The following is a 57,671-nucleotide window of genomic DNA, read 5'->3' as shown; positions in this document are numbered from 1 at the left end:
CCAGGGTGCCTGCGCATGGCTGGAAAGGATGCCGCCTGCGGCATAATCCAGCGTGCCGGCAAGATGCCAGATGATCAGCATCGCCGGGAGCAGAAGCGCGAGCGACGCACCGAGCAGCGTGAAGAGATAACGTCTGCCGCTCTGGCGCGATTCCTCATCGCCCGCATGGGTCACCAGCGGATAGGTGCAGAGCGTCATCATTTCATAAAACAAAAAGGTGGTGAGCAGGTTGGCCGAAAACGCCATGCCCACCGCGCAGCCGATGCTGGCGGCCATGCAGGCATAGAAACGCGGCTGGTTGGCCTCGTTGTTTTTACGCATGTAGCCGATGGCATAGAGATGGGTGACGGGCCAGAGGCGCGTGGCAACCAGGGCGAAGAGCAGACCGATGGGCTCCACGGAAAAGCGAAGCGCGATGCCGGGCAGCCAAGGAAGCAAGGTGAGAGAGAGGGATTCGCCCGACTGGTTGATGCGATACAGCATGAACACCGCCATGGCGGTGAGGATGCCGAGCAGAAGCAGGGACGCATCGCGCCCGTTGGCAGGGCGGATGCAGACGGCGAGCGGCACCCCCAGCCAGGGCAAGGCGAGCGATGCCAGTAACCAGAGTTGCGCCGTGCTCATGCGCCCGCTCCTTCCGGCCAGAAGACACGCGCGGCGGCCTGCGCCCATTGCAGGTAACGCGCATCAAGGCCGAGATAGATGATCACCGCCAGCAGCATGCCCAGCGGCACCAGCATGGTGCGGGGGATATCCCGCCCGGGTTTGGCGTCATCCGTTTTGGCATAGAGCGCCTCGGCCACGTTCCATAGATAGGAAAAGGCCAAAAGCGTGCTGACAACGACCGCCAGAACAAGTGGCACCGCCAGCCAGAGCGGCTGGTTCATGAGGGCTGTAATAAGCTGCCATTTGCCGACAAAACCGACGGTGAAAGGCAGGCCAAGCATGGCGAATGAGGCAAGCAGAAAGGCCATGGAATTATACGGCATGGTGGCCGCCATGCCGCGGATATTGCCAAGCGTGGCGGGGCGCGCAAGCTTCCATGTCATGTTGCCTACGGCCATGAAAAGGGTGGACTTGGTGAGGCCGTGCGCCAGCATGATGGTAAGCGCGGCTACAAGGGCTTCAGGCGTGTTAAGGCCAATGGCCAGGGCGATATAGCCCATATGCGCGATGCTGGAGAAGGCGAGCATGCGCTTCAACTGATCCTGCCGCCGGGCGGCGATGGAACCGGCCAGCATGGCCACCCCGCCACAGGTCATCAACAACATGCCCAACTGTGCGTGCCCATGCAGCGTGAGCAGCAGACGAAGCAACGCATAAGCGGAAAGCTTGGTGGTGATGCCCGCCATGATGGGCATGATGGAAGAGGGCGCGTGGCTGTAAGCATTTGGCAGCCAGAAATGGAGCGGGAAAAGCCCCATTTTCAGCATCAGGCCAGCGGCAATGAAGGCATAGGCCGCGAGCACCGGCATGGCGGACTGCCCCTCCCCTTTAACTATTCCCGCAAGCGCATCGGCCATCAGGCTCATGTTGAGGGTGCCGGTCATGATGTAGATCAGCCCGATGCCGATCAGCATGAAGGTGGCGCCGATGGTGCCGAGCAGAAGGTATTGAAAGGCAGCGGAAACCGCCCTTCGTTCCCGGCCCAGAGAAATGAGGGCGTACGTGGCCAGCGAGGAGATTTCGAGAAAGACATAGAGATTGAAGGCATCATGCGTGACCGCCATGCCGGAAAGCCCCATGATGCAGAGAAGCAGGCAGGCATAGGCGAGCGGCTGGCGCGCCTGCTCCAGTTCGGCTTCCAGCGCGTGGCGCATGTAAAGCACGCCCGGCAGGCCGACGAGCACAATGATCCAGAGTAAAAATATGTTCAGGCTGTCGACCTGAAGCTGAATGCCGACCAGGCTTTTCAGGCCGCCGAGGAGGTAGAACATGTTGGTATCGGCATCCAGCACATAGGCGGTGCGGCACATGCAAAGAAACATGAGCGCCAGCACTGTTTGCGCCACCGCCCATGCCGCGCGCGGCGTGCGGCAGAGGGAGGCCGCCAGCGCGCCGAAAAGCGGCAGCAGCACCATGAGGATGGGAATGTGCGCGGTGAGGATATTCACGCATTATCCTCCCGGTCGGCATCGGCTATTTCCAGCTCATTCAGCGAGCCATAGGCGCCATGCAGACGGATGACCAACGCCAGACCGACGGCAAGCGTAGCCACGCCCACCACGATGGCGGTGAGCATCAGCACCTGCGGAAGCGGGCTGGCATAGACGGCGCCGGCCTCATCGCGCAGGATGGGCGGCACGGATTTTTTGACCCAGCCGGCGGCGATGTAGAGCAGCAGCACGGATGTTTGAAACAGGCCAAGGCCCATCAGTTTTTTCACCAGGTTGCTGCTGGCAATGGCGATGTAAAGCCCGGTCATCATCAATATCACGGCGACGTCGTAATGAAGGTGCTCAACCATGATGGCCCTTCCCTGCCCCCAGCTTTTCACCCCGGTAGCCGCTGAAGGCGTAAAAGATGGCGAGCATTACCGCACCCACCGTCAGACAGATGCCGATTTCCACCAGCATGATGCCCCAGAGCTGGCCTTTGACGGCGTCATCGGCCAGGGCGCCGTAGGTGAGAAACGCGCGCTCGCGCAGCATGGAACCGACGCCGGTAAAGAGATAGACGGCCAGACCGATGGCCGCCATGCGGCAGAGCGTGAGCATGCTCAAAAAACGCTGCGTATCCCGCGTGCCGAATACCAGCCCGTGAAGGATGAAGGCGGCAGCCCATATCACCCCGGCCTGAAAGCCGCCACCCGCGCTCAACTCCCCATGCAGCAACACATAAAGGGCATAGAGCAGGATGAAGGGCATCAGGGATTTGACGATGATGCGCAGCACGACCTGATCACGCATGGCCGTCTCCCTTAGGTGTGCCGCCGAACAGGTGACGGATGCCCGGCCAGAGAATGAGCAGCACGGCGATCAGCGCGGTGAAGACCACGGCGGTTTCGCCCATCGTATCGTAACCACGGTAGCTGGCGAGTACGGCGGTAACCATGTTGGGCACGCCGATATCGCGTTGGGTGCTGGCCTGGTAATGGCCGTTGGCCGTGAGATCGCCATTGGCATCCGTCAGGCGGTTGACGGGGGTATCGGCCTCCCCGATGGGGGGGAGCTGGTGCATGACCAGCATCAGCGCCAGGCCGAGGCAGGCGACCATGCCAAGCACCAGGAAATGTCCCTTGTGCGGGCGGTCGTCATGCTTGCCGGTATGCAGTAAGGTGGCGATGATGACGAGCGTGCTGATGCCCGCGCCGACGGCGGCCTCGGTGATGGCGACGTCGGGGGCTTCCAGCAGCAGGTACATGGTGGCCACGAGCAGGCTGAAAATGCCGAACAGGATGGCCACCATCATGGTTTTGCGCAGGCGAGCCGCGGCAAAGGCCGTGGCGACCAGCAGCAGCAGGATGCCGACATGCTCAAGCATCATGGCCGGTGCCTTTCATGCTGGCTTTCTTCTCGCGGATGACGAGGGCGGCGCGTGCCAGCGCATGCGTGGCCACCGGGCTGGTAAGCAGCACGAAAACCAGCAGCAAAAGAAGCTTGGCGCATTCCAGTGTGAAGCCGAGCTGCAGCATCAGCCCGATCATCACCAACGGCATGCCGAGGCTGTCCTTGATGCCTGCCGGGTGCATGCGCGTGAAGAAATCCGGCATGCGCACCAGGCCGATGGCGGCAATCAACATGCAAAGCGCACCAAGCAGGGTGAGGAACTGGCCGAGCACCACCATCATGCCGTGTCCCGGTTGGTGGGGTGGTAAAGCTCGTTGCCTTCCACATCGAGCCGTTCGTACTCAAAGCCTTTAAGCAGCGCCACGGAAAGGATCATGTTGATGAGCGCATAAACGAGGGCGATGTCGATGAAGGAGACGCGGTCCCACCCGATGGCAAGGATGGCGATGAAGGCGACAATGTTGCTGCCGAAACCGTTGGCGGAGAGAATCCTGTCCGGCAGGGAGGGCCCTTTGATGGCGCGCAGCAGCACCAGCGCCATGGACAGCAACAGCAAGATAAGGGCTGCCTGCATCATGGGGTTTTCCCTCCCATGCCGGGAAGCGGCAGGCCGCGGGTGAGGCCGAGCAGGCGGGCTTCCATGCCGCCCTGGCGGAGCTCCTCCAGCGATGAGGACTCAAGCGCATGCACATAAATACCCGCGCTGCCGCTCGGCTTTTTATTGACATCCACCGAGACGGTGCCGGGTGTAAGCGTGATGGAATTGGCATAGGTGGCCAACAGCAGATCGTCCTTCAGGCCGGTGATGACCCAGCCGAATTTGGGCTGAAGGCTGATGCCGGGCGAGATGGAAAGCCGCATCACCCGCAGGCTGCAACGCGCCATTTCCACCAGCAGCCAAAGCCAGTAACGCGGGGTGTGCACCAGCACGCGCAGCCTGCGCGTTTCGCGGTCGGAAATGGCCAGCCGGTGAGCCACCCAGCAGGTGAGCAGGACGGAACAAAGGCCCGCGCCGATGAAAAAGGGCGACCCCTGCCCGGACCATACTCCCCAGCACAGTGCCAGCAGCAGGCTCAATGTAAGGTAGCGCATCGGCACCCACGGCATTGGTTTATACCAGATGCTGTTATAACGGTCCGGGCCGGGGGCGCAACCCTCCTCGCCGCGCAGGGGGCATGCTAGTGTTTGCAGCAAGTGGGAAAATGCGTTAAACAGCCAGCTTCAGCGTTATTGATGCGGTTATGGAACCAGTGAACCACAGCACAGCCCTGCTTGATACGATTTGCCTTCCGGCGGACCTGCGGAAGCTGGAGGAAAGCCAACTGCGCCAGGTGGCGGACGAACTGCGCCAGGAGACGGTGAATGCGGTGGCAACCACGGGCGGGCATCTTGGCGCGGGGCTCGGTGTGGTGGAACTGACGGTGGCGCTGCATTACCTGTTCGATACACCGAAGGACAAAATCATCTGGGATGTGGGGCATCAGGCCTATCCGCACAAGATTTTGACGGGGCGGCGCGACCGCATCCGCACCATCCGCAAAACAGGCGGGCTCTCGGGCTTCACCAAGCGGAGCGAGAGCGAGTATGACCCGTTCGGCGCGGGGCATAGCTCCACCTCCATTTCCGCAGGTCTCGGCATGGCCGTGGCGCGGGATTTGAAGGGCGAGGATTTCGAGGTGATCGCCGTGATCGGCGATGGGGCGATGAGCGCGGGCATGGCGTTTGAGGCGCTGAACAATGCCGGGGCGCTGGGCAGCCGGCTGATCGTGATTTTGAACGACAATGACATGTCGATCGCCCCGCCTACTGGAGCAATGAGCGCCTATCTGGCGCGGCTGGTCTCTTCCAAGCCGTATCTGCATCTGCGCGACATTGGAAAACATCTGGTGAGCAAGATGCCGCAGCCGCTGGCCCGCCTGGCCCGAAAGGCCGAGCATTATGCGCGCGGCATGGCCATGGGCGGCACGATGTTTGAGGAGATGGGCTTTTATTACGTGGGGCCGGTGGACGGGCATAACCTGGACCATCTGCTGCCGGTGCTGAAGAATATCCGCGACCAGAAGGAGAGCGGGCCGGTGCTGGTGCATGTGGTAACGCGGAAAGGCCATGGCTATGCGCCGGCGGAAGATGCGGCCGATAAATACCACGGGGTGGCGAGTTTCGACATCCGCACGGGGCAGCAGAGCAAAACGGCCTCCAAGGCGCCGAGCTACACGAATGTGTTCGCCAACAGTCTGATACAGCTGGCGGAGAAGGACAAAAGCATCGTCGGCATCACGGCGGCCATGCCGAGCGGCACGGGGCTGGACAAGTTTGCAGAGAAATTTCCCGAACGCTGCTTTGATGTGGGCATCGCCGAGCAACATGCGGTGACCTTTGCCGCGGGCATGGCGTGCGAAGGATATAAGCCGTTCGCGGCGCTTTATTCCACCTTTCTTCAGCGCGCGTATGACCAGGTGGTGCATGATGTGGCGATTCAGAAACTGCCGGTGCGCTTTGCCATTGACCGTGCGGGGCTGGTGGGTGCGGACGGGGCGACCCATGCGGGCGCATTCGATACCGCCTACCTCACCTGCCTGCCCAACATGGTGGTGATGGCCGCGGGCGATGAGGCCGAGCTGGTGCGCATGGTGGCCACGGCGCATGCGATTGACGACCGGCCTTCCGCATTCCGTTATCCGCGCGGCGAAGGCATGGGCGTGGCCCTGCCCACTTTCCCCGAGCCGCTGGAAGTGGGCAAAGGGCGTATTCTGCGCGAGGGCACGGATGTGGCGATGGTGAATTTCGGCGCGCGGCTGGTGGATTGTCTGGCAGCGGCCGAACAGCTCGCCCAGCAGGGTATCTCCGTTACGGTTGCGGATGCACGTTTCGCCAAGCCGCTGGATACGACGCTGATCGACCAGCTGGTGCGTCATCATGGCGCATTGGTGACGGTGGAAGAGGGTTCGGTCGGTGGGTTCGGCGCGCATCTGGCGAATTATCTGGCTTTTTCCGGCGCACTGGATAAGGGCCTGAAACTCAGGCATCTCAACCTTCCGGACCGTTTTCAGGACCATGCGAGCATGGATGTGATGTGGGCGGAAGCCGGGCTGGATGCGGCATCCATTGCCAGCACCGTGACGACGCTTGCCAAACAGGCCGGAAAAAAGGCCGCATAAACCGCCCAACCTGCGGTAAGACATTAACCTTTCGTCAACTTCTCGGCCCTAAAGCATTCATAGGACTGTCAGAAAACTGTCATGCATGGGTGATAGCCTGAAACAAAGGGATGTCGCTACAGGATATGACCTATGGATGACTTCAGTTTACTGGTTCTGGACCTTTCCTTCTGCATGGCGGTGTTATCGGCTTGCATATATCTGTGCCAACCGATGCCAAAGCCTGTTAGGGTGAAAAACAGAATCCGTAATCGCCACCATTGATTTTTGAGTTCCAGCCACGAAAGGTACCGTCATGAAAGAAGTAATCCTCCACACCGCTGAATATGCCAAAGCGCGCCTGTTCAGCAGCGAAAAAGCCTACACCGCCGCAACGTTTGCCGTTGCCGCCCTGTTTGCCACCTTCGCCCCGGATATCGCCGCCCATGCCCAGACGACGGCATTCGGCACCGGCATCTGCGCTGCCGTAAAAATCGTGACCAGCGACGCTGGTAAAGCCGTGGCGACCGCCGCCATCATCACCATCGCCATCGGCGCGCTGCTCGGCCGCGTGTCCTGGGGTATGGCCGTGATGATCGCCGCCGGTATCGCCGGTACGTTTGCTGCTCCCCAGATTGCCGAGTGGGTTGCTTCCCAGAGCGGTGGCACGGGTGGCGGCGGGTTCTGCGAATAAGCAGCGCCTTAGGCACACCCTTATGCGGTATGTGGCAAAAGCCAGTCAATTGATTGTCGTGCTTGCGCTTGCGCTGCTGGTTTTTCCCAGCAGCGCATTTGCGCAATCAGGTGCTGCGCTGATGGAGGTGATCTGTAAGATCGTTTCCCTGACGCAGAATGACATCGGCAAGCCACTGGCAACCGCGGCCATTATCTTCCTTTGCTTCATGGGTATGTTCGGCCGCATCTCCTGGGGGCTTATCCTGGTGACGGTGTGTGGCATCGTGATTGTGTTTCAGGCATCCAACATCGTGACCGCCGTGACCGGCCTCACCCCGAGCTGCGGCACCACCGCAGGCGGCGGCGGTGGAGGTGGTGGTGGCGCCACTGGCGGCAGCACTGGTTAGGACGTTTGAATTATTAGCCGCCGCACTGGTTTTTTAAAGTTTTTGCTGCATAATCGTCGCATCTATCAAGCAGACCAGGCACCATGGCAAGCGCAAAGAAAAAACCCGCCAGTACTCAGAAGAAACGCACCGGTACGCAGGCGCGTTCCAAATCCCGCCAGCAGCAGGCGCAAACCAAGCCGGACCCGCGCAGCAACGACAAGCGCCAGGATGTGCCGGTCTCTGATTTTATTCCCTATGCCTGCCATTTCAACCCGCACACGCTGCTGACCAAAAACGGCGAGCTGCTGCAGATCATCAAAATTGTTGGATTCACGACCGAGACGGTGGGTAAGAAAAAGATCAAGCTGCGCGATGCCGTGCGCGAGGCGGTGTTCGACAGCATCCCCGACGACAGTTACGCGCTGTGGTTTCACACCATCCGCCGCCGCAAGAGCCTGGACCCGGGCGGCAATTTTCCCGCCGGGCTGCCGAGCTACGTGAACCGCCGCTGGTGCGAGCAGCATGACTGGGAAAACAAGTTCATCAACGAGCTTTACATCACCATCGTGCGCGAGGGGCAGGAGGTCGGCATCAGCCACCCGCTGAAATTCGCGCGGGCGCTGTGGCCGTCCAACCACCGTCGCTACCGCGAGGATTTCCTGTTCGAGGCCTATGCCGAGCTGGAACAGACGGTGCAGGGCATGCTCTATACGCTGGAGCAGTTCGGCGCACGCCGCCTGAGCCTGGAAGAACGCGACGACGCCTATTGTTCCGAGCCGATGGAATTTTTCAGCAAAATCATCCATCTGGAAAATAACGACCTGGCCGTGCCGGAGCAGGATATCTCCTCCTGCCTCGGGGATTCGGTGGTGGGTTTCGGCTATAACCTGTTTGAGGTGCGTAGCCAGCAGGGGCGGCATTTCGGCGCGATGCTCACCATCAAGGAATATCGCGAGCTTAACACCAATGTGCTGGATGAGTTCCTTCAACTGCCGCAGGAAATGGTGATCACGCAGTGCGTGGATTTCGTGAACCCGGATGCGGTGAAGCGCATTTATGATTACCAGCAGTCGATCAACAAGATTTCCGGTGACGATGAATTCGCCGAGATATCCGGCCTGAAGGACGTGATCGAAAGCGACCGCGGCCGCATCATCGATTATGGCGAGCAGCAGCTTTGCATCATGCTTTCGGGTGAGAGCATCGGCGAAGTGGAGCAATCGGTGGCGCGCACGGTGAACGGGCTGCACCGGCTCGGCATCGTGGTGATGCGTGAGGATGTGCGGCTGGAGGAGACCTACTGGTCGCAGCTGCCGGGGAATTTCGAGTTCATCACGCGTCTCAGACCTATCAATATTGCCCGCATCGGGGGGTTTGCCTCGCTGCATAACTTCCCTGCGGGCCAGGCTGTGCGCAACCATTGGGGCGCGGCGGTCAGCGTGTTTTACACGGCGTTCGGCACGCCATATTTCTTCAATTTCCACACGGGTGATAACGGGCACACGCTCATCATCGGGCCTTATGGCGCGGGCAAGACGGTGCTGCTCAATTTCCTTTGCTGCGAGGCGCAGAAATTCTCGCCGCGCATGTTGATTTTCGACCATTCGCGTGCGTCGGAAATTTTCATTCATGCGCTGGGCGGGCATTATTTCCACCCGATTCAGGATACCAAATCCGGCCGGTTGAAGCTGAACCCGCTGCTGCTGAACGACACGCCGGAGACGCGGAACTTCTGGGCGGAATGGCTCTGGTCGCTCATGACCTACCGCAACGACGAGCTGAACGAGGCGGAGGTGGCGGCGCTGATGGATGTGGCCGGGCGTATCGGCGGCATGCCCAAGCCGCAGCGGCGCTTGTATAACATCGCCCTCGCTCTGCATGAGACGGGCCACACCCGGCTCGGCCAGCTGCTGATGCCCTGGTGCCAGAACGGCCCGCTGGCGCATGTGTTTGACCATGAGACGGACAATTTGCCGATGGATGAGCGCACGCTCGGGTTCGACATGGCCGAGGTGCTGAAGGAAAGCGAAGCGGCCAAGCCGATGCTGCTTTACATGCTCTTCCGTCTGCATATCAGCCTGACGGGCAAGCCGACGATTGTGGTGTTCGACGAAGCATGGCAGCTGCTGGACAATAACATATTCACCAGCAAAATCGGCCCGTGGCTGGAAAAGTTCCGCGCGCGCAACACGATGGTGATTTTCGCCACCGAAATGCCGGAGGTGGCGGGCGCCAGCCGCATCAGCCCCGATATCATGCGCCACATCGCCACCGAGATCTATCTGCCCAATTCCGACCCCGGGGCGAGTTATACGCAGGTGTTTGGCCTGAATGACCGCGAGATTGCGCTGCTCAAGAAAATGAAACGGGAGTTCCGCCACTTCCTGCTCCGCCATAATGGCGAGGCCGTGGTGGGCGAGCTGAACCTGACCGATATGGAAGATGTGCTGTGCGTGCTTTCCGGCACGCCGGACAACCTGGCGCTTTATCACCGCGCCGTGGCGGAGGCGGGCGACAACCCGGCGGAGTGGCTGCCGGTGCTGCAGCATTATGCCATGGAGCGTGCCGATTCGGGGGCGAAGGAAGCCGCATGAAAATGAAGTTTCTCATGATCGCTGTGATGATGGGATTGTGCTTAATGGCACCAGCCATGCCTGCCTATGCCGTCAATGATGCCGGCGGCGGCGGCGGCAGTGCACCCACGACCAACAGCGTGGCAGGCGGCATTCGTAACGATTCACAGCAATGCAATTCCGCGGGCAGCATCAGCTATGACGGCTGTACCGTCCATCTTACCGCCTGCTGCGACCCCTCCCCTTACATGGTGGGCGGCATTCGCGGCGTGGGCACCACGGCGGAGGCCAACACACCCGTGGGCGCGGCGGATTTTGAGCGTACCATCCAGGTGGTGCCGCGCATCTTCTCCTCCGTCACCTGTCAGGTGGAATCCCTCATGGGGCAGGTGTTCGGCACGCTCTGGTGCAGCATTCGCGACAGTATCAAGGCGCCGCTGGCCGCAGCGTTGATGCTTTATGTGGTGATCACGGGCATGGTGTTCACGCTTGGGCTCAGGCCCATGAAAGTATCCGACCTGGCGATTGCCGTGTTCAAGATGTGCATGGTCTGGTTTTTTGCCACCGAGGCGGATTTCGCCATCGGTATTCTCTACCGGTTTTACATGTATATGCTGAAAGACGGCATCGCGCTGGTGCTCTCGGCGGGGTTTGGCGATTCGGCCCATGGTTCGGGCTATATCATGCATAACCTGGATTCACTGTTCTCGCAGGTGTTTCAGACCAACCCGCAGGCGAACGAGACACGCGCGGGCGGCGCGGTGATGGCCATGCTGGCGATGGTGAGCGTGCCGGTGGTGGGCCCTATCCTCGGCCCGGCCATCGTGGGGGTTTCCATCATGACCTTCATGGTGTTCATCCGCACCATTCTTTCCTACCTTATTTCCATTACCGGGCTGGCGTTCTTCCTTTCGCTCGGGCCTATTTTCCTCGGGTTTGCGTTGTTCCGCCAAACACAGAGCGTATTTCAGAACTGGCTGACGCAGATCATCTCCTTCTCGCTGCAGCCGGTGATCATCTTTGCCTATCTGATGATGATTGAGGCCTATATGCCCAACTTCATCGGCGACATGGTGGTGGTGGACAAGGTGGTCGGCGTGTCGGACGTTCAGCCGGACGCCAATAACGCCAACCCCGGCGGCACCAACATGACGGCCAATCTGCCGCAATTCGTCATCCGCCGTTCGGGTACGGATGTAGGCAATACGGAATCGGATTATTTCGACCCGCAGATGGTGATGTCGGGCGATCTGGGCGCATTGATCAGTCTGCTGGGCTCTGTCGGCGGGATGGCGCTGCTGAATTTTGCCACGGTGAAGTTTCTGGAAATGGTGCCCAACCTCGCCCGTCAGCTCACCTCGATGGGCGGACGCGCGCTGAAAGTGGGCGGCGGGGCGGATGACCGGAGCTTTGGGCGAGGTATTCGCGCGCCGGGGGAAAATGCACTGCAAAACACCATGGCGCGTATCCAGAGCCTTTCCAACCAGGGGGCGGACCAGAATACCATCACACGGGAGGCGGTGCGAAGTTTCGTGGGCGATTTCGCCAGCCGCTTCACGCCTTCTGGCTCCAGCTGGCAAAGCCAGTGGTGGGGCGGCAGCACCTACAATCCCGACCGGGGCTTTGGCGGCAGCATGGGGCGTGTGGTAGAGAACTCCGAGCGCACGGCGCGTGCCAAGGATCTTGGCATTGGCCTGCCCGGCGTGGGGCTGACCAATGAACAGGCGACCGTGATGCGCACCAACAATATCGGCGGCAGCCTGGTGACGGCTCAGGATGCGAACACCGGTGTTTTAACGCTGCGTGACGGGCGACGAATCGACTCATCGGGCAGCATCATTCCCGCACAAAGGCAGGGCGGCAATCAACCGCTTGCCTAACCTCATTGAAAAACCTGGCCGCTTACCCCATATGGGTAAGGTATTTTCATGAGGTATGACCATGAACACGCTGAAAACATTCATGCTTATGGCGGGGCTTACGGCCCTTTTCGCCTGGCTTGGCTCGCTGCTCGGCGGGCAGCAGGGCATGCTGATGGCGCTGGCGTTTGCCGCCGTCAGTAACGGGATTGCCTGGTGGGGCTCGGATAAGCTGGTGCTTTCCATGTACCGTGCGCAGCCGCTGAATGAGGGGCGGCTTTATGCGCTGACCTCCCAACTGGCGGCCAATGCGGGGATTCCCATTCCCAAACTTTACCTGATCCCCGGCGCGCAGCCCAATGCTTTTGCCACCGGCCGCAGCCCGGAGCACGGCGCCGTGGCGCTGACCGAAGGGCTGGTGGAAATGCTGAACGAGCGCGAGCTTTCCGGCGTCATCGCCCATGAATTGTCGCACATCAAACACCGCGACAGCCTGACCATGACGCTGACGGCCACACTGGCCGGGGCGCTGGGGTATCTGGCGAATTTCTTTTTCTTCTTCGGCGGCAACCGCAACCGGGAGGGGGCCAACCCGCTGGTGGCGCTGGCGGTGATGATCCTCGCCCCCATTGCGGCCATGCTGGTGCAGATGGCGATTTCCCGCACGCGGGAATATGAAGCCGACCGCGCGGGAGCGGAAATCAGCGGGGACCCGCTGGCGCTGGCCAGCGCGCTGGAAAAGATCGACGCCTATGCGCGCGGCACGCTCAACCCGATTGCCGAGGCCAACCCCGCCACGGCGCACATGTTCATCATCAGCCCATTGAGCGGGCGCGGCGCGGATAATCTGTTCGCTACCCATCCTTCCACCGCCAATCGCATCCGCGCGTTGCAGGAAATGGCGCAGAACACGCCGGTGGAGCCAAGGCGCTATGCCTTTGACCTGAGCGAGGAGGAAGTGCGCGACGCATGGAAAGGCACCGGTACCGAAGGCCGCAAGCGCGGGCCCTGGGGTTAAGCGCCGGACATGAAACGCCCCGTTGCGCAGCCGCACTGGCAGAGGCTTGCCAGACGGCTGTCCAGCTGGGAAATATCCTGCGGCGGCTGACTGATCCATGATTGCCGGTGGCTGTAGGCATTCATGATTTTCTGATAGATGCCGTGGTTCAGGTCATCGGCCAGTGCATCTCTGTAGATAAGCGCTTCGAACATACCGGCGGCATCGCCGCTTCCGGCCCAGGCTGCCAATTCCCGATCCTGCGCCATTTTCTCGAGCGCTGCGCAATGGCCGACAAAAAGGCAGGGCGCATCGCACGGGCCATTGAAGATCTCCTCCCCCTGCTCCGTCAGATGGCACATATAGCCCGGCCGGGTAAGATACAGATCGATAAAGCTTTTCAACATGCCGGGCTGGTAACGCTCGCCCCACAGGGCTTGCAGGTCGGATTCTATTTCCGGCAGGGTGAGAAGGCCCATGGGTTTATGCGGGCCGACATTGAGAAGATGGTAGATGCGCATGCCCTGTAACTGGCAGCATGCGGCGATTCACGCCATATGGCAAAATGCCGCACTTATTCGATGGCGGCGGCGGGCTTCTTCGGAGCCGGGGGGGTGGCAGGCGGCGCGGCATGGGCGGCGACGGGCGCTGCCGGAGATGCGACGGCAGGCTGTTCATCCGGCACAGGGTTTTCTTCCGGCTCGGCAATGGCGGGCTGCTGCACCACGCTGACGTAATTGAGGGTGTTGAGCGGCGCCAGTGGCTGCACGCGCACCACGCCTTCGGGGCGAATCTCCTTCACCACGCCCACCGGCAGGCCACGCGGGAACATGCCGCCCGCGCCGCTGGTGACGAGTTTCTCGCCCACTTCCAGGCCTTTCATGGAGGAGACGAAGCGAAGGGTCGGCATGTCGTTGTTGTTACCGGCGACAATGGCGTGCTGGCTGGAATGTTCGGTGATGACGGGGATTTTGGAGTAGTTGTCGGTCAGGAAAAGCACGCGGCTGCTGGTTTGCCCGACCTGAAGAATGCGGCCCACCACGCCATCGGCCGAAACGACCGCCTGCCCCTTTTGCACGCCCTGAAGCGCACCGGCATTGATGATGGCGGAATGGTGGAAGCTGCCGCGAAAATCGGTCAGCAAACGGGCGGTAAGGTAATGAGACGCCAGATGCGGCATGGAATTGAGCTGGCGGCGCAGCTCGGCATTGTCGTTGCGCAGTTCGGCCACCTCAATCTTCATGGCGCGGAGCTCTTCCACTTCCTGACGAAGTACCAGGTTTTCCTTATTGGCGGCCATGAACTGATGGAAGGAGGCAATGGCCTCTCGCACGGCCTGCATGGGGTTGCCCACGGCGGTGACCACCGGTGATGCGCCGTCGGCCAGGCTGTTTTCCAGCACACGGGCCTTGCCTTCCGGTTCACGCGCATCCAGCAGCAGAACGAAGCTGGCCAGCAGCAATACGCCCAAAAGCAGGCGATGCACGATCGTCCGCGTGGAGAGGGCCTCTGCCCGAACGGAGGCACGGTAATTGCGTTTCACTGGTGATCCAGTCACTGTCAAGGTGCATTCACCTTATCATCAATAGGTTAACAGACTTCTTCATTATCCTACCGGCAGTGAAGCAGTTTAGTCCTGCTTAAAGAGCACGTGCTTCAGCACATCCGGGTTCTCCAGCACGGAGCCGGAGCCCAGCGCCACGCAGGAAAGCGGATCGTCGGCAATGAAGACCGGCAGGCCGGTGGCGCTGCGCAGCACCAGGTCCAGGTTGCGCAGCAATGCGCCGCCGCCCGTCAGCACGATGCCCTTGTCCACGATGTCGGAGGAGAGTTCCGGCGGGGTGCATTCCAGGGCGACCTTTACGGCTTCCACGATGGCGCTGATGGGTTCGTTCAGGCTTTCGGCGATCTGGGCTTCGGAGAGGACGATCTCTTTGGGCACGCCGTTGACCAGGTCGCGGCCCTTGATCTCCATGAACTCGCCCTCGCCTTTTTCCGGCGGGCAGGCGGCGCCGATGGTCTTCTTGATTTTCTCGGCCGTGGTTTCACCGACCAGCAGGTTATGGTTGCGGCGGATGTAGGAGATGATGGCCTCATCCAGCTTGTCGCCACCCACGCGGATGGAGCGGGAATAGACAATGCCGCCGAGCGAAAGCACGGCGACTTCCGTCGTGCCGCCGCCGATATCGACGATCATGGAGCCGGTCGGCTCGGTCACTGGAAGGCCCGCGCCGATGGCGGCGGCCATGGGTTCTTCAATCAAAAACACATCGCGCGCGCCGGCGGATTCCGCGGCGACCTGGATGGCGCGACGTTCCACCGGGGTGGAGCCCGACGGCACGCAGACGATGATGAGTGGGCCGGTGAAGCTGCGGCGGTTATGCACGCGGCGGATGAAATGCTTGATCATTTCCTCGGCCAGTTTGAAATCGGCGATGACGCCGTCCATCAGCGGGCGCTTGGCGTCGATCTTTGCCGGGGTGCGGCCGAGCATGAGCTTGGCTTCGTTACCGAAAGCGTAAGGCGTGATGCGGCCGGAATCATTCACCATGGCCACGACGGAAGGTTCATTGAGGACGATCCCTCGCCCTTTTACGTAGACCAGCGTATTCGCCGTGCCCAGATCGATTGCCATGTCGTTGGAAAATGCACCCAGCATTTTGGAGAAAAAGCTCATTCAGCGCCGCCCTATTGCACTATATGTTGTGGATAGACCAGTTATGGCACAGGCTATTGTTGCTGACAATCATCAAATAGCGCCTTTTGGGCGCTATTTGATGATTGTCTTCAGTGGCTCGCGACCTCGTATACGCGCCAATTAGGCGCGGGCCCTCAATGGGCCAGTCGCGGTGCCCCGCTTTTAGCGTGCGTGTTACTTGTGCGCCAGCCAGGCGGCGATGAAGACGACGAAGATGGTGAGGGCCTGGAGGCCGACGCGCCAGGTCATGAGCTTGTTGCTGAGTTTGGCATTCAGCTTGCCGCCGATGCCCATGACGATGACGCCGCCGACCAGCACCAGCAGGGTGGCCACCATCAGGAGCATCACCAGAATATCAGCGGACATGGGGGAGCTCCAAAGGGCCGTTGCTTCATGACGGGATTCACTTTAAGCTCGCCGCCGTCAATTGTCCATGCGGAGCTGAACATGCCTGAACCCTTGCCTGCGCTGAACGGTCCGGAGCGGTTGCCCGCCAGCACGCCCACGCATCTCGTTATTTTGCTGCATGGGCTTGGGGCCGATGGCAATGATTTGATCTCGCTGGCCGATGAGTGGCGGCAATTCCTGCCCAACGCGGCGTTTATCTCTCCCAATGCGCCGTTTCCGTGCGACATGGCGCCTTATGGTTTTCAGTGGTTTTCGATGCTGGATCGCAGCGCGGAGAATATCGAGGCGGGGGTGGAACGGGCCGCGCCCATCCTGAACCAGTTCATCGACGCCATGCTGGCGCGCTTTGGGCTGGATGACGGCAAGCTGGCGTTGGTCGGGTTTTCACAGGGGACGATGATGTCGTTGCATGTGGCGCTGCGCCGCCCCAAACCCTGCGCGGCGGTGGTCGGCTATTCCGGCGCGGTGGTGGGGGTGCAGAAACTGGCCGGGGAGCTGGTCAGCAAACCGCCCATCTGCCTGATTCACGGCGATGCGGACATGGTGGTGCCGTTCGCGGCGCTGGAAATTGCGGAAACGGCTCTTAAACCATTAGGCGTTAAGGTGGATGCGCATCGACGTCCCGGCCTGGGGCATGGCATCGACCATCACGGGCTGCATGTGGGCATTGAGTTTATTGCCGAGCAATTTGGTTTAGTGGGTAAGGAAGCCGCCTGACATGAAGACCAAGAGAATACTCTGCCTCCAGCACGTGGATTTTGAAGGCGCGGGCAGCATCGCGAACTGGGCCAAGACGCGTGGTATCCCCATGGAGCATGCCTGCGTGCCCAAGGGCGGGCTTGAAAAGGCCTGGCTGGGCGAGCAGGACCTGCTGCTGATCATGGGCGGGCCGATGGGCGTGTATGAAGAGGAGCAGCATCCATGGCTGACGGAGGAAATCGGCTTCATCAAGGATGCCATCGACCAGCGGCGGAACGTGCTGGGCATCTGCCTTGGCTCGCAACTGATCGCCCGGGCGCTGGGGGCACGGGTTGCCCCGCATGCACACAAGGAGGTGGGCTGGTTTCAGGTACGGAAAAGCGACGATCACGCCCACCCGTTCAGCAACGCCCTGCCCGATTATCTGATGAGCTTTCACTGGCATGGCGACCGGTTTGAGCTGCCAGAGGATGTGAGCCATAGCGGCAGTAGCGAGGCCACTGATAATCAAGGATTTACCTATCAGGAACATGTGGTGGCGCTGCAGCACCATCTGGAAGTGACAGAGGCCGATATCCATCGCTGGCTGGCGCACCATGCGGCCCTGCCCAAAGGCCCCTATGTCCAGAACGAGACAGCCCTGTTCGCTGAACCCCACCGGTTTGAGGAGATGCAGAAGCATTTGTGGGCGGCGCTGGATGCGTGGCTGCTGTAGATATCATTAAATTTAACAGCGGCCATTATTTGGCGGGCCCTTGGTTAATTCATTAATCTTTCATATAGGGCTGTTAGGTTACGCCGTTCTGTGAAACGGTGTGATTCCGATTTAATGCTCTGCCACGCATGGCGTGGAGATTTACCTTGTGTCTAATAGTCTTAGACATTTCAGGATCTTAATGTGTCAATTTAGATGCAGAGATCCAGGTATTCCTTAGGGACGTGGGTCCAGGGAGAATAACAGAAAAATGAATAGCCGCGAAAACAACAATCCGAATAAAATAGAGTTCAACAGGTCGTTCGTTTTTGGGGTTGCGTATGGGATGATAGCACTCATGCTTGCAATCATAACCAGCCAACTCATGCTAGGTAAAGATGAAGACCCGCAAGGGTATTTGTCATATCTGGCATGTAGTTTTATCATACAGCTGGCATGGATGCTTTCCACTCTGGTGGTCATCCGGGTCGTCAATCGCATATCCAATATGCGTTGGCGCCGACAGCAACGCTCTTAACGTATCTCGCCAGTATTCTCTGTTTGTTTTGGATTTCCCCTTCGCTCGTGCGGAGGGGTTTTTTTTCTTATAGCCGCTTAATAGATGCGCCGGAATTTCGCTTGCGCTTTGGGGGCAAATGGGTTAACAACCACTCCCTTTTAGAATTCCAGACGATTGCGCAAAGGTTTACCCATGCCCAAACTCAAGACCAAAAGCAGCGTGAAAAAGCGCTTCACCCTGACGGCCAGCGGCAAAGTCCGCGCCAGCCAGGCAGGCCACAAGCACAACATGCGCAAGCGCAGCAAACGCAGCCTGCGTAACAGCGTTGGCACCACCATCCTGTGCGATGCTGATGCTGGTATCATCATCCCGATGATGCCCTACGGCCGCTAAGGTTTCTACTGCGGCGGGCTGCAAATGCCGGTCTTGCTGCAATCCGATGCTCACGTACAAAAATGTACGCTCCGCTTCGGTTCTCGCAACACCGTCATTTTCGCCACGCCACAGCGAAACCTGACCATTTAACCAAGCGCGGCCTGCCATGGCCGCCACCTGTAACCAAGCACCTCCGCTGATTACGGGTCACTAACCTAGAGGAGTCTATAACATGGCACGTCCCCAGCGCGGTGTACCCGCACATGCACGTCACAAGAAAATCCTGAAACTGGCCAAAGGCTATCGCGGCCGCGCGAAGAACTGCTTCCGCGTTGCCGTTGAGAAGGTCGAAAAGGCGCTGCGTTACGCGTATCGCGATCGCCGCAACAAAAAGCGCGATTTCCGCGGGCTGTTCATTCAACGTATCAATGCCGGGGCGCGTGAAAACGGCCTGAAATACTCCACCCTGATGCATGGGCTGAAACTGGCCGGCGTGACGCTGGACCGTAAAATCCTGGCTGATATGGCTGCCCGCGATGCGGTTGCCTTTGCCGCTGTTGCCGCCACCGCCAAAAAAGCGCTGGAAGCGGGCAGCAAACAGGCTCCAAAAGCCGAGAAGAAAGCCGCTTAAGGCTTAAGCCATGCTGGGCCAGCCTGATAAGGAGCTGATCCGGCAAGCACGAGGAAGCCTGGCAGACGCTTTATGCGATGCCGGGCTTTTTTCTTTTCTGCTCAGCACGCAGGTGCTGGTAGAGCGGCATAATGCTTCGATCTTCGTTTTCCCCGCCGCCGACAATATGGACCGCACAGACAGCGACCTGCTTTACGGCAGTATCTCCGAGATGTTTGCCGCCCGCGGCTGGCCCATGCCGGAAACCGTGCATCACGGCGGCTATGATCTGGAAGACAAGGTTTATTATGACCGCGAATTATGGAAGATGGTGACAGACGGCCGTTTGGAAGATCTGTGCGACCTGTTTATCGAAATCCGCTTCGACAGCACAGAACAACTGGATGCCGCCCTGCATGCGATTGTCGCCAGCGGCCAACAGAATCCCATCTCTTTTTCGGCCGTTTAGTAACCTGCTTGTTATGCTGCTTTCAGCCAGGTTTCCGGCTCCAGGCGTTGATCAAAATCCGTTAGATATTGCTGAATGAGATTATTATCGGCCGCATATCCCAGCAGGTGGCGACGCGATGCGGTGCGGGGGTGGAGCTGTCCACCATCTTCCTTGTGAATGATATCGGCCAGCAGGTTGAACATGGCGTTTGGTGTTCCGGCCATACCGCCCCAAAGGTCGGCCGCGAATTCCGATTGTATGATGTAGCGCCGCGCATCGGCATGGGCGACCAGGGCATCCAGCATGTGCACCACCAGGTAATCAGCCGGGCATTGGTTGCGGAATATAGGGATGCTGCTATCCTCGATGAATAGCTGGCCGATCCGCACGTCGTGCCCTGCAATAGTGACCGGCCCCCCTGCCCTGACCTGTTCGTTAAATTGCGTGATGGCCGCAAATGCATGGGGCAGGCAAAGCTCCATCAACCGCCTGTCTCGCGTGGCATGTTCCAGGTGGTACAGCTCATGCCCGATGAGCGAGCGCAGGCGTTTGGAGTGTTTGGCGCAATAATCGTCAAATAGTTCCTGATCGATGAGAATGATCGGCGGCTCTGCCCTGATGGCGCAGGAGACGATGCCGGAGTTTTTGGTGGTCATCAGGCGTGGGGTGGCGATGTCGCGCTTCAGTTCGCGAGAGAGATTTTGCACGGCATCGGCAAGGGCGGATGCGGCCTCGGGGTTGTTTTCCACCAGGCGCAGTTTTTTGTCGCAGAGCAAGGTGATTTGCGCGGCTTCGTATGGCGCTACGTCCAGGGCCATGATGTCCTTGAACAGTTCGCGCTTGTGCATGTCAGGCGGCGTCGCGTTTCAGGGCGCGCCAGCCGATATCACGGCGGTAGAAGCCTTCCGGCCAGTGGATGCGGCTGACGGCGGCATAGGCATTGGCCTGGGCCTGTTCCAGGGTTGCGCCAAGACCGGTGACGCCGAGCACGCGGCCGCCATTGGCCGCCCATTCACCTGCTTTGTTTTTAGTTGTGCCGGCGTGGAAGATGACGGTGCCGGGGAGCGGCGGCTCATCGAGATTACCGATAACGGTGCCCTTGAGGGGTTCATCCGGATAGCCGTTGGCGGCATAGACCACGCAGAGGGCGGATTCCGGCTTCAACTGCACGGGCTTCATACCCGCCAGCCTGCCGGTGGCGGTGGCATGCAGGTAAGGCAGCAGGTCCCCATCAATACGCGGCAGGAGGCTTTGCGTTTCGGGGTCGCCGAAGCGGACGTTGAATTCGATGACTTTTGCTCCCTGCTTGGTGGCCATGAGGCCGACAAAGAGCACGCCGCGATAGGGGGCGCCTTCGGCGACCATCGCTTTGGCCATGGGGCGGACGATGTTTTCCATCACCTCGGCATGGAAGGCAGGGGTGGCGACCGGCGCGGGGGAATAGGTGCCCATGCCGCCGGTGTTGGGGCCGGTATCGCCCTCGCCCACCCGTTTGTGGTCCTGGGCGGAGCCGAGTTCGAGGGCGGTTTCGCCGTCGAGCAGCGCGAAGAAGCTGAGCTCTTCGCCGTCCAGATATTCCTCAATCACGAGTTTCTCGCCCGCTTCGCCGAATTTGCCGTTGAAGCATTCGTCGATGGCGTTCAGGGCTTCCTGTTTGGTCATGGCCACCGTGACGCCCTTGCCTGCGGCCAGGCCGTCGGCCTTCACCACGATGGGCGCGCCGTGTTTTTCGACATAGGCGCGGGCGGAGGCGGCATCGGTGAATTCGCCGTAGGCGGCGGTCGGGATGTTGTATTTTTCCATGATGCGTTTGGAATAGGCCTTGGAGCCCTCGAGCTGGGCGGCGACTCCGGACGGACCGAAACAGGGAATGCCCATCGGCTCCAGCCAGTCGGACAGGCCTGCGACCAGCGGCGCCTCGGGGCCGACGATGACGAACTCGATGCCCTCATCCTCCACCAGCGCAAGCAGGCCGGCAATGTCGTCCGCCTTCACGTTGTGGCAGGTGCCGAGAGAAGCCATGCCGGGGTTGCCGGGGGCGATATGCAGTTCGCTCAGCAGGGGCGATTGTTTGAGCTTCCATGCCATGGCATGTTCGCGCCCGCCGGAGCCAATGAGAAGGGTTTTCATTCCAATGCCTTTTCCAAATTTCCTTGATATTCCAGCATCGTCACAAAATTGCAACAAAAGCTTCATTTGTCATCCCTGCGTGTTTTCCAACTAATAGCAGGCCGCATACAACACATAACAGGAGAGAGACAGAATGGTAAGCATCAGCATCAATCGTGACTGGGTATTGAGCAAAACGCTTCCCAAGGGTGTGCTGGACAAGGTGCCCGATGACCGCGAGGCCGCTATCGACCAATTTGGGCGTGTTGTGACAGATGAAAATGCCTTTCGCGCCTTCATGGACCAGATCAAGGAAGGCTATATCGCCCGGCAGGCCAGCATCATCCGCAATGCCATGCTGCGTGACGGCGGCGTGATTGATGAAACAGCCGAGCAGCATATCCAGGAACTTGCCGTTAAAAAATCCTATGATTTTCTCTATGGTTTCCCTATCCGCACGTTGAGCCAACTGCTGGAAATCGGCCACGAATTCGCCCTGGGACAAGGTTATGAAGGCGACAACCGCACTCTGGAATCAGCCCTGCTGCCGCTAGTGCTGGCCAAAGTCATTGACCGCATCAAGGAAATGCATGATGTGGATGTGAAGCTCCAGGCTGGCCGCCCCGGCATTGACAGCATTACGCAGCAGCATAAAACGGAAGTTCGCATCCCGGAAGTCGACGCCGATGGCCGCTTTACAGGTGATGTGCTGGACATCAACCCCAACAGCTATGGCGCAAGCGACAAAATCAACGCGGCACGCGCGGCACTGGCCGAACATTCGGTACGCATGGTGCTGAATGACGAAGAGGTGCTGAACGCAAAGCAGCGCATTGAAAGCGCCTTGCAGGAACTGCGCCAACTGTTCCAGAGTTCCGCACCGGTGGATGTTACGGAAGGAACAGGCGCTGCCGTAGTGCCCGTGGATATCAACTCCGATGAAGTTCCTTTTGATACGAAAGCGCCTGTGCTGGCTGTGCCGGAAGGCGCCATCGGCATGCTGTATGACGCCTCCAACCAGATTGCGGATTACGATACGATTCTGTTTGGTGACGGCAGTTCAGCAAATGTGGATGTGGATATTCTCACCTCTTCCTACAGCGCCAGCATGCTGGGGCAACTTTCGCGCAGCATCATTGATGCGGCCAATACCAGCGCAGAGGAACTGAGCCGTAACTTTGAGGCAATCAAAGTTGCATAAGGATGCAACAAGCATCAAAAGGGCGGCCGCCGTGCCGCCCTTTTTTTATATTTTCTTCATGAATGACGCTTTATAACAGCCTGAACCTTAGGAGGATTTCATGGGCCTGATCATCACGCTGGTTGCCGTCGTGGCGTTTTTGTATTTCTGGTACATGGCGCTGATCACGCGGCGCAACAAGGCCAAAGAGGCCTTTTCCACCGTGGATGTGCAGCTGAAGAAACGGGCAGACCTGATTCCCAATATCCTGGCCATTGCCAAACGTTACATGCAGCATGAAAAGGACCTGCTGACGGAAGTGACCGCGCTGCGCGCGCAGGTGGTGCGCGATGTGAACCCCGGCAACCCAGACGATGTGAAGCAATATCTGGCCGCGGCCAATACGCTGGGCGGCAGCATGGGCAAACTGATGGTGGCAGTGGAGAATTACCCCGAGCTGAAGGCCGACCAGACGATGATGCAGGCGCAGCTTTCCTACAACGAGGTGGAAGCGCAGATTGCGGCGGCGCGCCGCTTCTATAACAGCGCGGTGACGAGCCTGAACAATGCGGCGCAGATTTTCCCCGGCAGCCTGATCGCCAGCATGGCCAATGTGGAGACCATGCCCTTTTATGAAGCGGCGGAGGCCGACCGCGCGCCGGTGAACGCGGCGGAACTGCTGAAGTAAGCCTTCATGCTTGGGTGGAGCAACCAGATCCTGATCACACGGCGGTCGTTCGCGGCGCTTAATCCCTTTTCCATTCTGGGGCTGATGCTGCGGGGCATACCGGCTGCGGATGATACGCCGCCCAACTTTTATCTGGTCAAAAGCGTTGGGCAGGAATTCGGCCCCTATTACGAGCAACATATCAAGCCGCGTTGCGATGAATACGAAATGCTGCGCATCGATGCGCTTACCCGCATGCGGTGGCGCTGCTGGGTGGCGTTGCTGGTGACGGGGTTTGTGATCTTCTCCGCCGTGTTCTTCCGCGACTGGTTTTTCGACCATATGAAGTCGTCGGATGCAGCCGGGTTTCTGTTTCAGGCATCGATGGTGGTGATGTTTCTGGTGTGGGGCTGGGGCGTGTATCCGGGTATTTCCTATCAGAAGGGAGTGAAGACCTCGATATATCCGGCAGTGTTTCGGTTTTTCGGCGAGGATTACCGGTTCGACCATAGCGGCATGGGCATGAGCATCACCTCGCTGGAGCCATCCGGGCTGATTGGCAATTACAACCAGACGCATCAGGAAGATTATGTGGATGGCGATCACAAGGGCGTGGCGCTGGAACTGCTGGAAGCACGCCTGACGCGTGAGGAAGGCACCGGCAAGAACCGGCGCACCGTCCTGGTGTTCGGCGGCATCTGCGTGCGGCTTTCCATGAACAAGCCGTTTAAGGGCCGCACCATGGTGAAGAAGGATGCGAGCTTTCTGCTCAACTGGGCGCAGGACAAGCGTGGGCTGGAGAAGGTGGCGCTGGAGGACCCGGTGTTCGAGAAGGAATTCGAGGTGTTTTCCAGCGACCAGGTGGAAGCGCGCTACCTGCTTTCCACCAGCATGATGGAGCGAATGCTGAAGCTGAAGGAATTGATCGACGGGACGGGGATTCAGGCAAGTTTTTACGACAACCGGCTGCTATTGATGGTTTCCACCCATAAGAACTGGTTTGAGGGCGGCAGCGTGTTTACGCCCGCTGATTTCGTGAATGATATCAATGTGATATTGGAGCAGATGGCCACGATTTTCGATGTGATCGAGGAATTGAAGCTGCATGAGGTGACGCATCTTTAGGTATCCTTGTCATGCAGGCTTCACAGGCCTGTCATGAAAGCTTCAAGTTCCGGCAGCATAAGCAGGGAGAAATTCAGGAGAATCGCATGTCACAGGATTTTTTCAGCTGGCTCGAACAGTATGTGGGTAAAGATGCCCTGCAGTCATCCTTTCAGGTAACGGCCCGTCAGCTCGGGCATATGCTGCTGGATGGCAAAGCCCGTGGCGAATGGCTCAACGGCTATCTCGAATCGATGGTGAATGACGCGCCGCGCCCGATGGCGGTGCTTGCGGACGGCACCGTGGCCCCGCATGTACTGATGACGTGGGTGGAAGGGTTTCTGGAGCATTATAACCACCAAGACGCACAGACGGTGGAAAGCCTGATTGACCGGATCCAGTCGCTGGTTGAACAGCCGCATCAGGCCTTGACGCTCATGGATGCCGCCTTCCTGGCCTATGCTTTTAATACCCCGCATATGAAAGCCTCGCAAATGAGCATCGTTAGGCAAAGCAGCCTGCCCGTGGGGGACCTCAGTCAATCGCTGGATATGTTGGCCAAAGCCAGTATAGCCTGGATTGAGGCGCATGACGAACTGGCGGCTGATCGCTATGTCGAATCCAAAATGCGACCCTATGTACTGTGCAGACAGCCGGGTAATGAATTCAACATGATTGCCGCAGCCAATGCCGCACATGACGCGGCAGCCGAGCTGAATGAGCATGACTATTCATCCCTGGCGCGGGATTACCGCACCATCATTGAGTGCAGCAACGCAACAGACATCCGTGAGCGTATCCGATTCGAGCTGGATCATCTTGCCGCCGGCGATCTGCTGCCGCCGACGCGCTCCACCGCCGCTTAACGTCCCATATATTGCAGGAACTCGTTCTTCGGCGTCAGCACCATGGTGGTGTCGTCGACAGAGAGCGTCTGACGATAGGCCTGCATGGAGCGGTAGAAGGCGAAGAATTCCGGATCCTCCCGCGTGACGGCCGCGAAATTATGCGCGGCCTGGGCATCGCCCTCACCTCGCAATATGTCGGCTTTTTTCTGCGCATTGGCCAGCAGCACGGTGCGCTCGTTATCGGCCTTGGCGCGGATCTTCTGCGCTTCCTCATCCCCACGTGAGCGGAACTCTTTCGCTTCCCTCTCGCGCTCGGTCTGCATGCGGCGGAAGATGGCCTCGCTGTTCTCCTTCGGCAGGTCGGCGCGCATGATGCGCACATCCACCACTTCCACGCCGAAGCCGCCGCCGATGTCATCCTCGGCCTGGGCCACCACCTGCTTGCCAGCTTCGCCTGCCTGCTCCTGAATGTCCTGCTTCACCTTTTTGGGAAGCGGCTTACCGGAGGCCTGGCTGTTCACGATGGCGGTGATGTGGTGCATGATGTCGCCGCGCTTGGCCGAGAGCACATCCTGCAGCTGGACGGAACCCATCACCTGACGCAGCGAGGATTCCAGCACGGTGTTCAGGCGGTCGCGCATGACGCGCTCATCCTGCACGGTCTCGTAGAATTTCAGCGGATCGGTGATGCGGTAGCGCATGTAGGCATCCACCACCAGGCGCTTCTGGTCGGCCAGGATGACCTCTTTGGGTTCGGCATTGTATTCCAGCAGACGGCGGTCGACGCGGATGATGTCCTCAATGAAGGGTTTTTTCCATTTCAACCCCGGCGTCTGTACGATGCGCATGGGCTTGCCGAAAGCCACCACCAGCGCCTGTTCGGTCTGATCCAGCATGTAAAGCGAACTGCTGAGAAGAAACAGCCCAACTGCCGCAATGGCCGATGCGATTTTGGTGTCGTTATCCATCATGCTCTCCTATTGCGCATCGCTGCTGGTTTCAGCCGGTTTGCGACCCAGTTCGTTCAGCGGCAGGAACGGCACCGCGCCCTGCACCTTGTCGTCGATCACCACCTTGTGCATGCCACGCATGATCTCTTCCATCGTCTCGAGATACATGCGCTTGCGGGTGACATCCTTGGCCATGGCGTATTCCTTGTAGACCGAGGCAAAGCGCGCGGCCTCACCTTCGGACTGGGCGATGACACGGGACTTGTAGGCCTCGGCATCCACCACGATTTTTTCGGCCTGACCACGGGCTTTGGGGATGATGTCGTTGCGGTAAGTCTCGGACTGGTTGATGAGGCGCTCCATGTCCGCGCGGGCTGTCTGCACATCGCGGAAGGCGTCGATCACCTCATGCGGGGGGTCGACCTTCAGCATTTGCAGGCGCACCACTTCCACACCGGAATGGTAACTGTCCAGCACATGCTGAAGCAGCTGCTTGGATTTGACCTCGATATCCAGACGGCCTTCGGCGAGCGCGGTGGCGATCTGCGTGGAGCCCATCACCTCCCGCACGGCGGATTCGGCAGCGTTCTTCACCGTGTTTTCCGGGTTGCGCACGTTGAACAGGAAGGCCTTGGGATCGCGGATGCGCCATTGCACCTCGAAGTTGATGTCGACGATGTTCTCATCGCCGGTCAGCATCAGGCTTTCCTCGGGGATGGAACCGGGCACCGTGCCTTCCATGAAGCCCTGGCCACCGGAGCGAAAGCCGATTTCCTGACGCTGCACGCGCGTGACGGAGGGCTTGTAGAGCGTCTCAAACGGGGCGGGAAGATGGTAGCGCAGGCCGGGGCCGGTGACGCGGTGAAACTGGCCGAAGCGCAGCACCACGCCGTTTTCATCCGGCGCGACGCGGTAAATGCCGCTTGCCAGCCAGAGCACCAGCACGACCAGGGCCAGCATGATGTAGATCGGCGTCTGGCCGGAGCCGGGGAATATCGTCTTGATGCGCTCCTGCGCGCGGCGGAGCCATTCGTCGAGATCGGGCGTATTGGGAGGGGTGCGGCGCGGACCGCCACCGCCACCAAGCGGGCCACGCGGGCCTTTGGGGCCATTACCGCCGCCGCCATTGTTACCGCCGCCGCTTCCACCCATGTTACCCCATGGGCCGCTCGGCCCGTTGCCCGGTTTCCATGTCATGCGCTGTATTCCCCCCTCTAAACCCTAGCCAATATGCCGCCATGCGCCTATAATAACCCGTTATTTGGGACCGGGACGCTGCGGATATGGTGGAAAAAGCTGATATTCTAAACACATTACATAGCGTGGTTAAACCCCATGTTCAACAAGATGTGGGGATTAGTGGCATTGTGGTGCGGCCGGATGGCAGCGGCGGCTTCAAGGTAGGGTTTGCGCTGGAAGTGCCCGCAAGCGAAGCCGCGCATATGGAGCCGATGCGCCAGCAATGCGAGGCCGCCGTGCGCCGTTTGCCCGGCGTGACGCAGGTGACGGCCGTGCTGACGGCGCAACGCGTGGCAGGCGCGGCGCCCCCTCCCCCCGCACCGGCCAGGCCTGCGGAATATAACAGCCAGGGCCTGCCGTTTGTGAACCATGTGATTGCCGTGGCCAGCGGCAAGGGCGGCGTGGGCAAATCAACCGTTACAGCCAACCTGGCGGTGGCGCTGGCCAAGCAGGGGTTGCGCGTGGGGCTTTTGGATGCCGATATCTACGGGCCGTCCATGCCGATGATGTTCGGCCTTTCCGGCCAGCCTGAGATTGCGGATGAGAAGCTTGTGCCTCCGCTGGCGCATGGGGTGAAGGTGATGTCCATCGGGCTTCTGGTGGGCGAGGAACAGGCCGTGGTGTGGCGCGGCGCCATGGTCACCAAAGCCCTGCGGCAGATGCTGGCGGGCGTGCGTTGGGGAAGCAAGGAATCCCCCCTGGATGTGCTGCTGGTGGATATGCCGCCGGGCACGGGGGATATTCACCTGACGCTGGCGCAGGCGGTGCCGCTTTCGGGCGCGGTGATTGTTTCCACCCCGCAGGATGTGGCGGTGCTGGATGCGGTGCGGTGCCTGGCGATGTTCCGCAAGGTGAGTGTGCCAATCCTCGGCATGGTGGAGAATATGAGCGGGTTTACCGATGCCACGGGCGTGGTGCATGATATTTTCGGCAAGGGCGGGGCGGAAAAGGCCGCGAAAGAGCATGACGCGCCCTATCTCGGCGCGGTGCCGATTGCGCCTGAGCTGCGCGTGGCATCCGACACAGGCACGCCGCTGAGCGCCAGCCAGCCGGACCATGCGGCCAGCCGCGCGTTTTCCGATATGGCCGCACGGCTTGCGGCTTCGCTTTCGCTGAAACAGGCGGCCTGATGGCCAGGCCCCATGCACGCAGGCTTGCGCCTGGGCGCGTGGGGCTGCTGGGCGGCAGCTTCAACCCGCCCCATGCCGGGCATGTGGCCATCAGCAAGGAAGCGCTGAAGGCAGCAAAGCTGGATGAGGTGTGGTGGCTGGTATCGCCGCATAACCCACTCAAGACGGAAGCGCCCGCCGACATGGATGCGCGGCTGGAAGCCTGCGGGGCGCTGCTGAAGGGGGAACCGCGCATCCGGCCGCTTGGGCTGGAGGCGGAACTGGGCACGCGCTACACGGTGGATACGCTGGAACGGCTGACGGCGCTTTACCCGCAGGTGCGGTTCGTATGGCTGATGGGGGCGGATAATCTGGCGCAGTTTCACCTCTGGAAAGGCTGGCGGCGGATTGCGAAGCTGGTGCCCATGCTGGTGTTCGACCGCGCCCCTTTCAGCCATACCGCCATGCATGCCAAAGCGGCTATGGCCTTAAAGCGCTTTCAGCGGCCCTTGGCGCTGGAGGCGGTGGAGCAACGTGGCTGGGCGTTGCTGCGCATCCGGCGGCGGGGGGAGTCGTCCACGGCGATGCGGGGGAAGACTGGAGCGGGTGAAGGGAATCGAACCCTCACCTAAAGCTTGGGAAGCTTTCATTCTACCATTGAACTACACCCGCGCACAGGCGGCCTTTTATAAAGGAATGGGATGATTGGGCAAGAGGGTTGATGGCTGGCAGGAATGGAGGTCAGATGGATTCCAGCTTTCGCTGGAATGACGACGAAGGGATTGGCTAATGGGGTTTCGGCTGACTTATCCACAGAAAACATGGCCCTGTGGATAATTTTCTGGCAAAAAAGGGCGAATTGGTGCATAATGGGCTTATAAGACTTGGCATTGGCTAACCGCTCTTGGGACGATACGGATTTGATGATTGGCTTGCTACTTCGGCAACGATCTTTTCCAATAACCAGGCCTTGCACCGCGCGTTCGCGCCTTTCCCACACCACCCCTGCATTGATGGAGATGTCCTATATCTAGCCGGAAAAAAGAGGTTGTTGCCAAACGTTCCAGCAAAACCTCCGAAACAGGAAATCCCGCGGAAAACCTGGTGAAACAGATCGCCGCGACGTTGGATAACCAGAAGGCCGAAGATATCGTCATCATTCCCCTGAAGGGCAAAAGCGACATGGCGGATTACATGGTGATTGCCAGTGGGCGTAGCGCGCGCCACGTGGCAAGCCTGGCCGATTACGTGAACAAAACCCTCGGCGAAAACGGCGTGCAAGACGCCCATGTGGAAGGCATGGCCACGGCAGACTGGGTGCTGGTGGACAGCTTCCAGGTGATCGTGCACCTGTTCCGCCCGGAAGTGCGCAGCTTCTATAACCTTGAGCGCATGTGGGACGTGCCCGCTCCGACCCCGAGCACCCCTGCCCCGCGCGACCGTGGCGAAACCGCAAGCCCGGCACGCGGGCCTGTGCATATTGGCGGGTTTGCCGGGCAGATGGCCTGATAACATCCGTTTAACCGGCCCTTTTAACCGGCCCTTTTAACCGGCCCGTTTAACCGGCCCGTTTAACCGGATTGTCGCAATAGGCTGATATGATCGGCCATTATGGGAACGATCAGCGATCATCACGCCGCGCAGATTGAATTGTGGCTTCGCACCGATTTCGGCGAAGGCATCGGCCTTTCCTACGATTTGCACCTGCCGGACATGGATGATACCGACGCGCTGGCTCCCTTTCGGCAATCCAACATCCCGCAGGTAATGGCCGCCATCCAGAACATGTGCCCCATCCTGATCGGCGAGCATGCCACCACCGTGGCATTGCTTGATGAAGCCCTTAAGGATGTGGAGCATGTGCGTATCGAATCGCCGGATGACCCGCAGGGTTATGTGCAATTTGTTGTTGTTGACGCAGAAACGCTGAAACAACAGAGAAACTGGTGGAACAAGCTGGATGGCCTTGCCATCAACGGCATGGATAGCACCGATTTGCGCGGCCAGCTGTATTTGGCAACGCGCGAGCAGGTGCAATCGCTGATGCAGGTTGCGGAAGAAGCGAGCCGCTATGGCGGCCCAAACCACCAGGCGGAAGCCTATACCGACTGCCTGCGCATGATCGGCAAATGGGAGGGCATGCTTAACCGCCATGCCTGGACCGCCTACCAGAACAGTATCGAGCACTCGTTAAAGCAGGAAAACACACCGTCGGAATTGCCCGAACCGGAAGCCAAGGCACTGGCCGCCACGATGGCGGACGCCCTGAAAACACAAGCGCTCACACAGCTCAAGCGCGTCGTGGGCGGAATCATACGCGACGATATCAGTCATGGTCAGCACCCATTCGACCGCTATGCGCGCAGGTTCACTGATCTTTTGGAACCGCAAATGGATCAGCATCTGATTACCAATACGCACAACGCTGAATGGGAACTTGCCTGGGGGTTGCAGCAGGCCGCCACCGCCCGCTAGGACCTGGGTTTCATGTCGGGTACAAGGGGTTCGCCCGCAGCTTTTTTCTCGCGGATTTCGGCCGCGGTTTTCTGCATCATGATGTAGCGCTCGGGGTTTACCGGGTGCGTGGAACCGATATAGATGGAATCCGGATGTTCCATGGACATGCGCCGCCAGAAGGCGGGGGCGTTTTCCAGTTTGTAGCCGGCACGGTACATGAGGTAGGAACCCACATAATCGGCCTCGCGCTCAAAATCGGCGGCATAGGAGAGCCTGCCGCCATTGGCGCCCGCCTTGGTGAATTCGCCATTGCTGTTGATGCCCTGGCTCGCCATCAGCAGATCGGCCGCCATGCCCAGCAGCCCGCCGATGGCGGCGTTGCGGTTGCCGCCATCGATATGGCCCATGAGGTTGTGCGCGTATTCATGGCCGATGACGGCGGCCAGTTCGTCGTCATTGCGCACAAAATCCATGATCGCCGTGTTGACATGGATGCGCTCGCCATCCGCGAAGGCGTTTATTTCCTTGCTGTCTTCATTGATATCGGCGGGGTAGATGCAATTGCCCTTGGCCTCGATGAACTGGCCGCAGAGTTTGACGCCCTCCTTGGTGATGCGCTTTAAAACGCGTGTCAGGCGCTTGCGGCGTTCCGCCATGCTTTGGGTGCGCACGTCGAGATCGTCGATCGTGTAGCCCTGTTTGACCATCGCCTCCTGCGTGCGTGCTTCGGCGGAAATCTCATCCTTGCCGATTTTGGGTGTCTGCGACACGGGCGTGGCGCAGGCCGTCAGGGCGGCCAGCAAGGCCACCGGTAATATGTAACGCATAGTCAATCTCCCTGAATGCAACCTTAGTGTGCATGCAGGGCGATTGTCAACCCTTTGGGGTTGTGCGTTTTTTCCTGGTTGAAAGCTCGGCGCGGGGGTGGCTTTCCTGATAGGCGGTGAGCATCTGGCTGAGTTCCACGGCGGTGTAGCGCTGGGTGGTGGCCAGGGTGCTGTGGCCGAGCAGTTCCTGAATCTCGCGCAGGTCCGCCCCGTTGGCGAGAAGGTGGGTGGCGAAGCTGTGGCGGAAGGCGTGGGGCGTGGCGCTTTCCGGCAGGCCGAGGCGCAGGCGCATGGCGGCCACCACGCCCTGAAAAATGCGGGCATTCAGCGGGCCGCCGCGCGTGCCGCGAAAAAGCGGCTCACCGGCGGGAAGCAGATGGGGGCAGAGGCTTTTATATTCCTCCAGCTTTTCCTTCACGCCGGGCAGCAGCGGCACCATGCGCTGCTTGCGGCCCTTGCCCTCGATCATCAGGTGGTTTTCGGCATGGAGCATGGCAGGGGTGATGGAAAGCGCCTCGCTGATGCGCAACCCCGTGCCATAGATCAACATCAGCAGGGCCTCGTCCCGCGCCAGCACCCATGGCTCGTGGTCGCGGTTGGTGATGTCCTCCATTGCTTCCAGCGCCTGATCCTCGCTGAGCGGGCGCGGCAGGCGCTTGGGCAGCTTGGGCGCACGCCAGTGCTGGATGATGGGCGATGGCGGCGTGCCGGACTGTTTGTTGAGGTAGCGGTAAGCCTGTTTGACGGCGGAAATGGCGCGCGCGGTGGAACTGGGGGCGAGCTTGCGGTTGTGACGCTCCGCCAGCCATTGACGAAGCATGGATTTGGTGACCCCCATCAGCGAGGCTTCCGTCACCGGTTTGCGCTGGCGGGCCATGTAGGCGAGAAAATCCGACAGGTCGCGCATGTAGGCAAGCACGGTCTGGTGCGAATAGCGGCGCTCGTTTTCCAGAAACAGCAGCCATGCCCGCAGGCTGCTCAGCAGGGCGGCATCGCATAATTGTTCCAGGGCACGAAAGGGGGGAGCGGGCTGTTGCGGTTGCGCGGCCATGGTTATTTATAGAACAGGTCGACCCGTTCGGTGCTGCTGCCCGCACCATCGCTGCCCAGGGCCTGGGTGGTGATGTGATCGGCCGGGACGCCTTCCTTGATGAGGAATGAGCGCACCGCCACCGCGCGGGCCAGCGAGGTGCGACGCGCATTGCCCGCCTGATCGCCGCTGCCGCTGGCATAGGCCACCACATGCACCCGCTTGTTGGGCTGCTGCTTCAACACCCCGGCCATGTCCTTCAGGTCCACCTCGGCGGCAAGGGGTACGTCCTGCTCGGCGGCGTTGTAGCTCACCGTCAGGTCGGACGGGGCATCGGGCGAGTCGGATTTTTTGACGGGATCGGGCAAGGCAGAAGGTATATCGGCGGCTTTGGCGGATACGGCCTTGTTGGCGTCCTTGCCGGTTTCCGGCAGGGGCGGCAGCGCGGGCACGTCGATTTCTGGTATCGGCACATTCTTGGCGCCATCCGCCGGTTTTTTAGCTGTCCCGATTTTGGCCGCATCGATTTTCGGGAGTTCCTTGGCGGCGGGCTCGGGGAATTCCAGCGGCGGCAGCGCGGGTGACGTGTCCGCCCCGGCGGCTTTGTCGCCGGTCAGCTTTGGCGCGGGCATGCTCTTGTCGTCCAGCAGCTTGTCCAGATCCTCGTTGCTCACCTTGCCGCCGGGCAAAGGTGGCGGAAGCTGCTTGGAGGGCTCGGCGGGCTTTTTGGGCTCGGCAGGCTTTTTGGCGCCGCCCGGCAAGGGTGGCAAATCCAGATCGCCCGTGTTGGTGGAAGATTTGAAAGCCTTCTCGTATTGCTCATCGATGCTGGGTTTGCCGGGTTTGGCGTCTTCCTTCGCCGGGGATTTCATCGGTGGCAGATCCGGCTCGGGCATGGGCTCGATGATGGATTTGCTTTTTTTGCCCTTTTCCTTCGGTAGCTCCTCCGGCGTCATGACGGCTTCGTCGATGGCGGGTTTGGGCGCGGCTTTCTCCTCGGCCTTTTCAGGCGGGAAGGCCGGGAGATCGGGCAGTGCCGGCGCAGCCTCCTTCACGGCGGGTGCGGGTTCGACCTTGGCGGGTTTGGCTTCCGGCTTCGCCGGTTCGGGCGCCGGCGCCTCCACGATGGCGGGCTCCTCGGGCGCTTCCTGTTTTTTGGATTTTTTGGGCTCCGGCTCTGGAGCGGGCTTGGGAACCTCATCCACCTGACCGGGCAGGAGCAGCTTGGGCGGGCCTGGAATGAAGGGCTGCGGCGGCATGCTTGCCTCGCTGCCCAGGCGGCGGTATGGGCGGGCATGGTCGGGGTCCACCGTGCCAACGCCGTAATGGCCGACCATGTCGTTCAGGTTCCGCGTGCGGATGACGGGTGAAGGCGGCGCAGCGAACTGCACCGGCTCCGCCAAACGGCGCGGCGGCGGGGGCGATGCGTTGCGCTGATAGCGCGCGGGGTACATGTCGTTTAACGCGCCACGGCCATTGGACGGCGCGGCGGCGGCCTCTGCCGCCTGGGCGGATTGCATCTCCGCCGGCAGCTGATAGGCCGGGGCGGGCGCGGCGAGCTGGCTGGCCTCGTATTGCGGCTGCGGGCGCTCCAGCATGGCGGGCAGCGGAGCGAGGCCTTCCTGCTGGGGTGGCGCAGGCGGAGACGGTTGCTCCATCGCCATGGGCGGCGGGGGCGGCATGGACTGGTCCATATCCGGCAGGGGCATCAGCGGCCTGGGCGCAGCGCCGGGCGGGGCGTCCGCGGGTGGCGGAATGTCCTGACTCAGAACGGCTGGCGGCGGGGGCGGCGCGGGGGGTGGCGGCGCGTAGGATTCCACGGGCGGAGGAAGATCACGCACCATGGGGGCCGGGAACCCTCCCTGCTCTGGAGGCGGCGGTGGCGGATACCCTTCCATCGGCATGGGAGGCGGCGGTGGCGGCATGCTGCTGCCGACCATTACGGGAGTTGTCGGCACCGCCGTTGCGGTGGCGGATGGCGGCGCATATCCCCCCTGGAAGCGGTTGAGCACATCCATGTTTATTTCCACGGCAGGCGGGCGCTGGCCCCAGCTATTGCCATAACGCGGCTGGGCAATGGCGGCAGCGGCGTCGGCGCTGAGGTGAACTGCACCGCACAGCAACAGCGCCCGCAGCATCACACCGGACACGGAACGCCCAGCGTGGTTCACGTTCCCCGCACGAAGCCAGATTTTTCGCGTATTCTTGTTGCCCACCAGCCACCCAATTAGCAAGCTTAGGCGGCCATCATACCAAATGATGCTGAATTGACCAGCTATATTACAACATATGGTAGGGATTGAGGCTAGCTGCGGTAGTCCGCATTGATGCGGACATATTCATGCCCCATGTCGCATGTCCAGACGGTGAAGCGCCCCTTGCCGACGCCGACGCCGACCGTGACGGCCAGGTCGTCGCGTTTGAAATAACCGGCCCCCTGCTCCTCCCTGTAGGCTGGCGAGACCAGCCCCTTTTCCGCCACCCGGATATCGCCGAAGCGTATCCATAACCGGTCGCGCAGGGCTTTTTCACCCGCCTTGCCGACGGCCATGACGATGCGGCCCCAGTTGGGATCGCACCCGGCGAGCGCGGTTTTGACCAGCGGGGAATTGGCAATGCTCATGGCGATGCGGCGGGCCGCTGCGTCGCTTTCGGCTTCCTCCACGGTGATGGACACCAGTTTGGTGGCGCCTTCGCCATCGCGCACCAGCATCTGCGACAGCTCCTGGCAGAGCGACGTGAGGACGGCGCGGAATTCGGCCAGCGCGGGGTCGGCGGCATTGGTGACGCCCTGCCCGGCCGGGCTGGCGCCGGTGGCAAACAGCATCAGCGTGTCGTTGGTGGAGGTATCGCCATCCACCGTCACCGCATTGAAGCTGACGCCGACGGCATCCTCCAGCAGCGCTTGCAGCACGGCCTGCGGCAGGCTGGCATCCGTCACCAGATAGGCCAGCATGGTGGCCATGTCGGGCGCGATCATGCCCGCACCCTTGGCGATGCCGTTCAGCGTCACCGGCCTGCCGCCGATGGATGCCTGGCGCGTGGCGTATTTGGGAAAGGCATCGGTGGTCATGATGGCGCGGGCGGCATCTTCCCAGGTTGCGGGGGTAAGATTGGGGATCGCGTCCACCATCGGCTGCGCGGGCAGCGGCACGCCGATGACGCCGGTGGAGGAGGCAAAGACCTGTTGCGGGTTGCAGCCCAGCTTATACGCCACGGCTTTCACCACCTGGGTAGCCGCATCCATGCCGACCTGGCCGCTGAAGGCGTTGGCATTGCCGGAATTCACCACCAGCGCATGCGCCCCCTGCCCGCTTGCCAGATGCGCGCGGCAGAGTTCCACCGGCGCGGCGGGGCACAGGCTTTGGGTGAAAACCCCCGCGACGGCGGCGGGCTTTTCAAACCGCATCACCAGCATGTCGGTGCGGTTTTTGTATTTAATGCCGGCAGCGGCCACGTGAAGGTCGCAGCCCGGGATGACGGGCATGGCGGCATAGGTTTTGGGAGCGAGGAGAGAGGTCATGGAAGTCGCTGGCTGGCAATATGGTGGTTAGGAGGTGATGGGCCCCTCACCCCGGCCCTCTCCCCGCAAGCGGAGAGAGGGGGATTTCATGCCTGGTTCTCCATCGGCGCAATCAGTGCCGATCGGATATCCGGAAGGCTGGGGCGAGAGATGGATCAGGGAAGTTTGCGGGTGGAACCGTCGGGGTTGAAATATTCCACTTTCGCGTTTTTCTGAAGCTCGGCCAGGTGCTCTTCCCATCGGCGCACGGCGAGCTGGGTTTCCAGCTCCGGACGCATGGATTCCATCGGCTCCAGCCTTGCCTTGCCTTTGGATTTGGCCGCGAAGATGTGCCAGCCGAATTCATCCTTCAGGGGTTTTGAGAATTTGCCCGGCGTGAGGGCGAACACATCGTCTTGCATGTTGTCGGGCAGGTCTTCCCGCGTGAGGTTGGGCATCTCGCTCACCACCAGGCCGCTATTGGCGAAGGCCTGGGTAACGGCGGCGATGGAACGCCCCTGGGAGAGCGCTTCCTGCACCTTCTGGATCAGGTCCTGATCGGGCGTGAGGAACTGCACGAAATTGGTGGCCGGGGTCACGCTGGCATAGGCATCGGCGCGTTCTTCATAGAGATTTTTGACGGATTTCTCATCCAGCCTGCCCTGCATGTAACGCTGCTGGTAGAGCTGCACGCGTGCGTTGTCCTTGGCGATCTGCATGGCGTGGAGAAATTCGGGGTCCGTATCCGGCACGGCCTTGTCGGCGGCTTCCAGCAGGAGGGTTTTTTGAATCAACGCCTTGGCGATTTCGTCCTGCACGGGCGGGTTCAGGTCGTTCCAAGTTTTCGCGCCGGAAATCAGCGAGAGGTTCGGCGCCTGGCCCATGATCTGCGAGGCCTTCACCTCGCTGCCATTGATGCGCATGACCGTGTAATCGTTTGCCGTCTTCGCCGCGGGTTTAACGGGGGCTTCGGTTTTGGGTTTCTCTTCCGAGGCCGCGGGGGCGTGCTTCGGTTTGGCGGCTTCTTCCGCTGCAGCCGTGGCGGCGGCGGGAGCCGCCATCTCTTTTGCCACCGGCGTGCCGTCTACTGACATGGCCTTGGGCGACACATGCTTACGGGGCTTGGGCGCAGCCTTCGGCTTGACTGGAGCTTCTTCCTTGAAACCCGGTTCCTTGAAGGAGGTTTCCTTCGGTGCTTCCTTGGCAGCGGCGGGGGCTTCGGTTTTCGGGGCCTCCGCCTTGGGCGTTTCCACTTTCGTTTCGGTGGTTTTCGTCTCCGCCGGTTTGGTTTCCGTCACTTTGGTTTCGGTCACGGTTTTGGCGGGCGTTTCGGTTTTGGTCTCGGTTTTCACCGTGGTGGCCGGGGCGCTTTTGGTCTCCACCGTTTTCGTGTCTACCGTTTTCGTATCTGGGGCCTTGGCTCCGGCAGCGGCAGCCGTGGCCGCAGCGGCGGCTTTCTCTTCCGCCTTGGGTGCTTCGGCCTTCACTTCCGGCTTGGTTTCGGTTTTGGTTTCCGTATGGACCGGGGTTTTGGTTTCCACCGGTTTGGCCTCGGCGGAGGGCTTGGTTTCCGCAGGTTTTGTTTCAACGGGTTTTGCCTCAACGGCTTGGGCCGCTGCTTTTTCCGCCTGTTTGGCCACGGTCGGCGCCACGGGCTTTACCGGCTTCTGCGGATGCAGGGTCGGCTTTTCGGCTTCCTTGGTGATAGCTTTGGTGGTGGTCTCGGTTTTGCTGGCAGGAGAGCCGCTGCCAGCCTTCAGAGCATCCACCAGCGACTGGGGAATGGTCTCCACCTTGGCGGGCTGATCATCCACGGGCGGGTATTTCAAATCCGGCAGGGACTGGGCATGAGCCGCCACCCCCAATGCAAGCCAAGAAACGCCAGCCAAAATGGTGACCTGTGCAATACGCATGTTGCCTCCCCAATTATTCTGGGGAATTACATAAGGCATGCGAAGACGTTAGGCAAATGGGTAACGCAGCAAGAGGGGGTTAGCCGCCGATAATATGCGGCTCTTCCCCGACATTTTTCTCCAGTCTCTCATACATGGAGAGCATCACAAGGTCATATTGATCCAATGCGCCCGCAGGCAATACGGATGCTTCACGCAGATAATCCATATCCGCATCCTGCGCCTGATCGATCAAATGATTATCGGGGAAGTGATAGGGATTGTTCGCATCCTTGCTGATGGCAACGATGCCTGTCATCCCGTGATGCTGATCGCTATCACGGAATGCCGCCATTTTGGTGGTATCGTCCAACAGTTCGCCCGCGGCCCCGATGGCCATGTAGCTCAACGGCTCCACCAGCACACCGCCTTCGCGCGGCTCAAACACACCGTCTAGAATGTGGGCGTTGATGCAGCTATTGGCCAGGTCATCCACTGACAAATGATGACCGATAAGGTGGGATTGAATCGTCTCTCCCGTTGGAAGATCGAGATGATCGGCATGGTCGATCGTGACCAGACCCGCCTGATCAAATGCGCCGATCTGCGCATTAGGGTCCAGTGTCCCTTCAAAACATTCGATGGGCAGCACTGGTTCCGCCGTGTCAAAGAACAGGGAGGCACGGGCCCTCAGCACATCCATAAAATTGACGGATGACAGTCCTCGCTCTGTAATATCCAGCTTCTCAAGTATCTGGGCGGGGTTATCCACCCCCAGAGCATGGCAGAAATTATAGAATGGTGTGGGATTGGGACGATTGGATTCGTCCACAAAATACTTGGTCAGCACCGTGCTGGCTGACTGTCCGTAACCGGGCCGGAAGCCCTCCAGCCAGTTGCGAATGTATGGCGCATGGATGACGGTGCTGCCGGAAACCGAGCCAATGTGGTTTTGCTGCCCCTCGCCGTCCAGCAGGATCATGGCGTTTTTGAGGTCTGCCAGCGGTGCGTTCAGTTTCTGCGCAAAAACATAATTTTTTTCATCGGGTTTGTTGGTCATTGCGCCGGTAATCTCGGCATCATGCGCCACCAACCAGGTGAAGTCGCTCAATTCATTTGCATGAAGGTTCTGGCGTGCCCAGATTTTATCGATACGCTGAATGCCGGCAGCGGTGATGTCAGTGCCGACCAGCTGCGACGTCTGGCCGGGCTGAAGGGCCGAGCCGGTCAGGTTGCCGGTGAGTTCCACATTGCCGCGAGCGTTAAGGGTGCGGATGCCGGTCACATCGCCCGCGCGAAGCGTGCCGCCCACTTTGACGACAGGGATATCATGGATCGCCGCGAGATGGATGAAGGGCGCTTCCAGCCTGGGCTCGTTCATATCCTGGGGGGTATGGCCGGTGAGTGTGAGGCCCTGGGCATCCAGATTGCCGGTGGTTATCTGAATATCGTTGGCGGTTAGACGGGTGAGCGCAGGCGGCAGGGTTAAGCTGGCTGCATGGATGGTGTCGATGGTGGCGGCTTCGGGCGCGAGGGTGCCGCGAACCTGCGTCAGATGGGCCTGATAATCGGGCAAGGACGCGCCATGGGCGGCGTATTGATCCAGCGCCGGCGCATCCGCACCGGTCAGCTCCACCGCGCCCGTTACCTGAAGCTGGCCGCCATGCATGTGGCGTGCGCGGAATTCGCCCGCCGTGATCACACTATCCGTCGTTACGTTATCGATGTGGGTGGTGGTGGCGCTTTGCAGCGTGCTGTTGGCGGCATCGACGGCATGGATGGTTTGCGCATCAATGACGGAATCGATCACCAGCCCCGTGGATTCAACGGCATTGGCCGTAATCCTGCTTTGCACCAGATGCGTGGCGGTGACATCGTGGCAATCAAGCGTGGAATGCGAGATGGGGCCGGTTGCGTTCACGCTGGGTTTGGTCACCACATTGGCGGAGGGCTGGAGGCTGACATCCGATATGGGCCCTTCGACGGTAAAGGTCGCCAATCCGGTGGCGGCAGCCGGATCGGCATAGGTGATATCGGCGGCTTCCAACGAGGCGCCAGCGCCGCGCAGCTCCAGCGATTCCAGGCCGGTTATCACCAGCCCTTTGGCGCCTTGCGCTTTCAGATGCCTGATTTCCGCGCCGCAATTGGCGAGTTCTCCGCCAGCCTGCAGTGGAGAGGCTATGCCGTCGAGGCGGCCACCCACTTCCAATGACTGCGCGGCAATGGGCGCATAGAGGCCGCTCGTACCTGTAAATTCGCCTTTGCGGTTTTTGCCGAAATATTCCCAATTGCCTTGCACGCTGAATGCGCCGTCGACGGTCACATCCATATCGGGTGTGTGAATGACGCTTTGCAGCGCGTTGCCATGCACGCGGATGCCCTCGGCCTGGCGTGGCGCGACGCCCGCCTGTTGCGGCGGCTGAGGCGGCTGGTGGGCCAGAAAATAATCGCGCCCTTCATGTTGTTTGATGATGCTTTTATCCATCGCATCGGGCAAGGGCTGGGCAGGTGCGCCGGCGGCAGGCTGAGTAGCGATGGTACCGATTTCCGCGGAGCGAAGCACATGTACTTCGCTGTTGCTGAGGGATAAGGCCGTGACGTCGGCGGCCATGATTTTTTCCTTGTTGCCGTCCGTCCGGCAATTGAGGATGCTTCCCTGCGGCAGTGACAGATTGCCATAGGTTTCGATGGTGGAGGATTCTACGTTTCCGCTTGTCAGGCTGATGTCGATCCATGCCGGATTGTCGCGCCCTTCCGGGCCGATATAGGAGCCGTAGATACTTCCGGCGCTTTCGATTTCCATGCTTGGCGTGACGTCCTTCAACTCCACCTGGACATAGGCCATGGAATAATTGGGCTGCGCAATGGCCGGGTCGGCATTACGCGGCGCCAGCAGCGGCGCGACGCCCGCCACGCCGAGGTCGCCGCCGAGGAGCATCATCAACGGGCTTTTTCCATCCCCCTTCGCCGTGCCCGACAGCATAACCGGGCCGAAGGTTTCCACCGAATGACGACCGTGAAGATTGTTCGCCTCTATCATCATCACCTTGATGGTGCGCGGTTTGCTGCCAGGATTGAGAATGTCGCCCAGCGGTTCCGTCAGGGCTGCTGGATCGGCTTCGTATTCATGAATATCGGCCATGCATAAATCGGCATCGGGCGCGATGATGTTGCTGGAGACAATGTTGCCGCGAAGCACTTCGATGAATTGCGTATCGCCTGCCTGGGCATTGTTCACTTCGGTCTCAATGATATCAATGTCCGAATTGATAATGGCGACTGTATTGCCCGGATCATCCTTCACGACCTGGATAATATCGCCCTGCTCATTACGCGAATAGAAGGTCGGATCGTTACGGACGGTAACAGATGTATCCACCCTCACTTCCGAATTGATGATGCGGTTGGTATCCAGCACAAAGCTGTCGAATATCTTGCAATTTACAATATCGCCGCGAATTTCCACCCGATCGATGCGGTCATCCTGTGTTTTTTCCATCTCTACGACGGGATATTTGATGGTGCTGTCATGCAAGGAGCCGTTAATGCGGAGTTCATCGGCGGCAAACAGATTGCTGTGACCGCCAACTTGTATCGGTGGTGATTCGCCCGTGCGGTTGAACCCCAGAAGAACGCTACCTTCGAGGGATATTATCTCTGCATTCTCAATGCCATATGGCGCATTTTTTACAATGACATCTGTCTTATCGGCCTTGAGGATGGTGCGGTCCCAATAGCCGTCTTTAGAGGGGAGAAAGGTTTTGATGTCTACCTTGTCGGCGCTGATCTTTACGCCGCTTTCCACGATGCCGCGCTTGACCACCGTATGTTGCCACTGGCCGAACAGTTCGCCCACGGTGCGGTTGTATAAACCAGGCGTGGTCAGGTATTCACCGTCATGCACCTGCAACGTACCAGAGCCGAGCCATATTTCCGCACCAGGAGCGCGGCCGCTCTCGTAGCCATGCACAAGCCCGCGAACATCCAGCAGGTCGATGTTGCGCAGCTCTACCTTTTCATGGGCATAAATATCGCCGAACTAGTTTACTTCCAGATATGAGCCGAAATCATTGCCCTTTTGAGGGGTCAGTGAATCAATAATATGCAAAATGGCAAGGGAACCCGGCACGTTCGGATAGATATCCGCAATGCGGAACGCCGGGTTTAACTGATTAAAGACACGGTCGATCGCCCGTTCCCAGTGGTCGCGGAAAATATCGATCGACAGGCGTGGGTTGGGAAGGCCGGATTCCGGGTGCTCGGGCGGAAGGTTGGGATCCCGGTCGATGACGCTGATATCCATGCCGTCCAGCAGCGCCTTGACCACATCGTAGGGCTGTACGACGCGCTTTACACGGCTGGTGGTTTCGAGCTGATAATGCATGCGACTCAGTATCTGGCCGAAAAAGCCATATTCATTGTCGGCCCCGCCACTGGTGCGGCTGAAATGCTCCCAGGTAAGCCCGGCGAACCCGTCGAGAATAATCTCGTTGAGGCTGCCCACATAAAGGGTGGCCAATGTCCCGGCATTTTCCACCACCGCCTTACCAAACAAGCGCTGCAGGACATGGTCGCTGGCATCCGACGGTTTATGTACACGGACAGTTGCATATAAATCTTCATGTTGGGCTAGTTCTTGCGCCATAAAAAGCCTTTTGGGACGGTTCGCCGCAGCTTACCTCTTAATTTTTTAAGTTTTGTTAAGGTGATTAATTATTTTTAAGGCTCAAAATGGGCCCCTTAAATTGACATGCGGGCTGGTTGCACCTATCTAGCGAGGCAAACTGTTTGAAAGACTCGCCCTCATGGTACTTGCCCTCGCCAAAAAGATCTTCGGCTCTTCCAACGACCGGATTGTGCGCAATATGCGTGCGGATGTGGCCCGGATCAACGCATTGGAGCCCGAGTTTGAAAAGCTCAGCGACGAGCAGTTAAAGGGAAAAACGGCGGAATTCCGCGCCCGGCTGGAAAAGGGCGAGCATCTGGACGATCTGCTGCCGGAGGCCTTCGCCACGGTGCGCGAGGCGGCCAAGCGGGTGTATGGCATGCGGCATTTCGACGTGCAGCTGATTGGCGGGATGGTGCTGCACCGGGGCCAGATTTCCGAAATGAAGACGGGGGAAGGCAAAACGCTCGTCTGTACCCTGCCCGCTTACCTTAACGCCCTGCCCGGCAAAGGCGTGCATGTGGTGACGGTGAACGATTACCTGGCCAAGCGCGATGCCGAATGGATGGGTGGGATTTATAACTTCCTGGGCATGAGCGTGGGCTGCATCGTGCATGGGCTGGATGACGCCATGCGCAAGCATGAATATGCGTGCGACATCACCTATGGCACCAACAACGAATACGGGTTCGATTACCTGCGCGACAATATGAAATACGACCTGGAGGACATGGTGCAGCGCCCGTTCCACTTCGCGGTGGTGGACGAGGTGGACTCCATCCTGGTGGACGAGGCGCGCACGCCGCTGATCATCTCCGGCCCGACGGAGGATAATTCCGAGCTGTATGTGAAGGTGGATGCGGTTATCCCCAAGCTGAAGGAAGGCGATTTCGAGGTGGATTTGAAGCACCGCAGCGTGACGCTGACGGAGGAAGGCTCCGCCCATATCGAAGAATTGTTGAAAAAAACGGGGATGATCGACCCGGAATCCAACCTCTATGATCTTGAGAATGTGACCGTGGTGCACCACGTGAACCAGAGCCTGCGCGCGCACAAGCTGTTCTCGCGCGATGTGGATTACATCGTGAAGGATAACAAGGTTATCATCATCGATGAATTTACGGGCCGCATGATGGAAGGACGACGCTATTCCGAAGGGCTGCACCAGGCGCTGGAAGCCAAGGAAAAGGCGAAGATCCAGAACGAAAACCAGACGCTGGCTTCCATCACGTTTCAGAATTACTTCCGCATGTATCCCAAGCTTGCAGGCATGACCGGAACGGCCATGACCGAGGCGGCGGAGTTCATGGACATTTATAAATTGCCGGTGGTGGAAATCCCGACCAACGTGCCGGTGAAGCGTGCGGATTTCGACGATGAGATCTACCGCACGGCCAAGGAAAAATACGACGCCATCATCAGCGCCATTGAGGATTGCCACAAGCGCAAGCAGCCGGTGCTGGTGGGCACGGTGAGCATCGAAAAGTCGGAAATGCTTTCCGATATGCTGAAGAAGCGCAAAATCCCGCATACGGTGCTGAATGCGCGCCATCACGACAAGGAAGCGCAGATTGTGGCGCAGGCGGGCCGCCTTGGCGCGGTGACGATTGCCACCAACATGGCGGGCCGGGGGACGGACATCAAGCTGGGCGGTAATATGGAATTCCGCCTGGTGGAAGAGCTTGCCAAATGCAAGAGCGATGAGGAAATGAAGGCCGCCGAGCCCAAGCTCCGCAAGAAGATCGAAGCGGAAGTGGAAGCCGAAAAGCAAAAGGTGCTGGAAGCGGGCGGGCTGTTCATCATCGGTACTGAACGGCATGAGAGCCGCCGCATCGACAACCAGCTGCGCGGCCGCTCCGGCCGCCAGGGGGACCCGGGGGGCAGCCGCTTCTATCTGTCGCTGGAAGATGATTTGATGCGCATCTTCGGTGCCGAACGCATGGATGTGATGCTTCAGCGCCTGGGCCTGAAAGATGGAGAGGCCATCACCCACCCGTGGATGAGCAAGGCGCTGGAAAAGGCGCAGCAGAAGGTGGAAGCACGCAATTACGAGATCCGCAAAAACCTGCTGAAATACGACGATGTGATGAACGACCAGCGCAAGGTGCTGTATGAGCAGCGCCTGGAAGTGCTGGAAACCGACGACCTGGCGGATTCGATCGTCCAGATGCGGCATGACATGGTGGAGCGCCTGGTGGCGGCCGCCATTCCCGAGCGGTCCTACGCGGATGTGTGGGATGTGAACGGGCTGACGCAGGAGGTGTTCCGCGTATTCTCCCTGCATCTGCCGATTGCCGACTGGGCGCAGGAAGAAGGCATTGCCGACCGTGAGATTGCCGAACGCATCATCCTGGCCGTGGATGGGCTGATGGAGATGAAGGAAGAAAAATACGGCGCGGCCATCATGCGCGAGGCGGAAAAGCGCGTGCTGATTCATGCGCTGGACAGTTTGTGGAAAGAGCACCTGCACACGCTGGATCATCTGCGCCAGGGCATCAACCTGCGTGCCTATGGCCAGCGCGACCCGCTGAACGAGTTCAAGCTGGAGGCCTTCTCCCTGTTTGAGACCATGCTGGAGCAGCTGAAGGATGTGGTGACGGCCCGCCTGGCGCGCCTGGAAGTGGTGACCGAACGCATGGAGGAAGCCCCAATGCCGCAGGTATTTGGCGCGGCGAGCATGCACGAGCATCATGGTGATTTCGGGCCCGACGACATGGAAGCGTCAGAAAAGCCGAAAACCAGCAAAAGCCGCAAAAAAGGCAGTGCTTCAAGCCAGACGGCGGACGCCAAAGACCCCGCCACCTGGGGCCGTGTGATGCGCAACGAGCCCTGCCCCTGCGGATCGGGCAAGAAATACAAGCAATGCCACGGGGTGCTGGCTTAAGCCTGCACGTCATTGTGTCATATTTGGCTGCTAAGCCCGGGTTATTCCAATAACGGGCACGCATCATGGATTTCGTGACGATTGATGAGGATGGCAGGCTCTTCCTGCTGCAATGCCTCACCCGCGCCATTGCGGAGATGAGCGCTTATGTGGATGAGCATGGCAACCCATGCCCGCTGCATGCCGCCGTGCCTGTGCATGTGAATCCGGAAGAGGGCGTGGCGGGTGCGGATGATGCGTGCGTGTATGTGGTGAAGGACGCCCTTTATCCATCTGATTTCATTGCCGATGCCGACAGGCATGCCATTCTGTTTCCCATTGAGCTGGTGGATTTGCTGACGGAACGTCAACTGACCGCGCTGTTCATTCACGAAGCGCGGCATGATGACAGGGCACAGGCCGAGCAGCAGAATGAAGTGGAGGCGATCAACTTACGGCTGGAGAAGCTGGAGGCCTTACCGGCCATCGCCCGGTGGCCGCTTTTTCTTTATCTGGAAGGGCTGGTCGACCGGTCGCGCAGGATTGTTTCCTCCTTTGAGGAGGATAGCGATTATGCCGTGTTCAGGTTGGGTTACGGGGACGACCTCATTTCCGCGCTGATTCTCATCAAGGCGTTTGTGCATCAATATTGCTACGACATGCCGGTGGATTTTGACCTGTTGCGCCCGGCGGAAACCGTGCGCATGCTGGATGCGCCGCCTCTTCCCTATCAGCTGCTGCTGCAGGAGCGCATGGATGCGCGTATCCAGCGACTCTCCGTGACAGGAGAGCTGGAGGATTCCCTCAGCGAGCGCTGCCAGCGCGCCTTGGAGCCTCATGAGAAATATTATAACACTGGCGGACGCATGAAACTTCTGGCACGTTTTGAAGAGGAACGTGCAGCAGGCCATGAGGCCGCCGAAACACGCAGATAGCATCAGGAGCCTTTGCATGATCACCATCTACCATAACCCGAATTGCGGAACCTCGCGCAAGGTATTGACGATGCTTGAAGAAGCCGGTCACAGGCCGAAGGTGATCGAATATCTCAAACATCCCCTGGACTATGAGGAGCTTGAAGCGCTGGTGAAAAAGATGGGCGTGAGCGCGCGCGACATCCTGCGCGACAAGGGCGATTTGTATGAAGAGCTGGAGCTTGGCATACCGGGATTGCCGGACAGGTTTTTGCTGGAGGCGATCGAGGAGCATCCGTCGCTGATGAACCGGCCCATTGTGATCACGCCGAAAGGGGCGAAGCTGTGCCGCCCGGCCGAAACGGTGCAGGAGCTTCTGTAAGTCCGCCAGCAGCATGCATATGAGCCATGCCATAATCGCATGATTCACACGCGTAAATGGTGCTAAGGAAAAGATGTTTTTTGCAGTGCGGCATCCGCCGGTTTTTCATGCGTTGCGCCTGCTAACCTTTCGTTAGGAGCTTTGGCTCTACACCTTGTCTTATGGCTGCGTCATGCAGCGACAATACAGAGCCACGTATCAGCCATGCCAGTATCCAAGATTACCAAGATGCTGTTCGGCCCGCCGCGCAACCCGATGGACAGGCGTGCCCGGCACAGCATGACCCTGGTGGCGCTGATGGCATGGATCGGCCTGGGGGCGGACGGGCTGTCTTCAGCCTGTTACGGACCGGAGGAAGCGTTCGTCGCGCTGGGCAACCACACGAGCCTGGCCATTTACCTGGCGCTTGCCACCATGCTGACGGTGGGCATTATCTCGCTGGCTTATACGCAGGTGATTGAGCTGTTTCCCAATGGCGGAGGCGGATACCGCGCGGCGACCTCGCTGCTGGGCAATGGGGTTGGGTTGATTTCCGGTTCCGCGCTGGTGGTGGATTATGTGCTGACCATCGCCATTTCGGTGGCCAGCGCTACGGATGCGCTGTTTTCCATGATGCCCTTCGGCTGGCACGGGGCCAAAATGCCGATGGAGCTGGCCGCCATTGTGGTGCTGGCCTGGCTGAACCTGCGCGGCGCGAAGGAATCCATCGCCGTGCTGATGCCGATTTTCCTCAGTTTCGTCGTCACGCATGCCATTTTGATTCTGGTGGGCGTTTTTGCGCATCGCGAGGGGCTCGGCAACCTTGTTTCCGACGCGGTGACAGACACGCAGGGCCTCAGCCAGGAAATGGGCTGGATGGTGGTGGTGGCGCTGTTTCTCAAGGCATTCTCGCTGGGTGGGGGTACCTATACCGGGCTGGAGGCCGTTTCCAACAACGTGCAGAACCTGGCCGAGCCGCGTGTGACCAGCGGCAAGTGGACCATGGCGCTGGTGGCCTGCTCGCTCGCCTTCATGGCCGCGGGCATCATCATGCTTTACCTGCTGTGGGACGTGAACAAGGTGCATGGCGAAACGCTGAACGCCACCGTGTTCAAGCGCATCATGGACGGGTGGGAAATCGCCGGGGTGCAGATTGATGGGGCGCTGCTTTCCATTGTGCTGATATGCGAGGCGGGGCTGCTGCTGGTGGCCAGCAACACAGGATTTCTTGCCGGGCCGCAGGTGCTGGCCAGCATGGCGACCGACCGCTGGATGCCGCATTTCTTCAGCTCGCTTTCCAGCCGCCTGGTGGTGAAAAACGGTATTGTGCTGATGGGGCTGGCGGCGATGGGGGCCATCGTGATTACCGGCGGGGCGGTGCATGTGCTGGTGGTGCTTTACTCCATCAACGTGTTTCTTACCTTCTCGCTCGCGCTTGCGGGGCTGTGCGTGCACTGGATACGCAGCAAGGATGCGCCGCAGCGATTTTTGCGGCTCGGCATCGCGGGCACGGGGTTTGCCGTTTGCGCCACGATTTTTGTGGTGACGCTGGTGGAAAAATTCAGCCATGGCGGCTGGATCACCATCGGCATCACCTCCAGCGTCATTATTGTGGGCTGGCTGATTCACCGCCATTACATGCGCGTGTATGAGGGCATTTTAGACCGCGAGGTGGAATATGCCCTGCCCGAGCATGACGAGCTCGCCCCCGCCCCCAAGGTCAACCGACAGGCGCGCACGGCAGCCGTGCTGGTGAGTGAATGTTCCTCCACGGGCGTGTATGCATTCCGGCAGATACAGCGCATGTTCCCGGGGACGTTCAAGAATTTCGTGTTCATCAGCGTGGGCGAAGTGGGCTCCACCCATGTGAACGAAGAGGATAACCTCAGCACCATGCAGAAAAGCGCGCGCGGCACATTGAAGCGCTATGAGGATTTCTGCCACCGGCAGGGAATACCGGCGGTGTCGTATCTCGGCTATGGCACCGACCTGGTGGATAAGCTCACCAACCTGACCAACCGCGTGTCGCGCGAATTTCCCAATGTGGTATATTTCGGCACCAAGCTGGTGTTCGACAACGAGAACCCGCTGACGCAGATCCTGCATAACCAGACGGCCTATATCCTTCAGCGCCGGTTGAATGTGCGGGGCGAGAGCATGTTGATTCTGCCTATGAAGGTCTAAGACCTTCATAGGCAGTTTATGTTGGCTCGCGCTGCTCGCTATCACGCGCCAATAAGGCGCGGGCCCTCAATGGGCCAGTCGCTGCGCTCCACTTCTTTATTGGCTCGCGCTGCTCGCTATTACGCGCCAATAAGGCGCGGAGTGCGGTCGCACCCAGTCGCTGCGCTCCAGTATGGTTTTAGGCGTTTTTGGTGACCAGTTGTTGCTGGGCCTGTTGCTGGTCCTTGGCGTTGCCGGCGATCACCTCGTCCCATTTGCCGTGTACGAGGGCATCGCGTTCGGCGCGGAAGGTTTTCATGTTGCGGTCGGGCTGCACGCCTGCCGACCATGCCGTGAGGCCGAGGGTCGGGGATTCGTGCGCCACGGCGGCCACGCCGGTATCCATGTCGATGAAGGGGTGACTGGCGATAAGGCCGGTCATCCAGGTGGCGGCGCCGCCATACATGAGCTTGATCTGTCCATTGAGGTTCTTGAACAGGTGCAGCAGCGGCGGGATGGATTCCAGCTCACGCGTGACGACCGCAGCATGGGTTTTAGTCACGTAAGAGCCACTGTCGATAGCAAAAGATAAGTGACCTTTCACGGCTTCAGAATCATTCAACGCATCCCCCACGAAGCCAGGCAATATGCCTGTGGCTTTATCACGATCAAGAATAGCCGCCTTTTCGCTTCCGGTGGCGTTGCTATAGACCAGGGCGGGGTCGATATTGAGCTGGCGGGCGATCTCGCTGGCATAGGCGGGGGAAGAGCCGGTGATGATGCCGACTTCAATGCCCATGGCCTTCAATGCATCCACCGTAGCGGCGGCATGTTCGCGCACATGGTTGCCGAAGCCCATCACGGCCCAGCCGTCTTCGCTGTCGAACAGCAACACAGGCTTCTGATGGGCTGCTTCCATCGCATCCAGCTGCGCCTGCACGCTGGCGGGCATGGGGCGGTGACGGCCGACTTGTTCCTGCACGTAATCAGGGCGACCGGCGATGACGGTGTGGCCATCGAAAATGGCTTTCATGCCGCGGCTGCCGGGGTCGGCCTCGAAGCCGTTATTGTCGCGCAATTCGTTGTAGGCGAAGCCTTCGATATTGGCTTTGGCGTAATCCACAATGGCGCGGGCGTTGGGGTGGTTCACCAGCGTTTCGGCCATGCCGAGACGCTCCAGCATGCCGGGGGAAAAGGTTTTGGCGTTGCCTTGCTGATCGAAGGCGGCGGGGGTGCCGAGCACCTGCAGCCGGTCATCAGCCAGCGTGCCGACGATGTCGAAATACATGCGCTTGACGTTGGGAAGGGCCTCGGCCTTTTCGTGGTCGTTGATGTAAATGCCCTCTTCCGCGGCCAGGCGACCGGTGGTGGCCTTGCGCACCAGCGGCGCCGCACCCAATGGGCATGGCGCGCCCTTGACGATGAGCTGCAGTGTCTTTTCAATGGCCTTGCCAAGACCGTGACCATGATGGAGCGCATGAATGAATTGTGCGCCAGCTGCTCCCAGCAGCCCGAATACATACCAGTTTGTTGCTTTTTCAAACCGGCTTTCGGTTATGGCAGCAGGTGCATCTTCAATTTTGGTGATGAGGCTTTGCAGGCGGGATTCCTGCGGGCTGGCGGTCAGCTCCACGGTATAGACGCCTTCTTTGATCATGGAGCCCTGAAGAATGGGCTTGCCGGGCTGGATGACGGTGTCGAGTTCATCGCCCGTGTGCATCTGGGTGTTGACGTAGCCTTTGCCGTCGACTTTGCGGACCACGCCATCCGCCGGGATGGCCTCGCCCGCGCGCACCATGACGACGTCCCCCGGATGCAGGGTGTGGGTGGAGCGCGTCACGAGCTTGCCGTCTTCCAGCACCTGAGCCTCTGTCGGCAGGGTTTGCTTGAGGGCCTCGAGGGCCTCGGAGCGGGACATGACCATGTCTTCCGTGGCGCCGGAACCGGCGAAAAGCGCCGTCAGCAGGGCGGAGCTGAAAAGGAATTTGCTGTTATCCGTGCCCAGGCCGTAGGACCAGAGGGCGCCAGTGGCGGTGTTCATGGCGAAATCGGGGATGTCCATGCCGCCGATCTGGCCGCCATGCTGATGGCCTTCATGGCCGCCATGATGATGGTCGTGACCGTCTTCTTCATGTTTGTGAAAGCGGGCTTCCAGGCCGGAGGTCTCGTACCAGTCCGGCCCGAGAATGCGTTCGATCATCGGCAGGGTGGTGATGAGGTTGACGGCTTTTTTGACGATGGAGGGGGCGTCCTTCAGCACGGTGCCGGTGGCGATGGCGCCCAGTGCACCCATACCGGCCAGACCGGCGATGCCGCCGTAGCCGAGCTTGGCTTCTTCGGCATACCAGGGGCTGGAAAGGAAAGAGGATGAACGGAGGTTATTGGCGAAATTCTGCACGCCCGGCGCGCGGTTGAACAGCGGCGAGGCCAGCAGCGACAGCGGCGTGTTGATGAGGGCGCGCGCGGAGTTGGTGATGACGGAGAAAACCTGCATGAACTGGCTGCGGGCTTCCTCCCGCGCGACGATGTCGGTCAATGGCGGTTTTTTCGCATGATCGTGATCGTGGTCGTGGTCGTGATCGTGATCGTGGTCGTGGTCGTGATGGTGTGGTTCGGTCATGTTATCCGCCGGGGGATGGTCGCAACGGGCCGTTGCAAAGGAATGCTGCCCAAAATTTACAAAGCCAATGTGACAATGATGTGAAAAGCAGTAAATTAAATGAGAGTGATTTGCAATATCGCCGTTAATGAATTTAGATTCCGGCTTTGATTGTTTGAGAGGCCAGTTTTTGCTATGACAGCCTCAACATAAGGAATTCCGCCCGCGCGAGGCATTATGAAACCAGGTATCCGCAGCATGACACCCCCTACCCTTTCGCCCGGCCAGGCCGATACCGAACAGCTCCTTGCCTGGGGACGCGCCGTGCTGGAGCAGGAAATAGAGGGCCTCAAGGCGCTGGAAAACGAGCTGGACCACCATTTTACCGACGCGGTGCGGCTGATTGCCGAGGCCAAAGGCCGCCTCATCACCAGCGGCATGGGCAAAAGCGGCCATGTGGCGCGTAAGATGGCCGCGACCTTCGCCTCCACCGGCACGCCCGCCTTTTTTGTGCATCCGGGCGAAGCCAGCCATGGCGACCTGGGCATGATCATGCCGGGAGACGTGGCGCTGGTGCTTTCCAATTCCGGCGAAACGGCGGAACTGCACGACCTGATCACCTATTGCACGCGCTTTTCCATCCCGATGATCGGCATGGTGCGGCGGAAGAGCTCCGCCCTGGTGGATGCCAGCCGCGTGGCGCTGGTGCTGCCGGAAACGCCCGAGGCAAGCCCGGTGAAAGCGCCGACCACGTCGACCACCATGATGCTGGCGCTCGGCGATGCGCTGGCCGTGGCGGTGATGCAGCTGAAAGGCTTTTCCACCGAGGATTTCGGCATTTTCCACCCGGGCGGCAAGCTGGGCAAGGCGTTTGTGCGCGTGCAGGACCTGATGCATGCCGATGACAGCCTGCCGAAAGTGAAACCGGCCGCGCCGATGAGTGAAGTGATTGTAGAAATCAGCCAGAAAGGCTTCGGCTGCGCCGTGGTGGTGGACGGCGACCTTGATGGTAGGGGGGGCCATATTGAAGGCATCATCACCGATGGCGATTTGCGCCGCCACATGGGCGAGCAGCTGATTAAGGCGAAAGCAGGCGACGTGATGACCAAAGGGCCGCGCACCATCCGCCCGCAGGCGCTGGCGACCGAAGCCCTGGCGATTATGAACGAGAAATCCATCACCTCCCTGCTGGTGGCGGAGGACGGCGCGCTGAAAGGGCTGGTGCATATCCATGACCTGCTGCGTGCGGGCATTGCATAAGGTAATGGCGTGAACGAACCGCTGCGCAAGGAACCACGCGAGGATAAGGGATGGGACGAAGAGCCTTCCCTGCTGGATGAGCTCGGGCTTTCGGCCTTTATTCCCAAACCGCGCGCGAATGTGGGCACTATCGGTGTGCGGCGCAAGGTCATCAAACTGGTGAAGCTCTGCCTGGCGCTGGTGGCGGCGGCCACACTGGTGGCACTCGGCTGGGTGGCCTACAGCGAGCATGACAAGAACCGCTTCAACCTCGCCTTCTCCTCCGTGGAGCATAAGGAAGGCACGCCGGTGATGGTGAAACCCAAATTCGAAGGTGTGGACGCCGAAGGGCAGCCCTATGTGGTGACCGCGGCACAGGCGAAACAGGCCTCGCCAGAAATGGCGGAACTGGTAACCGTGCAGGCGGACATGAATTTGAAGGACGGGCACTGGGTTTCCGTTTTGGCGAAAACCGGGGTCATCAAAATCAAGGAAAAGAAACTCACCCTCAATGGCGATGTGCAGCTGCATTATGACAGCGGCATCAGCTTTTACACCGAGGAAGCATTCGTCGATGTGGCCAGCAACCATCTGCACGGCGACAAGCCGGTGCAGGGACAAAGCCTGCAGGGCACCATCCGCGCCGACGGCTTTGACCTGAGAAGCAAGGATGGTATCATCCGCTTTGCGCCCAATGTGCACGTGACGCTTACTATGGATGGGAATCAATGAGCTATAAAACCCGCATGACCGCCCTGGCTCTGGCCGCCTTTCTGGCCGGAACGGCACAGGCACAGTTTCCCGGTGCGCCGGGTGGCAAAAAGGGCGATGACAGCAACAAGCCCATCGAAATCACCGCCGATCAGTTGGAAGTGTTTCAGGATAAGCATCAGGCCATTTTCACCGGCAAGGTGGTGGCCGTGCAGGGCGAAACGACCATCAATGCCGACAAAATGGTGGTGCTTTACCGCGCACCGGATGACAAGGCGGCCGCCACCCCCCCCGCCAAGGACGCACAGGCCGCGGGCGGCGATGCGCAGCGCATTCAGCAGGTGGATGTGGAAGGTAATGTGCTGATCAGCACGCCCAAGGAAAATGCGCGCGGCCAGCGCGGAAGCTATTTCGTGGAACAGAAGGTGATGCGCCTTTACGGCGACGTGGTGCTGACGCAGGGGCAGAATGTGCTGAAAGGCAGCGCATTGGAATATAACACCGCCACGGGCTACAGCCGCGTGGTGAGCGGCGGCAGCCCGGCGGCCAACGGCGCCAAAGGCGGCCGGGTGAAAGGTCTGTTTGTTCCGCAATAGCCTTGCAGGCCCCGAATAGGCTTGCCAGAGAGGCTGGCGGGGTTTAAGTAAACCGCCCCATTACCATTTTGTTATCCAAGCGCATAAAGGTTGCGGCTTGGCGCCGGGCGTTCCATACTATGTCCATGATCAGAGATATCCTCGATGTGCTCGCCAACAGGATGGCAGGCAGCTTGAAAGGCAAGCCCAAGCGGCGCAGCATGGAAGAATTGCTGCGCGAGGAAGAGGATAATCAGCCGTTCGCCGCGCCGCATGTGCGCACCGCACCGGCGAACAAGCCATTTCAGGCCAGCCCTCAGGCACGGGCGCGTGTGACCGGCAACGGGTTCGCCATGCCTATTCACGCGCAGCCCCAACATCCCCAGGCGGGTGCGATCCGTTCGCCGGCGTCTAACCCCTCCCAGCATTTTCAGCCGGAGGTGATTGCCGGGCGTTCGGGGCTTTGTGTGTATAATATCGGCAAGCGCTATGGCACGCGGCCGGTAGTGCGCGACATCTCGCTGGAAGTGCAGCGGGGCGAGGCGGTCGGCCTGCTCGGCCCCAACGGCGCGGGCAAGACGACCAGCTTTTACATGATCACCGGGCTCATCAGGCCGGATTACGGCGCCATTGCGCTGGACGGGCATGACATCACCAAACTGCCCATGTATAGGCGCGCGCGGCTCGGCATCGGCTATCTGCCGCAGGAGGCGTCGATCTTTCGCGGGTTGACGGTGGAAGACAACATCATGGCGGTGCTGGAAGTGACGGAAACCCGCCCCGAAGTGCGCCAGGCCATGCTGGAGGAGCTGCTGGCGGAATTCTCCATCAGCCATTTGCGCCATACGCCCGCCATCGCCCTTTCCGGCGGCGAGCGCCGCCGTGCGGAGATCGCCCGCGCGCTGGCATCGCGTCCGTCCTTCATGCTGCTGGACGAGCCGCTGGCCGGTATCGACCCGATTGCGGTGAACGATGTGCGCGAGATCGTCAGCCACCTGAAGCATCGCGGCCTCGGCGTGCTGATTACCGACCATAATGTGCGGGAGACGCTCGATATCATTGACCGCGCCTACATCATCCATGAAGGCACGGTGCTGATTGAAGGATCACCGCAGGATATCGTGAATGACGCGGATGTGCGCCGCGTGTATCTGGGCGAGCGGTTCAGCCTTTAGACGCGATAAAAGGCTGGGGATTCCTGCTGCACGATGGCGGCATCCACAAGCTTGGCCGTGCCGGGTTCAAACCGTGTCAGCGCAAAACCGCCGATATGGCGTTCATTCTGGGCCAGCAGGTCAGGCAACGTATCACCCAACGTTTTTTCATCACCCAGCAAGATGTTCTCTGCATTGAGCGTCTGGCCGGATTCGCTGTTTTTATACAGCGCCTGCACCGCACCTGTCAGGCCATGAAGACTATGGTTTAGGTGGTCACGCGGTGTGGGAGCCAGCTGAACCGGCGTATAGCCCAGCAACACGCTGGCGGTCTCCTGTTTCCATTGCCAATCCCTCAGCATGCCTTCGATATCGATGCCGCACTCTGCAAAGAGGGACCGAAGCCTTTCCGAATCCATCACATTATATGCCTGCGAGTCTGTATCCTGCTCGATATATTCATCGGAAAGCTCCATCAATGCCTCATAAAATAATGGAGCCGCATTCTTGAGGAGTAGCATCATCGTTAAAATAACGGGCGTATTGTCGTTGGAGTTTCTCCCTAATGCGCTGGCGATTTCGCATTCCTTGTCCGTCAAAGTAAAATCATGGCCAACGGTCATTTATCGCTCCGGTTATTTATTCAGCAAGGTGGATGTATCAAACAGGGTTTGGGTGTGCTCACCCGTTGCCTGCTCGATGATGGGTTCGTCCTTTTTCATCAGCGCGCTTGCCTTTTCCCTGGTGGCGTCGTTGATGATGGCGAGGTTGAGGCGCAGGGCCTCACCCACCTCGTTACTGCCCATCTGATGCAGGAAATTGATTTTACTGCCCTGGCGCGCGGCGGCATAACCGGCGCTGGCCAGCGTCAGCAGGGCATCGGTTGCGGCAATACCGCCCGCAAGCACCGTGCCGATGCCGCCGGAGAATAAACCCAATGTTGCAATGCCCGCCAGGCCCAGCGCGCCATAGCCGCTCATGCCCATTTTCTCATTGGCCACGGCTGCGATGGCATCTTTCATGCCGAGCAGGTAGCGCTCCATGGTGCGGTGAAATTCCACGCCTTCCACCGCGCCGGGATTTTGGCCCAGTTTTTCCAGGTCGGCACGGAGGGTGGAAAGCTGCGCTTTCGCTTCCTGCACATTCTTATACTGAAACGGGGCCTTGCCCTGCCCGCGCGTTTCAAGAAAGGCAACCTGCTTCTCGCAGCTTTCCTTCATCAGATCGAATATCTGGTCCACATTCTCCGCGTTCAGCGCCACACCGCTTTTCAGCAGTTCCACATAGGCCTTCAAAAGGGTGCGGTTGGCCGTGGTGGCTTCCGACTCGCGATACTGGTTATAAGTCTTTTGGGATGGTGACGGCATGGCGCACTCATGGTAAGGATAGATACTCATACCTGCTCAACATTACAGATTCGTTAAATAATTAACCATGGCCGAGCTAAAACTTCAGCAAAAACAAGCACAACAGCTGGTGATGACTCAGCAATTGCGCCAGTCCATCGAGCTGTTGCAGATGAATTCGCTGGAGCTGGAAGCCTTCGTGGCCGGGCAGCTGGCGGAAAACCCCATTCTGACCAACGATGCCGAGGAAGGCTGGGAGAGCAAGGAAAGCGGCGGTGAGGGTGAAGCGTCCGGCGAGAGCGAGGCGGATGGCGGGGACGATGCCTATGACGGCGACGACCGCAGCTATGACGACTGGGAAGTGGATAGCGGCACCAGCGGCGCCAATATGGGCTATGGCGATGGGGGAGATGCGATGGACCCGCTCTCCCAGCAGGCCAACCCGAACCCAAGTTTGAAGGACCATTTGCGCAACCAGTGGATCATGGAAGTGGATGAGGGCACGGCGCGGATGATCGGCCTGTATCTCATCGATACGCTGGACGACAAGGGTTATCTGGGCGAATCGCTGG

General features: G+C 59.7%; 55 protein-coding genes, 1 tRNA gene and 1 pseudogene (1 of these 57 running past the window's edge). 30 read left to right on the top strand and 27 right to left on the bottom strand.

The features are described 5' to 3' along the window. The 8 genes in view from GC177_02435 to GC177_02400 are tightly spaced (each overlapping or abutting the next) and all read right to left on the bottom strand, a layout consistent with a single transcriptional unit that may run on beyond the window. A protein-coding gene (locus GC177_02435; GenBank protein MBI1274812.1) for a monovalent cation/H+ antiporter subunit D family protein crosses the window boundary here: on the bottom strand, positions 1–672 show its start. The gene continues 855 nt to the left of window position 1, outside the view; 672 of the gene's 1,527 nt are visible here — the first part of the coding sequence; the start codon lies at positions 670–672; its stop codon lies beyond the left edge, outside the window. Then, entirely contained in the window at positions 621–2,114 is a 1,494-nt protein-coding gene (locus GC177_02430) for a monovalent cation/H+ antiporter subunit D family protein (protein MBI1274811.1), read from the bottom strand. The genes GC177_02435 and GC177_02430 overlap by 52 nt, the downstream gene beginning before the upstream one ends. Further along, positions 2,111–2,467 (bottom strand): hypothetical protein, encoded by a 357-nt coding sequence (locus GC177_02425; protein ID MBI1274810.1) that lies wholly within the window; start codon positions 2,465–2,467, stop codon positions 2,111–2,113. The genes GC177_02430 and GC177_02425 overlap by 4 nt, the downstream gene beginning before the upstream one ends. Continuing rightward, positions 2,460–2,909 carry a Na(+)/H(+) antiporter subunit B gene (locus tag GC177_02420; protein MBI1274809.1) on the bottom strand — a complete coding sequence of 150 codons (450 nt, stop codon included), beginning with the start codon at positions 2,907–2,909 and terminating at the stop codon, positions 2,460–2,462. The genes GC177_02425 and GC177_02420 overlap by 8 nt, the downstream gene beginning before the upstream one ends. Next, entirely contained in the window at positions 2,902–3,486 is a 585-nt protein-coding gene (locus GC177_02415; protein MBI1274808.1) for a DUF4040 domain-containing protein, read from the bottom strand. The genes GC177_02420 and GC177_02415 overlap by 8 nt, the downstream gene beginning before the upstream one ends. Continuing rightward, positions 3,476–3,790, bottom strand: coding sequence for a sodium:proton antiporter (locus GC177_02410; protein ID MBI1274807.1), 315 nt, complete (start codon positions 3,788–3,790; stop codon positions 3,476–3,478). The genes GC177_02415 and GC177_02410 overlap by 11 nt, the downstream gene beginning before the upstream one ends. After that, positions 3,787–4,086 carry a pH regulation protein F gene (locus tag GC177_02405; protein MBI1274806.1) on the bottom strand — a complete coding sequence of 100 codons (300 nt, stop codon included), beginning with the start codon at positions 4,084–4,086 and terminating at the stop codon, positions 3,787–3,789. Before GC177_02405 ends, GC177_02410 begins: the two co-directional genes overlap by 4 nt. Further along, a complete protein-coding gene (locus GC177_02400; protein ID MBI1274805.1) occupies positions 4,083–4,616 on the bottom strand; it encodes a hypothetical protein in 534 nt (177 codons plus the stop codon). The genes GC177_02405 and GC177_02400 overlap by 4 nt, the downstream gene beginning before the upstream one ends. Before the next feature lie 134 nt (positions 4,617–4,750). Between GC177_02400 and GC177_02395 the strand changes: the two genes are divergently transcribed. The 6 genes from GC177_02395 (at position 4,751) to htpX (ending at position 13,160) form a co-directional block, all read left to right on the top strand. Continuing rightward, complete coding sequence (locus GC177_02395; GenBank protein ID MBI1274804.1) at positions 4,751–6,667, top strand: 1-deoxy-D-xylulose-5-phosphate synthase; 1,917 nt, start codon at positions 4,751–4,753, stop codon at positions 6,665–6,667. A gap of 295 nt (positions 6,668–6,962) precedes the next feature. Beyond that, positions 6,963–7,340 (top strand): hypothetical protein, encoded by a 378-nt coding sequence (locus tag GC177_02390; GenBank protein MBI1274803.1) that lies wholly within the window; start codon positions 6,963–6,965, stop codon positions 7,338–7,340. A 22-nt stretch (positions 7,341–7,362) separates the two neighbouring features. Then, positions 7,363–7,728 carry a hypothetical protein gene (locus GC177_02385; protein MBI1274802.1) on the top strand — a complete coding sequence of 122 codons (366 nt, stop codon included), beginning with the start codon at positions 7,363–7,365 and terminating at the stop codon, positions 7,726–7,728. An 83-nt stretch (positions 7,729–7,811) separates the two neighbouring features. After that, positions 7,812–10,304, top strand: a complete 2,493-nt coding sequence (locus tag GC177_02380) for a hypothetical protein (protein ID MBI1274801.1) — start codon at positions 7,812–7,814, stop codon at positions 10,302–10,304. Next, on the top strand, positions 10,301–12,163 hold the full coding sequence (locus tag GC177_02375; GenBank protein MBI1274800.1) for a hypothetical protein: 1,863 nt from the start codon (positions 10,301–10,303) through the stop codon (positions 12,161–12,163). The genes GC177_02380 and GC177_02375 overlap by 4 nt, the downstream gene beginning before the upstream one ends. 61 nt (positions 12,164–12,224) lie before the next feature. After that, positions 12,225–13,160 (top strand): zinc metalloprotease HtpX, encoded by a 936-nt coding sequence (gene htpX / locus GC177_02370; protein MBI1274799.1) that lies wholly within the window; start codon positions 12,225–12,227, stop codon positions 13,158–13,160. Here the strand turns inward: htpX and GC177_02365 are convergent. From GC177_02365 to GC177_02350, 4 genes are all read right to left on the bottom strand, one after another. Beyond that, complete coding sequence (locus GC177_02365; protein MBI1274798.1) at positions 13,157–13,660, bottom strand: hypothetical protein; 504 nt, start codon at positions 13,658–13,660, stop codon at positions 13,157–13,159. The two genes, htpX and GC177_02365, sit on opposite strands and share 4 nt — an antisense overlap. Positions 13,661–13,713: 53 nt before the next feature. Beyond that, positions 13,714–14,703, bottom strand: a complete 990-nt coding sequence (gene mreC / locus GC177_02360; protein ID MBI1274797.1) for a rod shape-determining protein MreC — start codon at positions 14,701–14,703, stop codon at positions 13,714–13,716. 66 nt (positions 14,704–14,769) lie between these two features. After that, positions 14,770–15,798: an MreB/Mrl family cell shape determining protein gene (locus tag GC177_02355; protein MBI1274796.1), complete on the bottom strand. Its 1,029-nt coding sequence runs from the start codon at positions 15,796–15,798 to the stop codon at positions 14,770–14,772. Between the two features lie 213 nt (positions 15,799–16,011). After that, complete coding sequence (locus tag GC177_02350; protein MBI1274795.1) at positions 16,012–16,185, bottom strand: twin transmembrane helix small protein; 174 nt, start codon at positions 16,183–16,185, stop codon at positions 16,012–16,014. A gap of 99 nt (positions 16,186–16,284) precedes the next feature. On the opposite strand from GC177_02350, the gene GC177_02345 reads away from it, so the two are divergent. From GC177_02345 to GC177_02325, 5 genes are all read left to right on the top strand, one after another. Continuing rightward, a complete protein-coding gene (locus tag GC177_02345) occupies positions 16,285–16,962 on the top strand; it encodes an alpha/beta fold hydrolase (protein ID MBI1274794.1) in 678 nt (225 codons plus the stop codon). A gap of 1 nt (position 16,963) precedes the next feature. Further along, complete coding sequence (locus tag GC177_02340) at positions 16,964–17,659, top strand: hypothetical protein (GenBank protein MBI1274793.1); 696 nt, start codon at positions 16,964–16,966, stop codon at positions 17,657–17,659. 691 nt (positions 17,660–18,350) lie between these two features. Then, positions 18,351–18,551 carry a 50S ribosomal protein L35 gene (gene rpmI, locus GC177_02335; protein ID MBI1274792.1) on the top strand — a complete coding sequence of 67 codons (201 nt, stop codon included), beginning with the start codon at positions 18,351–18,353 and terminating at the stop codon, positions 18,549–18,551. Positions 18,552–18,765: 214 nt separating this feature from the next. Continuing rightward, positions 18,766–19,164: a 50S ribosomal protein L20 gene (gene rplT / locus GC177_02330; GenBank protein MBI1274791.1), complete on the top strand. Its 399-nt coding sequence runs from the start codon at positions 18,766–18,768 to the stop codon at positions 19,162–19,164. A 10-nt stretch (positions 19,165–19,174) separates the two neighbouring features. Then, positions 19,175–19,612, top strand: a complete 438-nt coding sequence (locus GC177_02325) for a hypothetical protein (GenBank protein ID MBI1274790.1) — start codon at positions 19,175–19,177, stop codon at positions 19,610–19,612. A gap of 11 nt (positions 19,613–19,623) precedes the next feature. Here GC177_02325 and GC177_02320 read toward each other — a convergent pair whose 3' ends face one another. Next, positions 19,624–20,442, bottom strand: a complete 819-nt coding sequence (locus tag GC177_02320; GenBank protein MBI1274789.1) for a hypothetical protein — start codon at positions 20,440–20,442, stop codon at positions 19,624–19,626. Position 20,443: 1 nt separating this feature from the next. Beyond that, the gene (gene purD / locus GC177_02315) at positions 20,444–21,724 is read right to left on the bottom strand and encodes a phosphoribosylamine--glycine ligase (protein ID MBI1274788.1); all 1,281 of its coding nucleotides are present in this window, start codon (positions 21,722–21,724) and stop codon (positions 20,444–20,446) included. 133 nt (positions 21,725–21,857) lie between these two features. On the opposite strand from purD, the gene GC177_02310 reads away from it, so the two are divergent. The 4 genes from GC177_02310 (at position 21,858) to GC177_02295 (ending at position 25,520) form a co-directional block, all read left to right on the top strand. After that, on the top strand, positions 21,858–22,904 hold the full coding sequence (locus tag GC177_02310; protein MBI1274787.1) for a hypothetical protein: 1,047 nt from the start codon (positions 21,858–21,860) through the stop codon (positions 22,902–22,904). A gap of 100 nt (positions 22,905–23,004) precedes the next feature. Next, positions 23,005–23,571, top strand: coding sequence for a LemA family protein (locus GC177_02305; protein ID MBI1274786.1), 567 nt, complete (start codon positions 23,005–23,007; stop codon positions 23,569–23,571). A gap of 6 nt (positions 23,572–23,577) precedes the next feature. Continuing rightward, positions 23,578–24,675: a DUF3137 domain-containing protein gene (locus tag GC177_02300; GenBank protein ID MBI1274785.1), complete on the top strand. Its 1,098-nt coding sequence runs from the start codon at positions 23,578–23,580 to the stop codon at positions 24,673–24,675. 86 nt (positions 24,676–24,761) lie between these two features. After that, on the top strand, positions 24,762–25,520 hold the full coding sequence (locus GC177_02295) for a hypothetical protein (GenBank protein MBI1274784.1): 759 nt from the start codon (positions 24,762–24,764) through the stop codon (positions 25,518–25,520). Here GC177_02295 and hflC read toward each other — a convergent pair. Next, a complete protein-coding gene (gene hflC, locus GC177_02290) occupies positions 25,517–26,470 on the bottom strand; it encodes a protease modulator HflC (GenBank protein ID MBI1274783.1) in 954 nt (317 codons plus the stop codon). The two genes, GC177_02295 and hflC, sit on opposite strands and share 4 nt — an antisense overlap. A 9-nt stretch (positions 26,471–26,479) precedes the next feature. Beyond that, positions 26,480–27,604 carry an FtsH protease activity modulator HflK gene (gene hflK / locus GC177_02285; protein ID MBI1274782.1) on the bottom strand — a complete coding sequence of 375 codons (1,125 nt, stop codon included), beginning with the start codon at positions 27,602–27,604 and terminating at the stop codon, positions 26,480–26,482. Between the two features lie 131 nt (positions 27,605–27,735). Between hflK and GC177_02280 the strand changes: the two genes are divergently transcribed. Next, on the top strand, positions 27,736–28,821 hold the full coding sequence (locus GC177_02280) for a P-loop NTPase (GenBank protein MBI1274781.1): 1,086 nt from the start codon (positions 27,736–27,738) through the stop codon (positions 28,819–28,821). Next, positions 28,821–29,432: a nicotinate (nicotinamide) nucleotide adenylyltransferase gene (gene nadD, locus GC177_02275; GenBank protein ID MBI1274780.1), complete on the top strand. Its 612-nt coding sequence runs from the start codon at positions 28,821–28,823 to the stop codon at positions 29,430–29,432. The genes GC177_02280 and nadD overlap by 1 nt, the downstream gene beginning before the upstream one ends. Here nadD and GC177_02270 read toward each other — a convergent pair. Continuing rightward, positions 29,399–29,472: transfer RNA gene (locus GC177_02270), tRNA-Gly, on the bottom strand. The two genes, nadD and GC177_02270, sit on opposite strands and share 34 nt — an antisense overlap. A 354-nt stretch (positions 29,473–29,826) precedes the next feature. Between GC177_02270 and rsfS the strand changes: the two genes are divergently transcribed. Beyond that, positions 29,827–30,309 carry a ribosome silencing factor gene (gene rsfS / locus GC177_02265; GenBank protein MBI1274779.1) on the top strand — a complete coding sequence of 161 codons (483 nt, stop codon included), beginning with the start codon at positions 29,827–29,829 and terminating at the stop codon, positions 30,307–30,309. Positions 30,310–30,411: 102 nt separating this feature from the next. Beyond that, entirely contained in the window at positions 30,412–31,275 is an 864-nt protein-coding gene (locus GC177_02260; protein MBI1274778.1) for a hypothetical protein, read from the top strand. Here GC177_02260 and GC177_02255 read toward each other — a convergent pair. The 3 genes from GC177_02255 to GC177_02245 are packed head-to-tail and all read right to left on the bottom strand — an operon-like array spanning position 31,272 to position 34,712. Further along, on the bottom strand, positions 31,272–32,084 hold the full coding sequence (locus GC177_02255; GenBank protein ID MBI1274777.1) for a M48 family metalloprotease: 813 nt from the start codon (positions 32,082–32,084) through the stop codon (positions 31,272–31,274). The two genes, GC177_02260 and GC177_02255, sit on opposite strands and share 4 nt — an antisense overlap. Positions 32,085–32,130: 46 nt before the next feature. Continuing rightward, on the bottom strand, positions 32,131–33,135 hold the full coding sequence (locus GC177_02250) for a tyrosine-type recombinase/integrase (GenBank protein MBI1274776.1): 1,005 nt from the start codon (positions 33,133–33,135) through the stop codon (positions 32,131–32,133). A gap of 2 nt (positions 33,136–33,137) precedes the next feature. Next, positions 33,138–34,712 carry an OmpA family protein gene (locus GC177_02245; protein ID MBI1274775.1) on the bottom strand — a complete coding sequence of 525 codons (1,575 nt, stop codon included), beginning with the start codon at positions 34,710–34,712 and terminating at the stop codon, positions 33,138–33,140. Between the two features lie 31 nt (positions 34,713–34,743). Between GC177_02245 and GC177_02240 the strand changes: the two are divergent. Beyond that, a pseudogene (locus GC177_02240) lies at positions 34,744–34,923 on the top strand (PE family protein). Between the two features lie 33 nt (positions 34,924–34,956). Further along, the gene (locus GC177_02235; protein MBI1274774.1) at positions 34,957–35,178 is read left to right on the top strand and encodes a hypothetical protein; all 222 of its coding nucleotides are present in this window, start codon (positions 34,957–34,959) and stop codon (positions 35,176–35,178) included. A 241-nt stretch (positions 35,179–35,419) separates the two neighbouring features. On the opposite strand, the gene argJ is transcribed toward GC177_02235, so the two are convergent. From argJ to GC177_02215, 4 genes are all read right to left on the bottom strand, one after another. Continuing rightward, entirely contained in the window at positions 35,420–36,637 is a 1,218-nt protein-coding gene (gene argJ / locus GC177_02230) for a bifunctional glutamate N-acetyltransferase/amino-acid acetyltransferase ArgJ (GenBank protein MBI1274773.1), read from the bottom strand. A 155-nt stretch (positions 36,638–36,792) separates the two neighbouring features. After that, a complete protein-coding gene (locus tag GC177_02225; GenBank protein MBI1274772.1) occupies positions 36,793–38,529 on the bottom strand; it encodes a hypothetical protein in 1,737 nt (578 codons plus the stop codon). 79 nt (positions 38,530–38,608) lie between these two features. Next, a complete protein-coding gene (locus tag GC177_02220) occupies positions 38,609–42,478 on the bottom strand; it encodes a hypothetical protein (protein ID MBI1274771.1) in 3,870 nt (1,289 codons plus the stop codon). Between the two features lie 69 nt (positions 42,479–42,547). Then, on the bottom strand, positions 42,548–43,153 hold the full coding sequence (locus GC177_02215) for a hypothetical protein (GenBank protein MBI1274770.1): 606 nt from the start codon (positions 43,151–43,153) through the stop codon (positions 42,548–42,550). Positions 43,154–43,313: 160 nt separating this feature from the next. Between GC177_02215 and secA the strand changes: the two genes are divergently transcribed. From secA to GC177_02195, 4 genes are all read left to right on the top strand, one after another. Next, entirely contained in the window at positions 43,314–46,058 is a 2,745-nt protein-coding gene (gene secA, locus GC177_02210) for a preprotein translocase subunit SecA (protein ID MBI1274769.1), read from the top strand. A 65-nt stretch (positions 46,059–46,123) separates the two neighbouring features. Next, on the top strand, positions 46,124–46,972 hold the full coding sequence (locus GC177_02205; GenBank protein MBI1274768.1) for a hypothetical protein: 849 nt from the start codon (positions 46,124–46,126) through the stop codon (positions 46,970–46,972). A gap of 16 nt (positions 46,973–46,988) precedes the next feature. Then, the gene (gene arsC, locus GC177_02200; protein ID MBI1274767.1) at positions 46,989–47,333 is read left to right on the top strand and encodes an arsenate reductase (glutaredoxin); all 345 of its coding nucleotides are present in this window, start codon (positions 46,989–46,991) and stop codon (positions 47,331–47,333) included. Positions 47,334–47,537: 204 nt separating this feature from the next. Further along, positions 47,538–49,496, top strand: coding sequence for an amino acid permease (locus GC177_02195; GenBank protein MBI1274766.1), 1,959 nt, complete (start codon positions 47,538–47,540; stop codon positions 49,494–49,496). Between the two features lie 178 nt (positions 49,497–49,674). Here GC177_02195 and GC177_02190 read toward each other — a convergent pair whose 3' ends face one another. Beyond that, the gene (locus tag GC177_02190; protein ID MBI1274765.1) at positions 49,675–52,095 is read right to left on the bottom strand and encodes an HAD family hydrolase; all 2,421 of its coding nucleotides are present in this window, start codon (positions 52,093–52,095) and stop codon (positions 49,675–49,677) included. A gap of 216 nt (positions 52,096–52,311) precedes the next feature. Between GC177_02190 and GC177_02185 the strand changes: the two genes are divergently transcribed. From GC177_02185 to lptB, 4 genes are all read left to right on the top strand, one after another. Then, positions 52,312–53,334, top strand: a complete 1,023-nt coding sequence (locus GC177_02185) for a KpsF/GutQ family sugar-phosphate isomerase (protein ID MBI1274764.1) — start codon at positions 52,312–52,314, stop codon at positions 53,332–53,334. Between the two features lie 9 nt (positions 53,335–53,343). Beyond that, on the top strand, positions 53,344–54,045 hold the full coding sequence (gene lptC, locus GC177_02180) for an LPS export ABC transporter periplasmic protein LptC (GenBank protein MBI1274763.1): 702 nt from the start codon (positions 53,344–53,346) through the stop codon (positions 54,043–54,045). Continuing rightward, positions 54,042–54,620, top strand: a complete 579-nt coding sequence (gene lptA / locus GC177_02175; protein ID MBI1274762.1) for a lipopolysaccharide transport periplasmic protein LptA — start codon at positions 54,042–54,044, stop codon at positions 54,618–54,620. Before lptC ends, lptA begins: the two co-directional genes overlap by 4 nt. 161 nt (positions 54,621–54,781) lie before the next feature. Continuing rightward, entirely contained in the window at positions 54,782–55,774 is a 993-nt protein-coding gene (lptB, locus tag GC177_02170; GenBank protein MBI1274761.1) for an LPS export ABC transporter ATP-binding protein, read from the top strand. Here lptB and GC177_02165 read toward each other — a convergent pair. After that, positions 55,771–56,376 (bottom strand): hypothetical protein, encoded by a 606-nt coding sequence (locus GC177_02165; GenBank protein ID MBI1274760.1) that lies wholly within the window; start codon positions 56,374–56,376, stop codon positions 55,771–55,773. The two genes, lptB and GC177_02165, sit on opposite strands and share 4 nt — an antisense overlap. 12 nt (positions 56,377–56,388) lie before the next feature. After that, positions 56,389–57,120 (bottom strand): hypothetical protein, encoded by a 732-nt coding sequence (locus GC177_02160; GenBank protein ID MBI1274759.1) that lies wholly within the window; start codon positions 57,118–57,120, stop codon positions 56,389–56,391. 67 nt (positions 57,121–57,187) lie between these two features. On the opposite strand from GC177_02160, the gene GC177_02155 reads away from it, so the two are divergent. Next, positions 57,188–57,671: hypothetical protein (locus GC177_02155; GenBank protein MBI1274758.1), on the top strand; the 484-nt coding region annotated here is incomplete at its 3' end.

The organism is bacterium, from assembly GCA_016124905.1.
Lineage (GTDB): Bacteria > Pseudomonadota > Alphaproteobacteria > Rickettsiales > RI-342 > RI-342.
This window is presented reverse-complemented; position numbering and strand designations above follow the sequence as displayed.

Bases quoted from the DNA above. Each gene is read 5' to 3' on its own strand.
- GC177_02260 (MBI1274778.1), top strand. From the start codon at position 30,412: ATGGGAACGATCAGCGATCATCACGCCGCGCAGATTGAATTGTGGCTT.
- GC177_02305 (MBI1274786.1), top strand. From the start codon at position 23,005: ATGGGCCTGATCATCACGCTGGTTGCCGTCGTGGCGTTTTTGTATTTC.
- GC177_02255 (MBI1274777.1), bottom strand. From the start codon at position 32,084: ATGCGTTACATATTACCGGTGGCCTTGCTGGCCGCCCTGACGGCCTGC.
- GC177_02325 (MBI1274790.1), top strand. From the start codon at position 19,175: ATGCTGGGCCAGCCTGATAAGGAGCTGATCCGGCAAGCACGAGGAAGC.
- htpX (MBI1274799.1), top strand. From the start codon at position 12,225: ATGAACACGCTGAAAACATTCATGCTTATGGCGGGGCTTACGGCCCTT.
- GC177_02410 (MBI1274807.1), bottom strand. From the start codon at position 3,790: ATGATGGTGGTGCTCGGCCAGTTCCTCACCCTGCTTGGTGCGCTTTGC.
- GC177_02185 (MBI1274764.1), top strand. From the start codon at position 52,312: ATGAAACCAGGTATCCGCAGCATGACACCCCCTACCCTTTCGCCCGGC.
- GC177_02280 (MBI1274781.1), top strand. From the start codon at position 27,736: ATGGTGGAAAAAGCTGATATTCTAAACACATTACATAGCGTGGTTAAA.
- GC177_02345 (MBI1274794.1), top strand. From the start codon at position 16,285: ATGCCTGAACCCTTGCCTGCGCTGAACGGTCCGGAGCGGTTGCCCGCC.
- GC177_02390 (MBI1274803.1), top strand. From the start codon at position 6,963: ATGAAAGAAGTAATCCTCCACACCGCTGAATATGCCAAAGCGCGCCTG.
- GC177_02205 (MBI1274768.1), top strand. From the start codon at position 46,124: ATGGATTTCGTGACGATTGATGAGGATGGCAGGCTCTTCCTGCTGCAA.
- GC177_02375 (MBI1274800.1), top strand. From the start codon at position 10,301: ATGAAAATGAAGTTTCTCATGATCGCTGTGATGATGGGATTGTGCTTA.
- GC177_02385 (MBI1274802.1), top strand. From the start codon at position 7,363: ATGCGGTATGTGGCAAAAGCCAGTCAATTGATTGTCGTGCTTGCGCTT.
- argJ (MBI1274773.1), bottom strand. From the start codon at position 36,637: ATGACCTCTCTCCTCGCTCCCAAAACCTATGCCGCCATGCCCGTCATC.
- rplT (MBI1274791.1), top strand. From the start codon at position 18,766: ATGGCACGTCCCCAGCGCGGTGTACCCGCACATGCACGTCACAAGAAA.
- GC177_02215 (MBI1274770.1), bottom strand. From the start codon at position 43,153: ATGGCGCAAGAACTAGCCCAACATGAAGATTTATATGCAACTGTCCGT.
- GC177_02225 (MBI1274772.1), bottom strand. From the start codon at position 38,529: ATGCGTATTGCACAGGTCACCATTTTGGCTGGCGTTTCTTGGCTTGCA.
- GC177_02310 (MBI1274787.1), top strand. From the start codon at position 21,858: ATGGTAAGCATCAGCATCAATCGTGACTGGGTATTGAGCAAAACGCTT.
- GC177_02355 (MBI1274796.1), bottom strand. From the start codon at position 15,798: ATGCTGGGTGCATTTTCCAACGACATGGCAATCGATCTGGGCACGGCG.
- GC177_02295 (MBI1274784.1), top strand. From the start codon at position 24,762: ATGTCACAGGATTTTTTCAGCTGGCTCGAACAGTATGTGGGTAAAGAT.
- lptA (MBI1274762.1), top strand. From the start codon at position 54,042: ATGAGCTATAAAACCCGCATGACCGCCCTGGCTCTGGCCGCCTTTCTG.
- GC177_02395 (MBI1274804.1), top strand. From the start codon at position 4,751: ATGGAACCAGTGAACCACAGCACAGCCCTGCTTGATACGATTTGCCTT.
- hflK (MBI1274782.1), bottom strand. From the start codon at position 27,604: ATGGGTGGAAGCGGCGGCGGTAACAATGGCGGCGGCGGTAATGGCCCC.
- GC177_02340 (MBI1274793.1), top strand. From the start codon at position 16,964: ATGAAGACCAAGAGAATACTCTGCCTCCAGCACGTGGATTTTGAAGGC.
- lptB (MBI1274761.1), top strand. From the start codon at position 54,782: ATGGCAGGCAGCTTGAAAGGCAAGCCCAAGCGGCGCAGCATGGAAGAA.
- GC177_02195 (MBI1274766.1), top strand. From the start codon at position 47,538: ATGCCAGTATCCAAGATTACCAAGATGCTGTTCGGCCCGCCGCGCAAC.
- purD (MBI1274788.1), bottom strand. From the start codon at position 21,724: ATGAAAACCCTTCTCATTGGCTCCGGCGGGCGCGAACATGCCATGGCA.
- GC177_02415 (MBI1274808.1), bottom strand. From the start codon at position 3,486: ATGATGCTTGAGCATGTCGGCATCCTGCTGCTGCTGGTCGCCACGGCC.
- GC177_02425 (MBI1274810.1), bottom strand. From the start codon at position 2,467: ATGGTTGAGCACCTTCATTACGACGTCGCCGTGATATTGATGATGACC.
- arsC (MBI1274767.1), top strand. From the start codon at position 46,989: ATGATCACCATCTACCATAACCCGAATTGCGGAACCTCGCGCAAGGTA.
- hflC (MBI1274783.1), bottom strand. From the start codon at position 26,470: ATGGATAACGACACCAAAATCGCATCGGCCATTGCGGCAGTTGGGCTG.
- GC177_02320 (MBI1274789.1), bottom strand. From the start codon at position 20,442: ATGCACAAGCGCGAACTGTTCAAGGACATCATGGCCCTGGACGTAGCG.
- secA (MBI1274769.1), top strand. From the start codon at position 43,314: ATGGTACTTGCCCTCGCCAAAAAGATCTTCGGCTCTTCCAACGACCGG.
- GC177_02245 (MBI1274775.1), bottom strand. From the start codon at position 34,712: ATGCTGGAGCGCCCGCAGCCGCAATACGAGGCCAGCCAGCTCGCCGCG.
- GC177_02405 (MBI1274806.1), bottom strand. From the start codon at position 4,086: ATGATGCAGGCAGCCCTTATCTTGCTGTTGCTGTCCATGGCGCTGGTG.
- GC177_02400 (MBI1274805.1), bottom strand. From the start codon at position 4,616: ATGCCGTGGGTGCCGATGCGCTACCTTACATTGAGCCTGCTGCTGGCA.
- GC177_02250 (MBI1274776.1), bottom strand. From the start codon at position 33,135: ATGGCCGCGCAACCGCAACAGCCCGCTCCCCCCTTTCGTGCCCTGGAA.
- nadD (MBI1274780.1), top strand. From the start codon at position 28,821: ATGGCCAGGCCCCATGCACGCAGGCTTGCGCCTGGGCGCGTGGGGCTG.
- GC177_02300 (MBI1274785.1), top strand. From the start codon at position 23,578: ATGCTTGGGTGGAGCAACCAGATCCTGATCACACGGCGGTCGTTCGCG.
- GC177_02420 (MBI1274809.1), bottom strand. From the start codon at position 2,909: ATGCGTGATCAGGTCGTGCTGCGCATCATCGTCAAATCCCTGATGCCC.
- GC177_02190 (MBI1274765.1), bottom strand. From the start codon at position 52,095: ATGACCGAACCACACCATCACGACCACGACCACGATCACGATCACGAC.
- GC177_02160 (MBI1274759.1), bottom strand. From the start codon at position 57,120: ATGCCGTCACCATCCCAAAAGACTTATAACCAGTATCGCGAGTCGGAA.
- GC177_02235 (MBI1274774.1), top strand. From the start codon at position 34,957: ATGGGGGCCGGGAACCCTCCCTGCTCTGGAGGCGGCGGTGGCGGATAC.
- rpmI (MBI1274792.1), top strand. From the start codon at position 18,351: ATGCCCAAACTCAAGACCAAAAGCAGCGTGAAAAAGCGCTTCACCCTG.
- GC177_02165 (MBI1274760.1), bottom strand. From the start codon at position 56,376: ATGACCGTTGGCCATGATTTTACTTTGACGGACAAGGAATGCGAAATC.
- GC177_02380 (MBI1274801.1), top strand. From the start codon at position 7,812: ATGGCAAGCGCAAAGAAAAAACCCGCCAGTACTCAGAAGAAACGCACC.
- GC177_02365 (MBI1274798.1), bottom strand. From the start codon at position 13,660: ATGCGCATCTACCATCTTCTCAATGTCGGCCCGCATAAACCCATGGGC.